Here is a 57,671-nt window from a genome sequence, read left to right on the forward strand (position 1 = left end):
AAGAGAATAAGAGACAGCCCCTACTCCCCTACTCCCCTACACATTCAGCAACAAATACTCCCTCTCCCAAGGACTGATCACTTCCATGAACGTCTCGAATTCCGCCCGCTTGATCGCCGCATAGGTCGCGGCGAAGGACTTGCCCAAAAGCGCGCAGAGTTCCTCGTCGCCCTCGAACAGGTCGACGGCTTCGAGCAGGCTGCGCGGCAGGTCGATCTCGTCGGCATTGGCGGTGGTCAGCACCGGAGGTTCGGCCTTGATCTTGTTGGTGATGCCGATCAGCCCGCAGGCGAGCGAAGCGGCCATTGCCAGATAGGGATTGGCGTCGGAGGAGGGGATGCGGTTTTCGACGCGGCGCGCCGCCGGATCCGAGCGCGGCACGCGGAATGCCGTTGTGCGATTATCGTAGCCCCATTTGTTGTTGACCGGAGCCGAGGCGGACTGCGTCAGCCGGCGGTAGGAATTGACGTAGGGCGCAAACATGACCAGCGCGTTCGGCACATGCTTCTGCATGCCCCCGATGAAATGGAAGAAGTCCTCGGTTTCCGAGCCGTCCTCGGCCGAGAAGATGTTCTTGCCCGTCTTCTTGTCGATGATCGACTGATGGATGTGCATGGCGGAGCCCGGCTGACCCTGGATCGGCTTGGCCATGAAGGTGGCGTAGATTTCGTGTTTCAGCGCCGCCTCGCGAATAGTGCGCTTGAACATGAACACCTGGTCGGCGAGTTCGACGGGATCGCCATGGCGCAAATTGATCTCGAGCTGGCCGGCGCCCTCCTCATGGATGAGCGTGTCGATCTCCAGGCCCTGGCTTTCGGAAAAATGATAGATGTCGTCGATCAGCTCGTCGAACTCGTTGACGCCGGCGATCGAATAACCGGCGCCGCCGCCGATCGCCCGCCCCGAACGGCCGACGGGCGGCGTCAGCGGATAATCCGGATCCGGGTTCTTGCGCACCAGATAGAACTCGATCTCGGGCGCCACCACCGGTTTCAGCCCGCGCCTGTCATAGGCGGCCAGAACACGCTTCAAGACGTTGCGCGGCGTGAATTCCACCGAGCGGCCATCCTGGTGGACGAGGTCGCAGATAACGGCGGCCGTCGGGTCTTCCTCCCAGGGCACCACCGTCAGCGTCGACAGGTCCGGCATGAGTTTGAGGTCGCCGTCGTCCTCGGGATAATGAAAGCCGTTGCCGTCCTCGGGATAGCCGCCTGAGATGGTGGTCATGAACACGGCTGAAGGCAGCGCCAGCGAGGTGTTGGAGGTGAATTTCTTCGACGGCATCATCTTGCCGCGGGCAACGCCGGCCTGGTCAGGCGTAATGCATTCGATGTCTTCGATGCCGCGCCATTGCAGCCATTCGCTGACTTCCTTCCAGTTCTTCACACCACGCAGGTTTTTCACGAAGGCAAGCGTGCGGGCGCGCCCTCCGCGGCTCGACGGACGGACTTCCTTTTTTGCAGGCGGCATCATTCACCAGATTGGGTTGCGGATTTGGGAGTATAGCTGTGCCCGGCGACCGAAGGGAAGGGGAGCAGCCGGCATTGGCCGTTGCGGTTGAAAATCGCGGCTGCGAGATTAGGTTCAGCCTCGTTCACATATGAGATGCGTCGATGCAGAAGACCGGCGAACTGACCACCATAGGCTTCGATGCCGACGATACGCTGTGGCAGAACGAACAGTTCTTCCGCATAACCGAGAAGCGCTTTGCCGCCATGCTTGCCGATCACGGCGAAGAGGAACATATCTCGGCACGGCTGCTGGAGGCGGAGAGACGCAATCTTGCCGTCTACGGTTTCGGCATCAAGGGCTTCACGCTGTCGATGATCGAGACGGCGATCGAGGTCACGCAAGCCCGCGTCCCGGCTTCGGTCATATCGGAGATCCTCGGCGCCGGCCGCGAGATGCTGAGCCACCCGATCGAGGTCTTGCCGCATGCGCGCGAGACGGTGGAACGGCTCGCCGGCGCCTATCGCCTCGTGCTGATCACCAAGGGTGATTTGTTCGACCAGGAACGCAAGCTGGCCGGGTCCGGCCTCGGCGATCTGTTCGACGCGATCGAGATCGTCAGCGACAAGAACGCGGCTACTTATGCGCGCGTTTTCAGTCGCCATGGCGACGGCCCGGCCAGGAGCATGATGGTCGGCAATTCGCTGAAGTCCGATGTGGTGCCGGCCATCGAGGCCGGCGGCTGGGGCGTTCATGTGCCGCATGAATTGACCTGGGTGCTTGAACATGTCGAAGCGCCCATTGCCGAACCGCGCTTCCGGCAGATCTCCGATCTCGGACAACTGCCCGAACTGATTGAAAGCCTCGCCGGATAGGCTTGCTTGCCGCCTTCAGCGGTTGACCAGCCGATCAATCACCGGCTGCAAGCGCTCGGGCGTAATCGGTTTGGCCACCACCGCGTCGACGACGTTTGAAAGGCCAAGGCTCTCCGGCGTGCCGTTCTTGGTTGAAAGCAGTACCACCGGAGGGAGCGATTTACCCGAAGCCCGCCGCAACATCTCGATGCCGGGCATCAGAGTGTCGCAGTCCCTGTTATCGGCGCCGCCGTCCAGGACAATCACGGCCAGGACCAGCAAGCGCAAGGTCTTCGCCGCCATCTCGGGTGATTCCGAGATCGGCTTGAGCCCGGACCGCTCGACGATCTTGGAAATCACCACCCGATTGATCGGGGACTTGCCGACAACGAGCACCTGCGAGGTCTGGCGGATCGTCTCCGTGGCTGAATCGCGGGTCACCAGATTCGGATGTTTCGCGCTTTCGTCGTCACGCTTCACTGGGCACCCAAGTCAGCCAAGAAACTCGTCCCATTTCAATGCAGAGTTGAAATCAGGCGACAATTGGCGTGAGATCGCGGTCCCTGTCAAGCCGAAATAAAAAGCTGGGGAAAGCATTCCCGCAGCAGTCAATTCAAGCAACAGTACTGTACTGCTCTGTCCATTCCTTGGTTGCATGAAAATAAAATTCACCTGCGCATACACGGCGCAGGTGAGAGGCGGGCCTGCGCGATCTTCGATCAGCCATGGCTTTGCTGCGTGACGATGACCGGGATCAACAGGTCCCCCCAATTGCCGTCGCCGCCATGGTGTCGTGCCGAGCGCACCAGCTCGACCGAGACGCCAGCTTCCACCGCCTTCATCACCGACTGGTTGAGCCGGTGCAGATCGTTGGCCAGCATGCGGATCGTCGCTTGCTGGTCGATGCTCATCGTGGTCGACTGCTCTTCGGCCCGTTCCTTGACGCGGCTTATCGATGCCATTGGTCTTCTCCTTGCTGTATGCCCTTGGGCGTTTGCCGAGATCCCTGGTTTGCTATTCCGCAGCCGGTTTGAACTGGGCGTGCTCGGTCGATTCATGCATGGCCGTGGTCGATGACCGTCCGCCGGTGATCGCCATCGACACGGCATCGAAATAGCCGGTGCCGACCTCGCGCTGGTGCTTGGTCGCGGTGTAGCCGTTGGCCTCCGCCGCGAACTCGGCTTCCTGCAACTCGGAATAGGCTGCCATCTGCCGCTCCTTGTAGCCGCGGGCGAGTTCGAACATGCCGTAATTGAGCTGGTGGAAACCGGCCAGCGTGATGAACTGGAACTTGTAGCCCATGGCGCCGAGCTCTTTCTGGAACCTGGCGATCGTGGCGTCGTCGAGGTTCTTCTTCCAGTTGAACGAAGGCGAGCAATTATAGGCCAGCAGCTTGCCGGGGTGATGCCTGTGCACGCCCTCGGCAAATCTCCTCGCCTGCGCCAGGTCGGGCTTCGAGGTTTCGCACCAGATCAGGTCGGCGTGGGGAGCGTAGGCGACGGCGCGCGCGATGCAGGGCTCGATACCGTTCCTCACCTGGTAGAAGCCTTCCACCGTGCGGCCGGCGTCGTAGTCGACGAAGGGCTGGTCGCGCTCGTCGATGTCGGAGGTGAGCAGCTTCGCCGCTTCCGCGTCCGTGCGCGCCACGACCAGGGTGGGCGTGCCCATCACGTCGGCTGCCAGGCGTGCGGCATTGAGGTTGCGGATGTGGGCCGCGGTAGGGATCAGCACCTTGCCGCCGAGATGGCCGCACTTCTTTTCCGATGCCAATTGATCCTCGTAATGGACGCCGGCGGCACCTGCCTCGATGAACGCCTTCATGATCTCGAAAGCGTTGAGGGGCCCACCGAAACCGGCTTCGGCATCGGCGACAACAGGCGCGAACCAGGTATCGACCGAAAGCCCCTTGCCTTCGGAGGTTTCGATCTGGTCGGCGCGCTGCAAGGTGCGGTTGATGCGCTTGACGAGTTCGGGGGCAGCGTTGGCCGGGTAGAGCGACTGGTCCGGATACATGGCCGAGGCGGTGTTGGCGTCGGCGGCGACCTGCCAGCCAGACAGGTAGATCGCCTTCAGCCCGGCGCGCACCTGCTGCATCGCCTGGTTGCCGGACATGGCGCCGAGCGCGTTGACGAAGTCCTCCTCGTGGATGAGCTTCCACAGCCGGTTGGCGCCCATTTCCGCCAGGCTCTGGCGGATCTGCACCGAACCGCGCAGTCGCGTCACATCCTCCGGCGAATAGGGACGTTCGATGCCATCGAAGCGGCCCTCGGGGGCCGAGGGGACGAGGTTGTAAAAATCAGTCATGCTCTACTCCGGAGGATTGTTTCTTTGCGGCTCGGCGGCATTCCTCGCCGCGTTTGGATGTGACTGAATTTACAGTGCGAGGCGAAAAGAGCCATGCAAATCGAAGAATCAGGCCTTGAATAAGGGAAAATCTGTATTGTGTTTGACAGACGGGCGAGGTAAATTTGTAATTATTGTAAAAAGTCGCATGGAAGCGTAGCAGCGACTGCAATGTAAATTCCTGTCAAGGAGCCGTATGGCCGACCAGAAGATATTTGCCGGGCCGCGTATCCGCCGCATCCGCAACGCCAAGGGCCTGACCCAGACGGCAATGGCCGAAGGCCTCGGCATCTCGCCATCCTATCTCAACCTGATCGAGCGCAACCAGCGGCCGCTGACGGTGCAGTTGATCCTGAAGCTGGCGTCCGTCTACAAGGTCGATCCGCATGAGCTGCAGGGCGAAGCGGGCGGCTCTGTCGCGGCCTTGAGGGAAGTGTTTGCCGATCCGCTGCTGGCTGGCGAATTGCCGGGAGACCAGGAACTGATCGAGCTTGCCGAAGCCGCGCCCAATGCCTCCGCGGCCGTGATAAAACTGTTCCGTGCCTATCGCGAACAGGCCGAGCGCCTGTCCGATCTCAACGAGCTTCTTGCGCGCGAGGGGCGGGTGACGGCGCTTTCCAGCGCCCGCCTGCCGATCGACGAGGTGCATGAGATTTTCGAGCGTCGGCCGAACCATTTTGCGCATATCGAGGAAGAGGCGGAAGCATTCACTTCGGTGCTCGACCCCGGCGATGATTTGTCTGCTGCGCTGAAGGGCTGGCTGAAGCGCGAATACGGCATCGTCGTCAAGGTGCTGCCGGTCGCCACCATGCCGAACTGGCGCCGCCGCTACGATCGCCATTCGCAGCGCCTGTTCCTGTCCGAGCGCCTGTCGCCGTTCGACCAGTTACGCGAAATGGCGATGGAGGCATGCCTGATCCGCATGACCGTCGCGATAGCCGGCGAGATCCAGGCGTTGAAACTGTCCACAGATGAGGCCCGCCGCCTCGCCCGGTTCGAACTCGGGCGCTACGCGGCGCATGCGCTGATGATGCCTTACCAGGCTTTCCACGCGGCGGCCGTTCGTGCCCGCTACGATATCGACGTGCTGCGCTCGCGCTTCGGCGTTTCCTTCGAGCAGGCGGCCAACCGGCTGACCACGCTGCAGCGGCAAGGCGCCTCGGCCGTGCCGTTCTTCATGCTGGAGATCGACAATGCCGGCAATCGCTTCCGCAAAGCCGGCAGCCTGGGCTTTCCGCAAAGCCGCTTCGGTGGCGCTTGTCCCAAGCTTCCCGTGCACGTCGCCTTCAGCCAGCCCGGCCAGATTTTCGTGGAAGCGGTGGAAATGCCCGACGGCGCCGAGTTCCTCTGCATCGCCCGCACGCTGGAGGGGCCGCAAGGCGCGTTCTCCGAGCGGCCGCGCCGTACTGCGCTGCTGCTGGGGTGCGACATCGGCTTTCGCGACGACATCGTCTACGGTGCGGCACTTCCCGGCCCGACGGCCGGAAAAGGCGGAGCTGGCGCGGTAGCGGCGACGCCGGTCGGGCCCGCCTGCCGGCTTTGCGAGCGCGTCGGCTGCCTGACGCGCGCCGAGCCGCCGGTGACGCGCCCGCTTGGCCTCGACGAGATGGTGACAGGCCTGAGCGCCTTCGATTTCCAGTGACGCTTCGCAAGGCGGACTTGCCACAATCGCCGCCGGTCTCTGGATCACGCCGGACCCGCGCCTTTGCGTTACGCGAATAAGGTACGTTTTTGTCGTCCCCTGCGCATTGTGCCGTTCTCAAAACCTCGACAGTCGTACCCATGACCGACACAGCATCATCGCCGATCGCTCGTTCATCGACCGTCCCGCAGCGGGAGGAGCGCATCGGCTTCCTGCTCGTGTTCCTGTCGGCATTGATGTGGAGTTTCGGCGGCACGATCGCCCGCTTCATCACCGCCGGCGACAGCTGGACGGTGGTGTTCTGGCGTTCCGTGTGGGCGGCCGCCTTCCTGCTCTGCTTCATGGTCTGGCGTGACGGCTGGCGCGGCATGCTGAGGTCGTTTCGCGGCATGGGCCTGCCTGGCCTTGCCGTGGGCTTCTGCTTCGCCACCGCGTCGACCTCTTTTGTCGTGGCGCTTGCCTACACCACCGTCGCCAACATCCTGTTGATGCAGGCCGGCGTGCCGCTGCTTGCGGGGCTGTTTGCCTGGGCGCTCTTTCGCGAAAGAGTGGCGGTCGCGACCTGGCTGGCGATTGCCGCCGTCATCGCCGGTGTCGCCATCATGGTGTCGGAATCGCTCGATGGCGCCGTTTCGCCCATGGGCGACGGGCTGGCGCTGCTGATCGCCGTCATGTTCTCGATCGCCACGGTCATCACCCGGCGCTTCTCCAGCGTGCGCATGACGCCGGCGACCTGCCTCGGCACGATCCTGGCGGCGGGTTTTGCCGCCTCGCAGGCTTCGACCTTCGCCGTATCGGGCATCGACATGGGTTTTCTCTTCGTGTTCGGGGTGGTTAATCTGGGCCTTGGCCTCGCTTTCTTCGCCACCGGCGCGAGGCTGATCCCGGCCGCCGTCGCCGCGCTGTTGGGTACGTTCGAGCCGATCCTCGGGCCGATATGGGTGTGGCTGATCCACTCCGAGGTGCCGTCGGGCCGCACCATCGTCGGCGGCGCGGTGGTGGTCACGGCGCTGCTCGTCCATATCGGACTGGAGTTCAAGCGACAGACGCGGCCGGTACGGGCAGGGGTCACCGGCGTGCCGTCGCCGAATTGATGCGGCGCTCTAGCTTTGCCATTGACAAGTTCGCTGCCGCGCGGGCAGGCTGGGACCACGGCAACAACAAGACAGGCTTATCTTGCCAAGTCTCCCCGGCGACCCGATCGAGACCGGATCACATCCCAGTATTTCTGCCTGCGCGGCGGCGAAAGCTTCTGACGATGCGGCGACTCCTTCCAGCCCAGGACAGTGGCGCGCGAGCATCGCTTGCGACAGCCGGCGGCGCGGCAATTGGCGCTTGTCGCCTCCTGGAAAGCTCAATAGTCTGAAGCAAATGCCCGGCCGCGCGGATACCGCGACGCGCCGGCGATGGAACACTCACAAAGGAGAATAGCATGATCCGCAAAGCGCTCTGGCTTTCGGCGACTTCGGCATTTCTGGCGCTCTTTACGCTCGGCGGCCACGCCGAGGACCGCGTCGTCAATGTCTTCAACTGGTCGGACTATATCGACCCCTCGGTCATCGACGATTTCACCAAGCAGACCGGCATCAAGGTGGTCTACGACACGTTCGATTCCAATGAGATCCTGGAAACCAAATTGCTTGCCGGCGGCAGCGGCTACGACGTCGTCGTCCCGAGCGGCAATTTCCTTGCCCGCCAGATCCAGGCCGGCGTGTTCCAGAAGCTCGACAAGTCGAAACTGCCGAACCTCTCCAACATGTGGGACACGGTTTCGCAACGGACCGCGAAATACGATCCGGGCAACGAATATTCAATCAATTACATGTGGGGCACGGTCGGCCTCGGCTACAACATCAAGAAAGTGCAGGCAGCGCTCGGCACCGACAAGATCGACAGCTGGGACGTGTTCTTCAATCCGGAAAAGCTGGCCAAGCTGAAGGATTGCGGCGTCTATGTCCTGGATTCGCCGACCGACATCTTCCCGACCGCCTTCAAATATCTCGGCATCAATCCTGAGACCACGTCGCCGGACGATTTTGCCAAGGCCGAGGAATTGATGATGAAGATCAGGCCCTACATCAGGAAGTTCCATTCCTCCGAATACATCAACGCTCTGGCCAATGGCGATATCTGCCTGGCGGTTGGCTGGTCGGGCGACGTGTTCCAGGCGCGCAACCGCGCCGAGGAGGCCAAGCAGGGCGTCGAGATCGGCTACGCCGTGCCGAAGGAAGGCGCCGAAATGTGGTTCGACCAGATGGCTATCCCTGCCGATGCGCCGCATGTCGCCGAGGCGCATGAGTTCCTGAACTATATGATGAAGCCGGAGGTGATCGCCAAATCGTCGAACGCCGTGCTCTATGCCAACGGCAACAAGGCTTCCCAGCAATTCGTCGACAAGGCGCTTCTGGAGGATCCCGCTGTCTACCCGGACGCCGCGACCTTGCAGAAGCTCTTTACGATCTCGCCCTACGATCCCAAGACCCAGCGCGTCATCACGCGCACCTGGACCAAAATCGTCACCGGTCAGTAGTCAGTCCGAGGAGGCCCGGCAGTCACCCTGCCGGGTCTCCTTCTTTTCGATGGGGCAAAGCAGCAGGACGGAGTGGGCACATGAAATCGCTTGGCAGCATCCGCAGGGATTTCGCGCCTTGGAACGATCCGAACGCCAAGCCATACATCCAGTTCGACAATGTCTCCAAGAAGTTCGGCGACTTCACCGCCGTCAACAACCTCTCGCTGACCATATTCGAGCGTGAGTTCTTCGCCCTGCTCGGCGCCTCCGGTTGCGGAAAATCGACGCTGCTCAGGATGCTCGCCGGCTTCGAGGAGCCGACGGCCGGCCGCATCCTGCTCGACGGCCAGGATCTGCGCGGCATCCCGCCTTATCGCCGGCCGGTCAACATGATGTTCCAGTCCTATGCCCTGTTTCCGCATATGACTGTGGAGAACAACATCGCCTTCGGCCTCAAGCAGGAAGGGATGGCCAAGCCAGACGTCGAAAGGCGCGTCGCCGAGATGCTCAAGCTGGTCAAGCTCGAGCAGTTCGCCAAGCGCAAGCCGCACCAGCTCTCCGGCGGCCAGCGCCAACGTGTCGCGCTCGCCCGTTCGGTCGCCAAGCGGCCGAAGGTGCTGCTGCTCGACGAGCCGCTCGGCGCGCTCGACAAGAAGCTGCGCGAGGAGACGCAGTTCGAACTGATGGACCTTCAGCAGGAACTCGGCCTCACCTTCGTCGTTGTCACCCACGACCAGGAAGAGGCCATGACCATGGCCGACCGTATCGCCATCATGGACAAGGGCGAGGTCATGCAGGTCGCGACGCCGGCGGAAGTCTACGAGGCCCCGGCGTCGCGCTTCGTCGCGCATTTCGTCGGCAACGTGAACATGTTCGAGGGCAAGGTTGCCGAACGGACGGACAAGACGGCGCGCATCACCGGAGCGACCGGCGCCCAGATCCTCGTCGAGAATGCCGGCAATGCCGCCGCCGCGGGCGCCGATATCGTCTTCGCGATCAGGCCGGAGAAGATCAAGGTGTCGTCCAAGAAGCCGGCCGATGGCGTCAATGCGCTGGAGGGCGAGGTTTACGACATCGCCTATCTCGGCGACATGACCGTCTATCACGTCCGGCTGGACGACGGGCAACTCGTGCGGGCAAGCGCCTTGAACGCGGCGCGCATCACCGAGGACCCGCTGACCTGGAACGACCGCGCCTGGGTCTCTTTTCGGCCGGATGCCGGCGTCGTACTGACGCGGTAGGGGGCTGACATGTCCGACATCGCCGCCACCGACGCCGCCCTACCGGCCGCGGCAAAACCGTTGCTGGCGCGGCTGGGCGCCGGCTTCGTCAACCGTCTCGTCATCTTCATTCCCTATCTCTGGCTGCTGTTCTTCTTCCTCGTCCCCTTCATCATCGTCTTCAAGATCTCGTTGTCGCAGACGGCGATCGCCATGCCGCCCTATACGCCGGTGCTTGATTTCAGCGATGGCGTCTCCGGCTTCTTCGCGGGCTTTCGCGATCTCAACTTCGACAACTATGCCTGGCTGACGCAGGACGCGCTCTACTTCAACGCCTATGTCACCAGCTTGATCATCGCGGCGATCTCGACCGTGCTGACGCTGATCGTCGGCTATCCCATAGCCTACGGCATGGCCCGCGCGCCGGCGACGATCCGCCCGACCTTGCTGATGCTGGTCATCCTGCCGTTCTGGACCTCGTTCCTGATCCGGGTCTATGCCTGGATCGGCATCCTGAAGCCCGAGGGGCTGCTCAATCAGTTGCTTCTGTCGCTGCATCTGATCAACCAGCCGCTGGTCATCCTCAACACCTATACGGCGATTTTCATCGGCATCGTCTACTCCTACCTGCCGTTCATGGTGCTGCCGCTCTATTCGTCGCTGGAAAAAATGGATTATTCGCTGATCGAGGCGGCCAAGGACCTTGGTTGTCCGCCGACCAGTGCATTCTGGAAGATCACGTTCCCGCTGTCATTGCCCGGCGTCATCGCCGGCTGCCTGCTGGTGTTCATTCCGGCGGTCGGCGAATTCGTTATTCCCGATCTGCTTGGCGGTTCGCAGACGCTGATGATCGGCAAGACGTTGTGGAACGAGTTCTTCGCCAATCGCGACTGGCCGGTCTCTTCAGCCGTTGCGGTCATCCTGCTGCTGTTGCTGACGGTCCCGATCATGATCTTCCAGCAAGCCCAGGCGAAGGCGCAGGAGCAGGACAAATGAACAGCAGCTGGAGCCGCTTCAACATCACCTCGATCGTGCTCGGTTTCGCCTTCCTCTATTTGCCGATCGTGCTGCTCATCGTGTTCTCCTTCAACGAATCCAAGCTGGTCACCGTCTGGGGCGGCTTTTCGACCAAATGGTACGTGTCGCTGTTCCACAATCAGGGCCTCATGGACGCCACCTGGGTGACGGCGCGCGTCGGCGTCATTTCGGCCACGGCGGCGACCGTGCTCGGCACGTTGGCGGCGCTGACGCTGACACGCTACACGCGTTTCCGGGGCAGGGTACTGTTCTCCGGCATGGTGTTCGCGCCTTTGGTCATGCCCGAAGTCATCACCGGCCTGTCGCTGTTGCTGCTCTTCGTCGCTGTCGGCCTCGACCGGGGCTTCCTCACCGTCACACTCGCACACACCACCTTGACGATGTGCTTCGTCGCCGTGGTCGTGCAGTCGCGCCTTGTGTCCTTCGACCGCTCGCTGGAGGAGGCGGCGATGGATCTCGGCGCGCCGCCGGTCAAGACATTCTTCCAGATCACGCTGCCCGTCATCCTGCCTGCGATCGTGTCGGGGTGGATGCTTGCCTTCACGCTCTCGCTCGACGACCTGGTCATCGCCAGCTTCACCTCGGGGCCGGGTGCGACCACGCTGCCGATGAAGATCTACAGCCAGGTTCGTCTCGGCGTGACGCCGGAGATCAACGCCGCCTGCACCATTCTGATCGCGGTCGTCGCGGTCGGCGTCATCGTCGCTTCGCTTGCCAACAAGCGTCGCGAGGTCCAGCGCCAGCGCGACGAGCAGGCCGCCCAACGCGGCTGAGCATGATCCCGAAAAGTGGGCACCGGTTTTCGCGGACAAACGGTTCCGTTTGTCCAGAGATCATGCCCGAATAGGCTGAGCATGATCCCGAAAAGTGGGAACCGGTTTTCGCGGACAAACGGTTCCGTTTGTCCAGAGATCATGCTTGAACAACGAGGCCGAAAGGCTGCTTATTCGCCCGACACGCCGCGGTTGATCGGCGAAATGAACGGCGTGCTCCATGTCCCCCCAACGAAGAAGGACGATTGCTTGGGGCCTTGTTGGCCGTTTGCCTGCGTGGCGACCTGGTCCGGCTGGATGACACCGCCTGACAGCGCCAGCCCCCGTCCGGCATAGGAGGCGATGCCGGAAAGCCAGATCTTGTACTTCGCCGAATTGGCTTCGGCCTTGTCCAGCCTCGCCACGCCTTTCGAGATGGTGGCCTTCAGTTCGGCGCCATCGATCGGCAGTGTCCCGTCCGAGACGTCGTCAAGTGCGAAGAAGCCGCCCTGTTCGGTATGCTTGAGAAAGGCCGGCAGGTTGAATTTGCTGAGCGCGCCTGGCCCGAAGGTCGCCGAAACCGAGCCGTCGGCGGTTTCGAAGATCGAGTCCCAGGTCCTGCCGGGCCCTTTGAGGATGACGGACACGGTCCCCGTGCCGACCGGCACCAGCCGCGTCATCCCGGCCGCCGTGCCGAAAGCGCCGCCATCGATATCGGAAGCCAGCAGCCGGATCTCGACCTGGCTGCCCTCGGGCTTGCGGTCGAAGCGAAGGCTGCTCTGGATGTTGCCGCCAAAGGCCGAGGCATCGGAAATGTCGAAAACGGACAGGCCATCCTTGACCTGCGCCGTGGCGGCGACGTCGGCAAGCTGGATGGAGCCTGCCGTGGCGTGCGCCGCCGACAGCCTGAGGTCGAGATTGACCCGGTCGGCGAAATTCGTGTCGACTTCGCTTGGACCTGCCCCGCTTGCCGGCCCGAGCGGCGTGAAGGCGGACAGGAACGACCTCAGATCGAGCGTGTCGAAGGCGAGCGTGCCGGAGATCACAGGCTGTGCGTCGCCAAGCGACAGGTCCAGCGCACCCATGCCTGGGTTATTGTCGAGGGAGAGTGCGGTGTTCTCGAATTTGACGCGCCCCGCCGTCGCGGTCACCTTGCTGGAGATGCTGACGGAGCCGATCGCGGCGCCCGGCGCGATATCGGCCTGCGACCATTCGAGCACACGGCGCAACGAGGGCGCTGAAAACTTGGCCTGGCCGTCGAAATAGGCGTTTTCGGACATGCTGGCCGTGCCGTCGAAGGAGAAGGTGGCGGGCGCCGCCTTGAACGACAGGGTGAGCGGCGCCATGCCGCCGGCAAATAACACCAGCGGCTTCGGCGATGCGGCATCCACGGCGACGCTTTCGCCGCGCCAGATGCCGGTCGCCGAGAGCGTCGCATTGCTGTTCATCGCCGCCCATGTCGCCTGGCCGCTCAGGCTACTCAGCACCTCTTCGTCCTTGCCGTTGACGGACGCCACCATGCGGCCGTCCCTGAACTCCACCGTGCCGAAAGTGTCGGCCGGTAGCTTGTCAAGATCGGGTTTGGCGGGGTCCGCACCGACCACGCCGCGCGCCACGTCGATGGCGCGTGCGATGCGGCCGCCGGTCGGAGCGGTGGGCAGGAACAGGCCGCTCGCCGTGCGCTGGACCCTGATCGTCGGCCGCACCAGCCGCGCCGTGGAAAACACCACGTCGCCGCGCAGCGCCGCCATGGCCGAGAGGTCGACCTCGACCCGTTCGGCCTCGACGACCGGCGGTGCGTCGACGTCGGTCCACTTCGAAAGCGTCACATCCGTCAGGATCGCCCGGAAGTTCGGCCAGACCTCGATGCGCGGCGAGCCTTCGATGGCAACCCGGAAACCGCTCCAGGCACTCAATTCCCAGGCGATACGATCGCGCACGATACGCGTCGAAGCGATCAGCGGCAGGGCGGCGACCACCAGCGCGATGACGATCACGGCAGCGCCGATCGCCCATGTTCCGCGTCGGATCAAAGATGATGGCATATCGCCCCGTATGCTTTCGTTCCGACAAAAATCGTCCGGCGGGTGTAAACCCGGTCGTCACCACGACTTCCAGTCGTCACTACGACTTCTAGTCGTCACTACGACTTAGGGTCGAGGCATTTCAAGTCTTTATGGCCCGGCGATGGCATTTGCGCACATCTGGACGCCTCGGCCGAACAAAATCTTGCTCTGCTGCGGCGCAATATGCATAAGCGGTGGCGATCCTGGGAGGACCCATCATGGCTGCCGAAGTACCACTCTGGACCCCGACGCAGGACCAGATTGACGCTGCGCCGCTGACCGCCTTCATGAAGGCCGCCGCTGCAAAAAGCGGCATATCCGTGACTTCCTATGCCGACCTTCACCGTTGGTCGGTGGCGGACCGCGAAGCGTTCTGGAGCCTGGTCTGGGATTTTTGCGGCATCGTCGGCGACAAGGGCAGCGCCGAAAGTGAGCGTGTGCTCGTCGCTGGCGAGAAGATGCCGGGAGCGGCCTTCTTTCCCGACGCGATGGTGAATTTCGCCGAGAACCTCCTGAAGAAGACCGGAGCAGGAGAGGCGATCGTGTTTCGCGGCGAGGACAAGGTCGAGCGCCGGCTGTCCTGGAACGAACTGCATGCGCTCACCTCGCGCTTCCAGCAACTCTTCTTGTCGCTCAAGGTCAAGAAAGGCGACCGTATCGCTGCGATGATGCCCAACATGCCGGAAACAGTCGCCGCGATGCTCGCGACCGCCTCTATCGGCGCGGTGTGGTCGTCCTGCTCACCGGATTTCGGCGAGCAGGGCGTTCTCGACCGGTTCGGGCAGATCGAACCCGTCGTCTTCATCGTTCCCGATGGTTACTGGTACAACGGCAAGGCGATCGAGGTCGCCGACAAGATCGCCGCGGTGGCCGCAAAGCTGGACACTGTCCGCAAGGTGGTGGTCGTTGACTATCTCGGCACCTCGGCCGATGTCGCTGATACGATCGATAAGGCCGTGGCGATGGAAGAGGCGCTGTCGCCCTTCGCGGTCAGGCAGGTCACCTTCGAGCGGCTGCCGTTCGCGCATCCGCTCTACATCCTGTTCTCGTCCGGAACGACCGGTATTCCCAAATGCATCGTCCATTCGGCCGGCGGAACGCTGATCCAGCACCTCAAGGAACATCGCCTGCACGCAGGCCTGCTCGACGGCGACCGCTTCTTCTACTTCACCACCTGCGGCTGGATGATGTGGAACTGGCTGGTGTCGGGCCTCGCTTCGGGCGCGACGCTGCTGCTCTATGACGGCTCGCCCTTCTATCCCAACGGCAATGCGCTGTTCGACTTCGCCGACGCCGAGAAGATGACCTTCTTCGGCACCTCGGCGAAATTCATCGATTCGGTACGCAAGGCCGGCCTCAAGCCGATCCAAAGCCATGATCTGTCGACCGTGCGCGCCATCTCCTCGACGGGCTCGCCGCTGTCGCCCGAGGATTTCCGCTTCGTCTACGACGGGATCAAGAAGAATGTGCATCTGGCATCGGTCTCCGGCGGCACCGACATCGTTTCCTGCTTCGTCCTCGGCGTCCCGACTGAACCGGTATGGACCGGCGAGATCCAGGGACCAGGCCTCGGCCTTGCTGTCGACGTCTGGGACGACGACGGCAAGCCGGTCAGGCAGGAGAAAGGCGAACTGGTCTGCACCAAGGCGTTCCCGGCAATGCCGATCGGCTTCTGGAACGACCCCGAGGGCAAGAAATACCGGGCTGCCTATTTCGAGCGTTTCGACAATGTCTGGTGCCATGGCGACTTCGCCGAGTGGACCGCTCATGGCGGCATGATCATCCATGGCCGCTCCGACGCGACGCTCAATCCGGGAGGTGTGCGCATTGGTACGGCGGAGATCTACAATCAGGTCGAGCAGATGCCGGAAATCCTGGAGGCGCTCTGTATCGGCCAGGATTTCGACAATGACGTGCGCGTGGTGCTGTTCGTGCGGCTGGCCGCCGGCGTTCAGCTCGACGAGGATCTGGAGAAGCGCATCCGGGCGAAAATCCGCGCCGGCGCCAGCCCGCGCCACGTGCCGGCCAGGATCATCGCCGTGTCAGACATTCCTCGCACCAAATCGGGCAAGATCACCGAGCTTGCGGTGCGCGACGTCGTGCATGGCCGCGCCATCAAGAACAAGGAGGCGCTCGCCAATCCCGAGGCGCTCGAGCTGTTCAGAAACCTGCCGCAATTGGCCGAGTGACCGCCCCGCCCGGCATGGTTAATCAAATCTGCCGCGCGAATTTACCTAGATTTCACGAGTGGTACACATTCGTAAATTTTTTCGGGACCTGGTAAGGACTTGTTAAGGCCCGGCGTCGATAGTCGCACGTAACTTGAGGGAGAAATCCCGTTCCTCAGCCCCCGGAGGATCTGAATTCGCTCAAGCCCCCGTTGTGACAGCAAATCCCATCTTTCAAGGCGTCCTGTTGGGCGCCTTTTCTTTTTCAGGCGGTTGGATGGACGGGAGCTTGCCTATTCCGCAAGCACGCGCGTCGACGGGAACGCGATCTCGACCAGGGTTCCTTCGCCAGGCGTCGAGGTGATGATAAAACGGGCGCGGTTCGCTTCAACCATCGCCTTGGTCAACGGCAGCCCGAGACCGGTGCCGTCGCCGCGCCCCCGTTTCAATGCATTGATCTGTTTGAAGGGCTTCAACGCCTGCTCGATCTCGGCTTGGCTCATACCGATGCCGGTGTCGCGCACGCGCATGACGACATCGCCTGATGTCTCATAGGCGGTCGAGACGATCACCTGGCCGCCGGCCTGGGTATAACGGATGGCGTTCGACAGGATGTTGAGGGCAATCTGGCGCACGCTGCGCAGGTCCGCCACCACTTCCGGCAGTCGCGACGCGAAGCTGGAGCGAATGATGACGCGCTCGCGGTTGGCCTGCGGCTGCATCATCGCCACCGTCTCGGCCAGTGTGTCGTTGAGCGACACCGCTTCATAGGCCATTTCCTGCTGGCCGGCCTCGATCTTGGAGATATCGAGAAGGTCGTTGACGAGATCGAGCACATGATTGCCCGATCGGTTGATATCGCGCAGGTAATCGCGGTAGCGGTCATTGGCCACCGGCCCGAATTTCTCGTCCACCATCAGTTCGGAAAAGCCGATGATGGCATTGAGCGGCGTGCGGATCTCGTGGCTGATGCGGGCGAGGAAATCCGTCTTCTGCGAGGAGGCGCGCTCGGCCACCGCACGCGCCTGGGTCAGGTCCTCCTCGGCCCTCTTCCACTGCGTGATGTCGCGCACCACCGCGCAAAAGCCGCTGTCGTTGGGCAGCCGGCCGATGGTCATGAACAGCGGAATGAAGCGGCCCTGCGCCTCGCGGCCGATGACTTCGCGGCCGTCGTTCAGGACGCTCGCCACGCCGGGCTCGGACAGGCCGTCGAGATAATCGCGCGCTGCGCGCTGGCTTTCGATGGCAAACAGCGAGGCGAACGGCTTGCCGGTCACGTCGTCGCTGTCGAAGCCGAACAGCGCCTCGGCTGGACGGCTTATGGAACGGATCGCGCCGTCACGGCCGATCAGCACGACACCGTCGGTGGCGGTATCGATGATGGTGCGCATCTCCGCGATGCGCGCCTTGAGCTCGGAAATATCGGGCTGCGTCTGCTCGTCGCCGGCCGCATGCAGTGCCGCCGGTGCCTCATCCTCGCCCGAACGGCGCACCACCAGCATCAGCGCCTTGCCGTCGCGCCACGGCACCGAGCGCAGGATAGCCTCGATTGGAAATTCCTGCCCGCCATGCGTCTTCAGCCGCAACGCCCGGTCGGCGCCCTCGGCGGCGCCATCATGGCCATAGGGGTCGGCAAACAGCGCGCCCAGCCCGCCGGCATCCGCCAGTTCATCGAGCGTCTCATAGCCTGTCAGGACGAGAAACTCCTCGTTGGCGTAATGAAGTTCATCCCCGGAATGGATGAGCAGCGGCACGGGTAGCTTGCTCAGGAGCGAGGTGTCGGGAGCCTTGCTCTCGTCTCCGACCGCAAAGGCCGACGGCACGAACCCTTCGAGCTTGAGCGGAGGCACTTTGAGGCGTGGCCGCTCGACCGGAGCCTCCACCGCGTCGCTTGTGCCGGCGGCCCCCTCGGCGGTCGCGGCCTGCTCATCGGATGCGGACGCTTCCTCGTCCCCGACCCAGTCCTCACTGTCCTCGGCATCGCGAAAATCGGCCGATGTCATGCTCTCGTCGTCGGCAATGTCATCGTTGGCGCCGGCGACGGTCGGTTCGCCTGCCGCCGCGACGGGCTCTTCGCTCTCCCGTTCCGTCTGCGCCGCCGCCGGTTCGGAAGCCGGGGTCTCGTCATTGTTGTCGGCGATCGGCGCTGGTTCCTCGCTCCGCTCGGCATAGTCGAGCAGCGAACCCGTCACTCCGGCTACCGTGTCGGCGGGCTCCTCATCAGCCGTTTTGTCCGGCCGTTCGCCATCGAGCCGGGCGAGGTCCTCTGCATCCTCGGCATCGACATCGGTTTCGGACGGCTCGGCCGGTGCGGCTTCGCCCTTTGGCGCAAGGTTTTTGCGGGCGTCCGCTGGTTTCTCGGACGGCCCCGCCGGCGTTGCCGCCTCCGGTTGCCCGGCATCGTCCGGACCCGGTCTTTCGGCCTCCGGCTCGGCCGGGCTGCTTTCCTTCTTCAGCCGCTCGCCGATCTCGCGGAAGGCGCTGCGTTCCAGGGTCGACAGACCCTTGTCGTTAGCCGGCTGGCGATGTTCGGCCAGACGGATCACCTTGTCGGCAAAGCGGCGTTCAGGCTTCGGCACGATGGTCAGCGCCGGCACCTCGCCCCGGAACGGGTCCGATGGCTTCAACTCCTCGGTCTTCGGTTCCTCGGGTGCGGGTTCGACCGGTTCCGACGCCGGGGGTGCCTCGCTGTTGGGCACCAGCGCCATGCCGATCGCTTCAGGATCGACGACGGCGTCGCCGGCGCGGGCGACGCCGAAACCGCGGAAGCCCTCGAAGGCACGGCTGCGGCCATAGACCGGCAGGGCCGCCAGGTCGACCGGGATCTTCAGGTCCGTGCCGACGACCGGCCACAGCACGGAACGGCCGGACCAGGTGTCGCGCCGCTCCAGGAGACCGGCGATCTCGCCGGACGCATCCAGCCCGAAGGCCGCCGCGACGTCCCTGAAGCGCCGGCCGATGACATCCGCTGCCGGCTTGCCGACGACGTCGGCGAATTCCGGCGACAGCGCGCTGAACCTGCCCTCGGCGTCGGTGCGCCAGACGAAACGCAACGGCGCCGCCGTGCGATCCACGGTCCTGGCAGCCGGGGCTGCCGGAACAGATGGAGCCTGGGCATCGCGCTTCGTGTCCTCGGCCGGACCTTCGTCGGCAGCTGGCGAGGTCACGGCTTCGGCGTCCGGCGCGGCTGGGCCGCGCGCATGCCTCCCGTCCTCGTCGGCATTGAAATACCAATGGTCGTGCTGTGCCCGCGTACCGTTTGCCGCCGGTTGTCCGGATTCTGCCGCCGCCGGTTCCTGCACGGCCGCTTCGGCAGCGGCTTGTGCCTCCGGTTCCGAGATATCCTTGGCGGCGGCCTGTGAGCGGTCACGTCCTTCGGAACGCTCGGCCGCTGGAGTCCCCTCCGCCAGCGCACCGTCGTCGAGCCTGTTTTCGTCGATCACCACCAGCAAATGCCGCTCAGGCGTCAGCCGGGCGAGACCCGCCGGATAGGATGTGCCGCCGCCCGGAACCAGCCGCTTGACGATGCGGTCGCCCTCATTCGCGACGTCGGCCACCAGCGCGGCCAGCGTCGCGGGCTCGATGCCGAGCTGCGAAAAGCTCTCCGATGCCGCTTCGACATTGCCGCTGGCGTCGATGAAGGCGATGAAATGGCCATCTTCCGTGAAGCCGCTGATGGCCCTGCCGGCAATCTCGGCTGCACTGCGCGAGCCGGTCTGGGCCGCCGGCACCGCCAGCATGATGGCGTTCTCGCCGTCGGGCAGCGCCACAGCACTTGCAAGGAAACCGATGGCGCGGCTGGACATGCCGGTCGCCAGCCTGACCGTGATGGTGCGGTCGCTGCCGATGTCGGGAAATCCACTGGTTGCCATGATCTGGCGGCGGGCGATCAGCGGCAGCCGTGCCTCGGCGCCGATGATGCTTTCGATGTCGGGATAGCCGAACACCGCGGCACCCGGTCCATTGGCCCAGATCACCTGCTCCAGATTCGCCGACAGGATCGCGATCGCGTCGCCGGCGGCGAAGCGCTGGCGGACCGCGTCGAGCACGGCGACGTCGAGAAAGGAATATTCGGACGGCATGCGCTGGCGAAATCCTCATGCAGCGGGCATTTTTGCAGTTAACGCTTTGTTAATAAAAGCCGGCGGCGCGAAGGTCCACAAGCCAGAACGTGCATAGGCCTGAATTTCGGCTCTTGGTTAACGGCCGAAACGGAATCTATGGTGCAGTGCAACAAAGATATTGCAATGCACAAAAATTGCCTTTATATTGCCATCATACATGAACGAGACGGCTTTCCGTCAAAGCCGCTACCGCTGAAAAGGATGGAAAATGTCCAGGACCAAGACTGCCGAGACCATCGAAAACGTTGAATTCCCGAGCTTTGACGCTTCCAAGGCCACCGACCAGATCCGCGCTTTCGCCGAGAAGGGCGTCGAGCAGTCGAAGGAGGCTTACGCCAAGCTCAAGACTGGCGCCGAGGAGACCCAGAAGGCCCTGGAATCCACATACGAGTCCGCCAAGACCGTTTCCAGCGACCTGTCGCTCAAGACCGTTGCCGCACTGCGCGCCAATGCCGAAGCGGGCTTTTCGCATCTCGAGGCGCTGATCGGCGCCAAATCGCTGTCGGAAGTCGTGGAGCTGCAGACCGCGTTCCTGCGCAAGCGCGTCGAAATGACCGTCGAGCAAGCCAAGGAGTTCCAGACCGTCGCCTCCAAGGCGGCCGAGGATGTCTCCAAGCCGATCAAGACCGTTTTCGAGAAGGCGATGAAGGACATCAAGACCGCCTAATATTTGCGCATGATCAGAAGATGTAACAAAAGGTCGCATTTTCTTCGAAATGATCGTGTGTATGATGGCGGGCATCAACGAATACCCGGTCGGCGGAACCTCCTCCCTCCGCCTCCGGGGTGACCAGCCAGCACCTCCTCCCGCTGGCTCGTAACAGGAAAAGGCCGGCACCTCCTCCCGCCGGCCTTTTTCTTGTCCGCAGATCCGCTTCCATGTGGGCAAGTGACCTTTGCTTTGCAAAAGCCTTGAATTAAAATCCATAAGCCCGTAAGGACGCATCGCCGAACGACAGAGCGCTCGAGGGGACTATGTTCCGCCGATCCCGCTCAGGCAGACGTGCCGTTGTAGCTCAGCTGGTTAGAGCGCCGGATTGTGGATCCGGAGGTCGCTGGTTCGATCCCAGCCAACGGTACCATCGGCTTTCCTCTAAACAAGTGATGTTGCTCAATAAAATTTTGACCGTGGACTTCCGGGCTTGCGCTGTAAAGCGACAGCCTGCGCAGGCGGTCGAAACCGCTGAAGTGATCCATATGCATGTGCGTCACGAAGACGTGCGAAATCCGCAGGAATTCGCGCAGCGAAAGCGTCGAAAGCTCTCCGAGATAGAAAAGGATGGCCCTGTTGCGGAAGCGGAAATCCAGTAGCAGGCCCGGATCGGAAAAAAGTTCGTTTACCAAGCGCGGCTGGACAAAAAGCGTGACTGGGAGAAGACCGCCGCGAGCGATGCTGGCTTCCTCCGTTCAGCTTCTCTTTGCCCGACCGGCATATTGGTCGACCGCGCCGGCCATCTGGAGCATGAGTGTGTCCATGGAGATGGAATTCCCGCCATAGGGGTAGAAGTCGGATTTATCGCCTTTCTTCCATTTCTCCCGCAGCTCGGGTTCGGTGATGTCCCAGTCGCGATAGGTCCTTCGCGCCAGTTCGCGCAGTTCTGCGTGCAATTCGGCGGTGGAGGGGCGGCCCCAGTAATAGTAACCGTTGTAGACCTTGAAGACTTCGAGGTCCCGCCCGAGCACGATCGTGTGCGGGATCATCACGTCGTGCGTGGTGTCGGTGTATTCCTTGATGTCCAGGTCCTTCTGCACGAGCCGTTCCTCGTCATAAAGAAAGGGCCAGGGCGCGGAGGTCTGCTGGCGGTAGTTGTTGGTCGTATGCCAATCATCCGTGGTGATCGTGACGAGCTGTGTGTAGCCGACGACCAATTGCGAGTGAAACCGCACCAGTTCGAGCATTTGCTGCCGGTCTTTCGGACAGAAGAACCCACGCGTCAGCATCACGATCATCAGCTGGTCGCCCTGCAGGTCCGACAGCCGCCGTGGTGTCTTGGTGTGGTCGGGAAGAACGTAGTCGGGGAAGTTCGCGCCAGCCACAATGTCTTGTCTCATTTTCAGTCGCTCCCATCGATCCGGTTCTGTAACTCCCGAACAAAAGACTCCCCCCCATGTTCCTTGATTCCAGGCAAGCCGATATGACGGCCGTCTGCCGTCGAACCGGCGACCCCATCGAGAGCGCATCCAAGTCGAGTTCGCCATCGACGATCGGCTTGCCGCCCTTTTCCAAACTCGAGCTTCGACCGGTTTTCGGTGCCTGCTTTTGAGTTCGTCAATCACTCCCTTGATCATCGCTAAACGGATTTCCGCGTAACCGCCGTGTAGCGCGTGATGGCACCCTCGTCGGGATCCTCTCGCTGAAAATGCACGGTAGCGTCGGCTGCGGCCGACAATCCGCCGCTTTCAAAGTGTCGGCTCGGGAGAACGTGTTGTAACCCGGCAAAACCGCAGCGCTGATCCGTTCAGCGAATTCCGCTGGCCAGTCACCAGGCCGAAATACGGACGCGCCGGTCACGCCATGCGTGATGACCTTGGTCATTGCCAGCCGGGTAGGAAGCACGCCGCCAAAGAAATCTTTTGGGCCTGCGAGGGACGCCGCGGATGTTCCGATGATCCACACCTTTGGGCTACATGCCCTGCAAAAGTTCGAGATCATCACACATGCGGTGTAACGAACCAGGTCATTGGCCAGAAGCTGAGGAGGTGCCAGTATATGGACCAGCGCACGCTTTGCGCGGTTAGGCCATGGCCGTCCTCTAAATCGCGAGATTGCAGATAGGTCCCATCATGCCCCCTGCTTTTATGACATCGAAGTTGGCAACCGTCGTGGCGATGATTGCTACCGTCGCCATTCTTTACGTCGCCAAGGAGGTCCTGCTGCCATTGGCAATAGCGGTCCTTCTCACATTTGCGTTGGCGCCGATTGTTTCTTTGCTCCGAAAGTTGAAGCTGCCGCGAATGATCGCTGTGCTTGGCGCGGTTGCATCGGCCTTCGTCCTCGTGTCGCTGTTCAGCCTGATCGTTGCCACGCAGGTGAGCCAGGTCGCGCAGGACATTCCGACATACCAATCCAACATCCTCGAGAAGATTCGGACTTTGAAAGAAACAGGATCCGAAGACGGCCTTATCAGCCGGCTCGGCAAGGTGTTCGAGCGCGTCAACACTGAGATAAACAAATCCCAATCCAGCGGGCAGGCAGATGTGGAGCAAACCACGAAGCAGCAGGATCCGCTTCTGGTTCAGATATTCTCGCCCCAGCGTCCGATAGAGACGCTGAGGAACATCATCGAGCCGCTGATCGGACCACTCGCCACGACCGGCCTTGTCATCATCGTGGTGATTTTCATGCTGCTCGAGCGTGAAGAATTGCGGGATCGATTCATCCGCCTTGTGGGCTACAGCGATCTCCATCGCACGACCCAGGCATTGCAGGATGCAGGCAGTCGCGTCGGACAATATCTGCTCATGCAATTGGTCGTGAACATCGTTTACGGCGTGCCCCTTGCGATAGGTCTTTGGTTTCTTGGCATTCCCAATGCCCTGCTATGGGGCATGTTGGCCGTTGTCTTGCGTTTCGTACCCTTTATCGGTCCGGTTATCGCGGCGGTGATACCTTTGTTTCTTGCCTTCGCAGTGGCTCCCGGCTGGAGCTTACTGGTATGGACTGGCGCTCTCTTCATCTTGGCAGAGCTCGTAATCAGCAACATCGTCGAGCCCTGGCTTTACGGCTCGCACACGGGCCTCTCGCCGCTGGCGATCATCGTAGCCGCCGTTTTCTGGGCTTGGCTATGGGGCCCGGTCGGCTTGGTGCTGTCGACGCCGTTGACCGTCTGCCTTGTCGTGCTTGGACGGCACGTGCCCCAGTTCGAATTCCTGCAGATCCTGTTTGGCGATGAGCCGGTGCTTGACCCGAAGGAGCGTCTGTACCAGCGGCTTCTTGCCGACGATATCGACGAAGCCACCGACAACGCGGAAGAAATGCTCGAGGAGAAATACCTGATCGAGTTCCACAGCACGGTTGCGATTCCGGCGTTGCTGCTTGGTGAACAGGACCGGGCTCGGGGCGCACTGACGGCAAGTCAGTTGGCGAACCTTGCCGAAAACGCCCGCACCCTGGTGGCCAACCTCAACGAGATCGCCGCGGAGGAAGAAGAAGAGGAAGAAGACGAGCACGCGGAAAAAGAAGGCGCGAGCGCGGATCCGGGCGAAGAGGATGAGGATCAAGCCGAGTTTGCGCCTGATCTCCCGGATGGTGCTGGGAAGTCAGTGCTGTGTATCGGCGGGCGCGGAGACCTCGACGATGTGGCCGCTGCGATGCTCGCGCAGGTCATTTCGATCGAGGGTGCGGATTGCGTGGCCGCGAGCCACCGTGACCTCCTCCCCGCGCGGATCCGGAAACTTCCGCTTGAAGCTCGCGACGCAGTCGTCGTGGGCTTCCTCAACCGCGATTCGTTCAAACACGCGGTGTTCGTCGTGAGGCGCTTGAGGCGACTCGCACCGCGTGCACGCATCGGAATCGCGCTCTGGCACGACACCCATGACAAGCCCAGGGAGGATGCGGCGGGCCTCGCCGAGCAATTGGAAGCGGACTTTGTTGCGTTCAACGTGGTCGACTGCGTGACGGGTGCGCTTTCAAACGAAGAACCGCGTCAAGTGAAAAAGAGAAAGCAAAGAAATCTAAGGCGGCCTCGCGCTCGTCAGGGCGTGGCGGCGACGGTGCAATTGGACGATTCGTTGGCTCAGCCGGTGCGGTGATCGTCAACGGCACGGCCTCTTTTTGGACCAACTTCGGCTGCTGGTGCTGCTAGTCTTCCGTGCGGCTGACGTCGTGCGAAGCAGAGCCAGGGCAGCAATGTCCCGCCGTTCCCACCTCAAGTCCATTGATCCGAGAAGCCACTACAGGATCGCCGCCGCACTCTCCGCTCCCGTCTGACGCCACGGCCAAGTCGAGAGGATGAATCGGACCATCAAGGATGCGACTGTCAGGCGCTTCTACTACGAGAGCCACGGCGACGCGGCGCTTTCGAGGGTGTCGAGCAGGAAAGGGCGGTGCCGGATTATCTGCTGCCTGGCTTTCGCTGGGCCTGAAATCTAAACGGAGACGGGTGCGATCAACTCCAGAGAAACGAGTTCGCGCGCGACTTCGTCCCAGTCGGCGCAGATGGTTCGGGCGCCGGCCACGCGCAGTTTCTCGGCATGCCCCGGATAGGTGTGGCCGCCGCCGATGAAGCCGATCGCCGTCATGCCGGCGGCGACTGCGCCCTGCACGCCGAAAGGCGAGTCCTCGACAACCGCGCAGTGCTTCGGTTCGATACTCATCTGATCCGCGGCGAACAGGAAGATGTCGGGGGCGGGCTTCCCGCGCGCGACCATTGACGATGAGAATATGTTCTCGCCGAAGAATCTCGCGAGCCCTGTGACCGAAAGGCTGTGATGTATCCGCTCCAGCGAGGAGGATGAGGCGACGCAGCGGGGATTGGACAGCTGTTCAAGGAAGGGCTTCAGGCCCGCCATCGGCTGCAGACTTTCGGTGAAGAGCGCTTTCACCTCGTCCCATAAATCCGTGGTCTGATGCTCCTCAAGACGATGGCCGGTCGTGAGTCTGATGCGCTCCAGGATGTCGGTCTGCTTCATGCCGACGCATTGCAGGACCGCCTGCGGGTCGAGTTCCATGCCGTGTTTCGAATAGACCCGCCCGTAGGCAAGCGCCGCCAGCGGTTCGCTGTCGACCAGCACGCCGTCGCAGTCGAATATGATCAATGTGTCTTGCATGCTCGCTCCGGTTTGCGCGCCAGGTGTCACAGGCCGCGTAGCGCTTCAAGAAGTTCGTCGTGAATGAGCCCGTTCGAGCCGACCTTCTGCGTGTCCTCGTCTGTGGAGTCGACACCTGAAAGCGTGGTGACCTTGCCTCCTGCTGCGCGTAGCAGCGGCATGGCAGCCGCGTAGGACACGACGTCGGCCTTGATCGAAACCGCCGCATCGAGCTGGCCGGCAGCGACCATCGAATATTCAAAGGCCCCTGAGACGATAACGCGCACGCCGCGCGCGCCGACGCCGAGCCGCCGCACGATCTCTGCGGTGCGCGCCACCTCCTCGGCCGAAAAGTGCGACGTCAGCACGACGGCAATGACCGCATCGGCCAGTCTTGCAGTTGTCGACACATTGGCCGTCTTGCCGTTGACGGTCGCGATCCCCTCGCTGGTGTAGTGCGCCTCGAAGCCGGCGGCGGGCGCGACGGTCAGGCCGACCTTCGTCACACTCTGCTCCTGATAGGCCATGGTGACGGAGAACCACGGCAGGCCGGACGCGTAGTTTATCGTGCCGTCGAGCGGGTCGACGATCCAGCGGCTTTCGCCCAAGATTCCCGTCGTGCCGGCTTCTTCCGACAGGATGGAAGCTTGCGGCGTAAGCGCGCGCAGCCCGTCGATGACAATGCGCTCCGAAGCGAGATCGGCGGCGGTGACAATATCCAGCCCTTCCTTGCGCGTGACGTCGAGGCGCTCCTCGCGCATCGACATCAACGTCGCGGCTGCCTTGCGTGCGATGGCATCGGCGTCTTTCAGGATTTGACGGTAGTCGCTCATGTTTCGTTTTTCCCGGGGTAGTCGACATCGGTGATGAAATCGTGGGCGGGGCCGAAATCGCCGATCGGGACGACGTGCGAAACGACACCGGTCTGCGGCGACCAGGCGTGCAGGGCGAAAGCCGGCGGTTCGAAGATGAAGCGATTGGGCTCGCCCGGACGAAGATCGAGCGCGACCTGGTGCGCGACGCCCGGCGCGACGAAGCCGACCGTGCCGGCAAAGCGCGTGGTGATGGGCCGGTGATAGTGCCCGCAGGCCACACGCTCGATTTCGGCGTGGGACCTGATCATGTCGCGGAAGCCGTCGCCGACGACGCACATCATGATGTCCATGCCGTGCACGCCGACGGGAAAGGGCGGATGGTGCATGAAGACGAAGGTCGGGCGGCCGTCGCCCTCGGCGAGACGCTCACCGAGCCAGGCTTCGCGCCGCTCGCAGATCGCACCACCGTCCTCGCCCGGCTGCACCGTGTCCAGCCCGATAAGGCGGACCGGAAGGTCCTCGATCGTATAATGCAGGAAATCCGGCGACTGGCTCAGATAGGGGAATTTCGGCGCCATCACCTCGCGCATTGTCTCACGCCGGTCGTGGTTGCCAGGAATGACGAAGACGGGCATGGGCAGGGCCGACAGCATGTCGGCGACCAGCGCATACTCTTCCGGGCGACCGCAATCGGCGAGATCGCCGGTGACGAGGACGCAATCGGGCGCCGGATCGAGCGCGGCGACGGTCGCGATGGCGCGACGAGTCATGGTGTTGGTCTGGAGACCCTCATAGGCCATCTGGCCGTCGGGTCGGATATGAAAATCGCTGATCTGTGCAATGAGCATCGGGAGGTCCGGCAGTGTGAAGGGAGGGCTGACACAAGAAGGGCGCCACATCGGCGCCACCTTAAAAAGGGCGCGCCAGCCGAAGCCGGCCGGCGCGCGTGGCATGGCGACTTATTTCATGAGTGCCTGTGTTTCGGAGACGAGGCTGTCGAGCCCGTCCTTGATGGATACGTCGCCGCTCATGACCTTGCTGATGATCTCGCGCTGGGTGCGCCAGATGCGGACCGTGTTGCCCGCCGAATAGCCGGGCCACGGGCGCGACAGTGCCATCTGCTTGGCAACGGTGGCGTAATTCGGGTTCGCTTCGTAGAACGGGCCGAGATAGTCGGTCCCGGTGGCGGCCTTGTTGGTCGGGAGGTAGCCGCTCATCTTCACGACCTGCTCCTGCGCCTTGGGGCCGGTGACGAATTTAAGGAATTCCCAGGCCGCCTTCTGCTTTGCCGGGTCGGAGGCAGTGATCACCGCCGCGTTGCCGCCTGTGGGCAGGCCACCCTTTTCCTTGTCGTCGACCGGGAAGACCGCGGTACGCAGCTTGAATCGGTCGCCGATCAGTTCGGTATCCTGGCTGAGACGGGCAGGCGTATCGAAGAAGATGCCAATCTGGCCGGCGATAAAGGCCTGGCGCGACTGATCCCAGTCGATCAACGGCATGCCGGCATCGGTGACGAAGCTGCGGAAATATTCCAGCGCCTTCAGGCCGTGCTCGTCGCCGAAGGCCACTTTGCCGTCCTTGGTCAGCTCGCCCCCACCTTGCATCAACATGGCGTCCCAGAGCCATTCGTCGGGCCAGTCATGAATATTGTAGGCGAGGCCGGCGATGCCGGAACCGGTGGCCTTGATCTTCTTGGCGAGTTCCATAATGCCCGGCCAGTCGGTAGGCATGTTGTCGGGATCGCCGCCGGCCTTTTTAACCAGGTCGGCATTGTAGAACATGATCGGCATGGAAGCGTTGAAGGCCAGTCCGTAGAGCTTGCCGTCCACCCGGCCGAGGTCGAGAATGTTGTCGGCGTAGTTGGCGTCGCGCCATTCCTTCGACTCAGCGTCCATCATCGTGCCGAGGTCCAATATCTGGTTGCGCGCCTTCAGCTTGCCGACCAATTCATGCAGGACGTGATAGCCCGAATAATAGACGTCGGGCAGGTTGTTGGTGATGGAGGCCCGCAGCATGGCTTGGTGGCCTTCGTCGTAGCTGGCCGCCGGCGCGCGGAACTGGATCTTGATGTCGGGATGTTCCTTCATGAATTCCGCGGCCAGCGGCTCATGGAACTTCGCGAAGGCCGGGAATGCGTAGTAGACGTCGAGCGTCACGGGAGACTGGGCCAGCGCTGTCGACGCCGCTCCCAGCAATACGGCCGAGGCCGCGATGATCTTTGACAGGAATTTCATTAAGGCTTTCCTCCGGTTATGCGATTTGCCCGATGCTCTTGAGGCGATGATGCCGCCTTGCCCCGCGAAAGGTGTGGGGGAACGGCGCGACCGGGCTTCTAGCCGCGCCAGTTGTCAGTTTTATTTCACGCCGGTCATCGTGACGCCCTCGATGAAGCGGCGGCGTGCGAACAGGAACGCGAGCAGCAGAGGCGCGGTCAGGATGGTCGCGGCGGCCGTCAGTGCGCCGTAGTTGGTGCCGGCTTCGGCGTCCGAGAAGAACATCATGCCGAGCGGCGGCGGCGCCAGGTTGACGTCGGATATGACGATTAGCGGCCAGTAGAGGTCGTTCCAGTGCGCGACGAAGGAAAACACCGCGAAGGCGGCGATCGCCGGCATGGCGCTGGGCGTGACGATGCGCCACACGATCTCGAACTCGCTCATCCCGTCGAGCCGCGCGGCATGAATGATGTCGTCGGGGAAGGAACGGAAAAACTGCCTGAACAGGAAGATCGCGAAGACTGAGAGGAAGAAGGGCACCATCATGGCGAAATAGGTATTCAGCAGGTCCATCTTCGCCAGCGCGATGTAGATCGGCAGCGCCGGCACCTGTTCGGGCACGCATAGGCCGAGCAGGACGAGGACGAAAAGCAGGTTGCGGCCCGGGAACTTCAGCTTGGCCAACGCGTAGGCGCATGGGATGGCGACCAGAAGCTGGATGATGAGGATGCCGCCGCACACTATGACGCCGTTGAGAGCGAAGCGCAGCAGCGGCGCGCTGGTCAGCGCCATCGCATAATTCTCGAAGCCGTAGAAATGCTTCGGCCAGATCCTGAGCTGGGCGTTGAACACCTCTTCCGGCGGCTTGATCGAGGTCACCAGCATCCACAGGAAAGGCAGGAGAATGAAGGCCGCGCCGGTGATCAGGATGCCGTGAGTGATGAACAGAGAGGCGAAGCGCCGGCCGGCGGAGCCAGCTGGTGTGGTTGTTGTGCCCGTCATCGCGGGAGCAGTGATGGTTGTGTCGGTCATCAGTAATGCACCCTGCGGTCCATGACGACGGTCTGGAGGATCGAGAAGACCAGAATGAAAATGAGGAAGATGAAGGTGAGGACCGACGCATACGCCATGCGGAAGTACTGGAAGCCTTCGAGGTAGACTTTGTAGAGCAGGACCTCGGTCGATCCCACCGGACCGCCATGGGTCAGCACCGCCACCGTGTCGAACACCTTGAAGGCGGTGATCGAACTGGTGACGATGACGAACATGGTCGTCGGTCCCAGCAGCGGCCACGTGATCGTCAGGAAGCGGTCGATTTCGCCGCCGCAGCCGTCGATCTCGGCGGCTTCGTAGAGGTCCTTTGGAATGGTCGAGAGGCCGGCCAGGAACAGGATCATATTGAAGCCGACCAGTTGCCAGATGCCGATCACGGCAAGCGTCGGCAGCGCCAGCGAGGGATTGCTCAGGAAGGCGACCTCGCCGATGCCGAGCCAGCGCAGCACCGCGCTCACCGGGCCGAGGCTGGGGTGCAGCAGGAACTGCCACACGGTCGCCATGGCGATGAAGGTCGAGGTCACAGGCAGGAAGTAGATGATTTCGTAGAGTGAGCGGGTGCGCTTGCGGCGGTGAACGAGGACGGCGACGAGCAGCGACAGGATCACCGAGCCGGGCAGGACGATCGCGACGTAGACGAGCGTGTTCTTGAGTGCGCGGCGGAATTCCGGATCGGTCAGCGCGTCGGTGATGTTTTGCAGGCCGACATAATGGACATCGACCTCGCCGAGCTCGTAGTCGGTGAAACTGAGATAACCGAGCACGCCGAGCGGCACGAGAATCGTCAGCACCAGCAAAAGCAGGGCAGGCAGCGCGAAGCCGCCGGCGACCAGCCTCTCGATGAAGGCCTGCCGGGCACCGGGCCGGGCGGGCGGAGCGGGGACCGCGGTCAGGCTCATGATGCGCGCGCTCCCTCTGCGAGGCGCAGCTTTCCCTTGGCGGCGGTGGCCGCGTCTTGGGAAACTTGGGGTTCCACGCGGTTTCCGGCGGCATCGAAGACATGGCAGGCCGAGGGATGGAACAAGAGTTCGGTGTTCTCGACCTCACCGTCCGGCACGCCCGCGCCTATGCGCGAGGTCACCAAGATCCCAGGGAGCGAGGGAACATCGAAATGCAGGATCTTCTCGGAGCCGAGATGCTCGCTGCGCCGCAGCTTCGCCGGAAGCGGGACCTGGTCCGCCGACTGGCCCGAGACCGCGCCGGGCAGGATCATTTCCGGGCGGACGCCGATCGTCGCTTTCTCTCCGGCGGGGAGGGCGGTGCCGATCGGCAGAGGCTTTCCGAGCAATTCCAGCCGCCCACCGACCCCCACCGTCACGGGAATCAGGTTGATCGTCGGGCTGCCGATGAACTGGGCGACCTGGACGTTGGCCGGCCTGTCGTAGAGTTCGTCGGGCGTGCCGAGTTGAAGGATGTCTCCGCCTTCCATCATGGCGACCCGGCTTGACATAGTCATCGCCTCGACCTGGTCGTGCGTGACGTAGACGAATGTCGCGCCGAGTCTCTGGTGAAGCTCGGCCAGCTCGCTACGCATGTGGACGCGCAGCTTGGCGTCGAGGTTAGAAAGTGGCTCGTCCATCAAGAAAGCGGCGGGCTGGCGCACCATGGCGCGACCGAGCGCGACGCGCTGACGTTGGCCGCCGGAGAGCTGGGCGGGCTTGCGCTCTAAAAGAGGTTCAATCTGAAGTTGCGCCGCGATGCCCCTGACCTGCTTGCCGATCTCCTGCATCACCTTGCGGCGCCGGGACGAGAATAGGCGGACGAGCGGCAGGCGCTCGTAGAGGCTAAGCCCGGTCATCGTCAGGGGCAGCGCCATGTTGTTGAAGACGGACATGTGCGGGTAGAGCGCGTAGCTCTGGAACACCATGGCGATGCGCCGCTCATGCGGCCTCAGATGATCGATCGGCGCGCCATCGACGAGGATCGAGCCCGAGGTTTGCGGCTCGAGGCCGGCGATGATGCGGATGAGCGTCGATTTTCCGCAGCCGGAGGGGCCGACAAGCGTCAGGAACTCGCCATCGTTGATGGACAGGTTGATGTCTTTGAGAACCCGGTGGGGCCCGAAGGACTTCGAAAGGTTCTTTATTTCCACTGCAGCCACTGGGGTTGCTCCGTTTCGCGAACAATTGGGTAGAGGCGCTATCTCGGTGGATAGACCTCATGCACGACATCACCGATGAAAAAGGGTGTGAGGCCCGGAATTTCATGAGGCCGCACGGTGAAATCGGACCCGGAAAAGTCGTAGACGAGCACGCCCAAGGTGGCTTCTCCGGCCATCCCTTCCGGCTGCAAGTGCGCCTCGACGAGGAAGCCGGACGACGGCCCCCACAGGTACCGGACGCCGCCGAGTTGACGATCGTAGAGTTTGTGCAGGTGGCCGCTGGCCACGAAGGCCACGTCGTAGCGGCGCACCATGTCGAGCAGTTGCGCGCGAGGCTCGGGAGTGGGCGCCCAGTATCCAACGTCGCCTTCGGTCGGCTCGCCGATGAAGAGCGGGCGATGGGTGAACCAGCCCATCCGGCGCCCGGACGCTTCGCGCATGGCGTTTTCCAGCCACGCGATCTGCTCCGTTTCGGCCGGCTCGTCGCTGCCGAACAGCATCGAATCGAGTCCGATCAGGCGCCAGCCCTCGATGTCGCGATGCCACCAGTCCGGCCCGAAATGACGTCGCCAGCGGGCCAGGCGTTCTGCGTTGACTGGCTGATAGAGATGCTTGGGCTCGCCCACGTCGTGATTGCCCGGCACGGCGAGATAGGGCAGTCCGATGGAGTCCATCATCTCGGCGCAATAGCGCATGTCCTCCTCGACATCGGCGCCATCCACGGTGACGTCGCCTGTATGGATAACGAGGTCGGCATCGCTTTCCTTCAGCCAGTCGAGGAGCGGCTGGCTGTTGGCATGGAAATGTCGCTTGCCAGGGCTGAGATGGGTATCGGAAATCTGCACTATTCGCGTCATCGGACGTTCTGGAACCTTTGCCGCGTCTCGCGGCGTTGATCTCGTCGTTTTGAAAAAAGCGCCTGAAGCCGGATGCACTCTTTCCCCTGCATGTGAAGGTGTGACGACGACGCCGGATTTTAGGTCCAGGACGCGGCGTCTCCCGCAGGAAAGGCTCACTCGGTTGAAACGGCTTGGACCGGCATATTGAACCTCCCATCGTGTTCTCCGTCCGATGCCCATTGTCAGGGCATTCTGAGGTGCGGAAAACTTCCTCCAGCATTTAATTGAAAAAAATTTCACAGCTTGATAAAAATATCAAGATAAAAATCGCGATCGTAGCCGCACCTCGAATTGCGGCGCCTATGAGGGTGCTGCCGAACCGGTGCAGATCGACGAGACCGAGATCGAATATTTGATTGCGGCCGTGAACCGCTGCTTCAAAGAGAAGCTGCGCCGCCAGGACTTGCTGCATGCGCTCTCGGGCGTGCGGCCGTTGTTCGATGACGGCAAATGGGAACCCTTCGGCGGTTACGCGATGACCCCTTCGACCTTGACGAGACCGGGGTCGCGCCACTGCTCAATGACTTCGGCGGCAAGATCACGACCTTCCGGAAACTGGCCGAGCGCGGCCTCCATCGCCTCGAACGTATCTTTCCGCAGATGGGGGGCGACTGGACCGCGAGTATCCCGCTGCCGGGCGGCAACATGCCGAACGCGGACTTTGAGCCTTTCGTCAACGGATTGTGCGAAACATGGCCGTGGAGCCGCGCGCCTTCGTTCATCATTACCGGCGGCTCTACGGCACGCGGCGAGGAGGTGGTGGGCGCCACGGCTGGCATGTCCGACCTCGGGCAGCACTATGGCGGGCTGCTCTACGACTCGGAAGCGCGTTACCTGGTGGCGAGGGAGTGAGGGCGCACGCCCGAGGACATCCTCCCGCGGCATGGCGGCCCTCTTGGGACGACTTGCTGTGGGTCATAAGCTGGATGGTTTGACCGGCGCTAGCTGCCAAGCCAGTCCCGGACAACTCCATTGAATTCGCGTGGGCGATCGATCATGACCATGTGAGCGGCATTGGCGAAAATGTGCATGTCGGCTTGCGGCGCGCGTTCCAGCAGCTTGATGCCGCGCGCCACCGGCACGGTTTCGTCGCAGCCTGACCAGGCTATGAACAGCTTGGCCTGCATGGTGGGCAAATGCGGAAGGAGATGGTCCTCCTGGATCTGGGTATATTCGGTGTCGTCCTTTTTCCGGGCAGCCTGCTTGAAGCGCTCCAACTGACCGGACTCGCAGGCCAGGCGGTAGTTCTTTTTTAGCAGCTCCACGAACTCCGGCGGATTCTTCGTGCTTAGCCTCGCATTGGTTCGCAGAAAGTCTTCCTCGGTGTCGCATCCCTCGAGCACATTATACGCTGCTGCCGCTGCTGCCTGCCAAGCGTGGTCCTCATTTCCGCCGAGGCGCGGGGAGGTCGCACCGCTGCTCACGACAACCACCTTATCGACCAGACCCGGCTTTTCAACGGCGAGCATTGCCGCGATGAAACCGCCTTCGGAATGGCCGACGAGCGCGCATCGGGTGACGCCGAGCGCTTCGATGAAGGCTGAAACGTGATGCCGCCTTTCGAGGCGGGGAACGTGTTTCCCGTCCACCGGCGCATCCGAGAGACCGAAGCCGACCAGATCGGGCGCCAGCACCCGGAAGTCATGCGCGAGTGCCGGGATGGTGTTGTGCCAGGTGGACCAGGCATCGATCGCCAGTGACGAGCCGTGCAGAAGGATCACGGCCGGTCCGCTGCCAGCTTCGAAATAGCGCGTACGGATGCCGCCCGCCACGACATAATTCTCCTTCACCGTCGCCGCGGGTAGCGGCGGACGGGCGGCGTCTCGCGCTTTCAAGCGCCGCCGATCAGCTGACGGATTGGTTTTCAAGCTGTTCGATCATCCCGAGCGCGAACTGGGCGGCTTTGCGTACATGCTTTTTTGCAAGCCGCTCGGCATCCGATGCCCTGCGGTTCACCAGGGCGTCGAGCAGGGCTGCCAGCTCTTCCTGAGATGCCTTTCGCCGCTCTGCATCGGAAAGAGAAATCATGCGCAACTGTGAGGCCCGCATATGGATGCTGCGAAGCATCCGTTCCGCCTCGGAATTGTTCGCGCCCGCTATCAAGACGTCGTAGAATCTAGTCTTTGCAGCTATCATTTCGCGCGCCACACCGACGCGATAGGTTTCCATCAGCTCGTCATACACGCCCCGACAACGCGTGATATGATCGTCAGTCGCATTCTCGCAAAACAACCTGCATACAAGCGCCTCCAGCGCCTCGCGAAGGTCAAAAATGTCCTTCGCGATCTTGGGATCGACGACAGAGACGATAAGCCCCCGGTTGGGCAGGTTCGTGACCAGGCCCTCGTTCTCGAGCTCGCGCATCGCTTCCCTGAGCGACGTCCGCGAAACGCCCATGCGCTCGCAAAGCGTGCGCTCCACCAGCCGCTCTCCCGGCGCCAGTTCTCCGACGACGATGGCGTTGCGGATGGTATCGGCCACCTGCGTGTACAGGCGCGGCGGAGCATGGACTCGCAGATCATACACGGCGGATTTGCTCCCTTGAAACGTGCGCGAACGAGTGCAATTTCACAAGCATATCAGCTTACCGCAAGCATTGTGCTTCATTCAGTGGCCTGAGGCGTTCAGCGGCCGTGGCTCGTAAGCCCCGTCGATGCGGTCGATATGTTCGGGCGTAAGCACTATGTCCAATGCCGCGACTGCCTCGTCGACATGGTCTGTCGAGGTCGCTCCGAAGATGGGCGCGGTAATGCCGGGGCGCGCCAATGTCCAGGCGAGAGCCACCTGCGCCGGTGTCTTTCCGATGTCGGCGGCAACGGCAGCGACGGCTTCGCGCACGGCGTGGTCGCCGTCGCGGTGGTAATATCTCTGCGTATAGTCGTCGCTTTTCGTGCGCGCCGTCTGCTGGCCGGGATTGCGGCGGTCCGCGGCAAGGAAGCCGCGCGCGATCGGGCTGAACGGTATCAGGGCAACATCATCGTGGCGGCAGTAGGCAAGCAGTTCCCGCTCGCACTCCCGGTGAGCGGGATTGTATTCGCATTGCATCGAGATGAATGCCGGAAGGTCGCGTGCGCTGGCAGCCGCACGGCATTTTGCGAGTGTCCAGCCGGGCATCGTCGTGACGCCTACATAGAGCGCCTTTCCGGCGCGCACGATATCCGCCATGGCATCGACCAGTTCGTCGAGGTCGGTGTCCTTGTCCCAGATATGCGTCTGGAAGAGGTCCACGTGATCGGTTCCAAGGCGGACCAACGAATCGTCGATTGCCTTGAACAGGTGCTTTCTGGAGTAGCCGCGGCCGTTGCAATGCGCGGCCATCGGGTTTCCCGCCTTGGTGGCGATGACGAAGCTGTCGCGCGGCTGCTTGAGAACGAGTATCTGGCCGAGAATGCGTTCACTCTCGCCAGCCGAATAGAAGTCGCAGGTGTCGAAGAAGTTGATGCCGTGGTCGAGGGCGCGCGCAACGATCGGCGCCGACGCCTTCTCATCGAGCACCCAGGCCCGCCATCCCGCGGATCCGAATCCCATCGCGCCGAGGCATAGCCGGGATACCTTCAGATTGCTCTTGCCGAGCCTGACATAGTTCATGTGTCGATCCGTTGCTTGCGTGATGAGGATTTGGCGTTCTGCCCAGAGTCCCGCAGCAGCGACAGCGCGAAAGCCGCGGATCTTTCGACATACCCGCGCGTGAGCTTTTCGGCGAGGTCGGCATCGCGCGCGCGCAGCGCGTCGAAAATGCCGTGGAGCAAGGCCATCGTATTCCTGCGCCGTTCAGCCGAGGCGACGCGGGTGGTGACGGTGCGCAGATAGGTGACGCGGCCATGCAGGAGAAAGGTCATTTGCCTGGTGATGTCGTTGCCTGCGCCTTGCATGATGATGTCCCACACCGCGTCGAGCTTCTCGGCATGCTGCCTGGCAAGCTCGGAGGTGTCGGTTTCGCCTGCTTCCGAAATACGCCGCGCCAATTCGTCCATTTGTTCCTGGCTGGCCCGTTCGACAAACAGGCGCGCCATGGCCGATTCCAGGATTGCGCGGGCCTCGTAGATCTGCCGGACTTCCCGTTCCGACAAGCGGGTCACGAACATGCCCTTGCCGGCTACCCGAGTCACAAGCCCTTCGGACTCAAGCTGGCTCAGCGCTTCCCGAATGCTTGTGCGGCTTACGCCGGTCTGCTCGGCAAGCTTCCGTTCCACCAGCTTGTCACCCGGCTTGAACACTTCGTTGAACAACGCCTCGCGCAGCGTGACAACGGTCTGCTCGCGCAATGTCGGCGAATCCGCAATCGACCAGTCCGTCCATTCATGCATCGCGGCGTCCTCTCCCGTCGTTCCTTCCATGACAGCTACGCGTTCGACTCTTTCATCACAAGTAGCCGATTCAAATACGGTTGACCATATGCCTGTCTGTCGGTATACCAAAAAAATCGAGTTCGAACGAGGGACCTGGGATGGCGCCGATGCGCACCAAAGACGATCTCATCGCCTATGAGAGAAGCGGTAAGGGCCATCCTCTCGTGCTGGTGCACGGTGTCGGCGCCAACCTGCAAAGCTGGGAGGACGTCAGCCTCCAATTGGAGGGCAGCTTCGACATTATTCGCTCCGACCTGCGCGGTCATGGTCAGTCCGCGCACATCGATTCGGAATATTCCGTCGAGAAGTTTGCCGCCGATATCGTTCGGGTGATGGACGACGCCGGCGTGCGCAAAGCCCATCTGGTCGGCTTTTCATTGGGGGGCTTGATCGCGCAAGAACTGGCCTGTTCCTATTCGGACCGGTTTGAGCGCGTCGTGCTTCTTTCCGCAGTTGCGGGGCGCACCCCCGCCGAACGTGAGAAGGTTGTGGCGCGCCTGCAGATGATCCGCGACGGCGGTATGGACGCAGTCGTTGGTGCTGCGCACGACCGCTGGTTCACCAAGGAATTCGCCGAGCGCCATCCCGATGTAATCGAGCGGCGAATTGCCGAGCTCAAGGCTGTCCACGTGCCGTCTTACCTGGAGGCGTATCGGGTGTTCGGCCTTACCGAATTGGTGGATCGGCTTCCCGAGATCAGACAGCCAACGCTGGTGATGACGGGCGAATTCGATCAGGGGTCGAATGTCCGGATGGCCGAGACGATGCACCGGCTGATCCCCGATTCGGAATTACGCATTCTGGCCGGCCTGAAGCACAGCGTCCTGGTCGAGGCATCCAAGCTGGTGTCCGACCATGTCCGCGAGTTCCTTTTGCGTCCACGCTGAAAATGAAGGGAAGACGAATGAACGAGACGCTATTTGAGCGTGGGCTGGAGCGGCGCAAGGCGACGCTCGGCAGCGAATATGTTGAAAATTCGCTGAGCAAGGCAACCGAGTTTTCCAAGGGTTTTCAGTCATTTATCACAGAATATTGCTGGGGAACGGCCTGGGGTGACGACAGGCTGGATGCCAGGACCCGCAGCATGCTGAACATCGTCATGATTGCCGCGCTCAACCGCATGCATGAGTGGGAACTGCATTTTCGCGGCGCCCTTCGCAACGGGGTCACCCGTGACGAGCTGGACGCGTTGATAACCCATCTCACGATTTATTGCGGCGTTCCTGTCGGCGTCGAATGCCATCGCATTGCCAACCGCGTGCTTGCCGAACTCGCAGCCGGCGGAGTGGAAAAATGACTGGGGTCCTGATCCGCAAGATCGTCGATTTCGTCGAGGACACGCTTATCGAAGGGGGGCGCGTCGCGCCGGTTCCGCTTCGCATGGCCGCCTGCGCGGCGGTAATCCGCAATCCCTGGGCAGGATCGGCATTCGTCGAGGACCTGCAGCCGCACATCATGGAGCACGCCAAGGCTCTCACGGATGCCCTCGTGCCTCGCCTGGTGGCGATCATGGGCGGTCCGGACAGGATAGAAGCGTTTGGAAAGTGCGCGGTGACCGGGACGGACGGCGAAGTCGAACACGCGGCCGGCCTGATCCACACGCTGCATTTCGGCAATGTCTTCCGCATCGCCGCTGGTGGCGATTCCTTTCTCCCGTTCACGAACAAGCGTGCCGGCGCCGGCACCGCGCTCACCGTTCCCTTGACCCACAAGGACGCTGAGAAGAAGGGAAGCCGCGCTCATTTTCTGACCGTGGAATTCACCATTCCCGACGCGCCTGCGCATGACGAGATCGTCATCGCCTTGGGCGCCGCGAGCGGCGGGCGTCCGCACCATCGCATCGGCGATCGGTTCAACGACATGCGGATCATGGGAGTCGATCAGGCCGGCCGGCCGCTGCCAGCCGAGAGCAAATAACGCGCAAGCCTCCGGGTCCTTGCCCGGAGGCCAATAACGGCAATGCCGATAATATCGGGAACTGAACCAACGGAGGATTTGTCATGGATAGAAGGCAATTTATGGCCGCCGTCAGCGGCTTCGCAATCGTGGCCTCTTTGCCGGCGGTAGCGCTGGCTCAAGATACCCAGCCGGTCACCGGCGGCATGCTCAACGTCGGCTTCATCAGCGACGTCCGCACGCTCGACCCGCTTCAGTCGTCGCAATGGACCGAGCGGCAGATCCTTTTCCTGATATTCGATACGCTTCTCGAGACCGAGGCGGACTTCTCCCTGAAGCCTGCCCTGGCGAAAAGCTGGGAGTTTTCGGACGACGGCAAGCGCGTGGTCCTGAAGCTGCAGGAAGGCGTGAAGTTCCATGACGGCACACCGTTCAACGCCGAGGCCGTGAAATGGAACCTTGATGCACGTCTCGATCCGAAAGGCAACTCATCGCAGCTCAAGTTGCTGGAAGGCGTCAAGAATGTCGAAGTGCTGGATGAATTCACCGTCGCCATCGACATGAAGGAACCTTATCCGCCGCTGCTGGCGCTGTTTGCCGACCGCGCAGGGCTGATGGCTTCGCCAACTGCGGCCAAGAAATACGGCAGCGACGTCGGTTCCAATCCTGTCGGGACCGGTCCGTTCGTTTTCGGCGAATGGGTCCGCGGGTCGCGCATCGCGCTCACCAAGAACGACAGCTATTGGCAGAAGGGAATGCCATATCTCGACGGCATTACCTTCCATGACATTCCGACGAACGTCGTCGGCATTCAGCGCATGGCCATCGGTGAACTGGATTTCATAAGCCAGCTTGATCCGTTGGATACGCGCCTTTCCAAGGCCAGCCCGGACATCGAGCTTGTGCCGTCGAAGGGTGGCGTCTGGTATTCCTACCAGTGGCGGTGGGACGCCGAGCCATATAACAAGCCGGAACTACGCCAGGCCATCGCGCATGGCCTCAACCGCGACCGCATCAACCAGATCATATGGGCGGGGCAAGGCAAGATTTCCGACAGCTTCACGCCAGACGGCCTGTGGTGGACCCCAACCGATCTGGTGCACTACGAATACGATCCGGAAAAGGCGCGCAAGATCGTGGCTGATTCCGGCCTGAAGGGCACCACCATCAAGCTTGCGGCGCCAAGCGGCGATACGCTGCGACGCTTTGCCGAACTTGCCAAGGAAGACCTCGACGCGATCGGCCTCAACATTGAGCTCGAGCCGGTCCCCCAAAGCGACTACTACGCAAAGGCGGTCTCAGGCGAGATACGCTTCACGCCGATGCGCTGGACGCAACGGGCGGATCCCGACGGCCTGATCCACTATCTCTTCTCCAGCAAAGGCACCGCGAACTCCACGGGCTACAAGAATGACCAAGTGGACAAATGGATCGATGAAGCGCGGGTAATTTCCGATCAGGCGCGCCGCAAGGAATTGTACGAAAAGATCCAGCGTCAGATTTCTGCCGATCTGCCTTACATGCCCGTCGGGTTCAGCATCGAATTCAACGCCATGCGCAACACCGTCAAAGGGTTCGCTCCGATGCCGGACGAGATCCCGCGGTTCCGTTACGTCTGGAAAACGCAGGCCTGATCTTCATGCTTTGCCGCGGCGCGCCGCGCCGCGGCGTCTGGCGCGGGTAGACCCGGTCCCGCCTGCAACCGGTAGAGGAACTTGATCGCCATTATGACCGCCGCCCATCGGATGTGCCCCAACCGCCCGCTTTGCGAGACGGGCTCCCCGGAGACGCTTCTTCAATCCTTCGCGATGAACTGAGGCCGGCATGCTTGCGCTTGTACTTTCCCGCATAGCGATCATGGTTCCGAACGTTATCGTTCTGACGTTTCTGCTGTTCACGTCGGTGACGTCCTTTCTGGGGACGCCGGCGGCGATCATGCTGGGGGAGAACGCATCCCCTCAATCGATCGCCGAACTCAACGCGAAGCTAGGCTTCGACCAGCCCATCCTGTCGCGTTACTGGAACTGGATCAGCGCCGCATTGTCGGGCGACCTGGGCCGGTCTTATTCCACCCAACAGCCTGTCGCGCAAATGATCGCGGATGCCCTTCCTCTAACGCTTGAGCTGGCATCCTGGGCGATCCTCATCGCATTCCTGGGGGCCACGCTGATCAATTCGGCGACGTTCATGAAAAAGCTGGTGGAGCGGCTCACCGCCGCCGTCAGCATCGTCGGCATCACCGTGCCCAATTTCTTTCTCGGACTGCTGCTGATCTACCTTTTTTCGGTTCAGCTCCGCTGGCTGCCGACGACCGGATGGTCGCCGTGGTCACGGGGCGCCGGGCAGCATCTCATCCACATGATCCTGCCCGTCATCACGCTTACGACCTTTTATTTCAGCTCCTTCACGCTCGTCTATAAAGCCGAATACCAGTCGGTGAAAGGCAGCCTCTACATCCAGGCCGCGCGTTCGAAGGGGCTGTCCGAGGCGCGCATTTCCTACCGGCACATTCTGCCCAACAGCATATTGCCCTTGATCACCTATGCCGGTCTTTCGCTTGGACAACTGGTTGGCGGCGCGGTCGTCACCGAAACCGTCTTTTCGATGCCGGGCATGGGCCGGCTTCTGGTGGAAGCGATCTCGTCCCGGGATTTTCCTGTCATGCTGTCGGTTGGAATGGTGATCATCGTCGGCGTGATGATCCTCAACCTTGTGGCGGACGTGACCTACAGCCTCGTCAATCCGCTCGTGCGAACATCGGCTTAGCATCCAATGAGAAAACTTCCATTCCGATTGGTCCTTGGCCTGACGCTTCTGGTGATCATCACTTTGATCGCGGTGTTCGCGCCCTTGATCGCGCCCCTGCACCCGACCGCCACGACGGTAAACGTCCTCGGCCCGCCTTCGGCTGAAAACATCCTTGGCACGGATCAACTTGGCCGGGACGTGCTGTCGCGCGTCATCTACGGAACAAGGGTTTCACTGCAGGTGGGCGCTTCGGCGGCCATAGTGGCTGTGCTGATCGGCGCCCCCATTGGCCTGATCGCCGGATTTTTCCGTGGCTGGATCGATTTTGTCCTCGTCCAGATCATCGACATTTTCATCGCCTTGCCGGGGCTCGTTCTCGCATTGATCATCACCGCGATGCTCGGGCCATCGGTGGTCAACCTGGCGGTCACGCTGGGTGTCGTCACCGCGCCGACGGTCGCCCGGCTGGTTCGTGGTCAGGTCTTCGTCGTCCGGGAAATGGTCTTCGTGGAAGCTGCGCGCGCCACGGGCGCAAGCTCTTTCTGGATCATCCGCCATCATATCATGCCAAACACGATGCGCGTGGTGTGGGCGCAGTTCGCAATCAATGTGGCCTTCGCGATCTTCACCTCCGCAAGCCTCAGCTTCCTGGGGCTGGGCGTTCCTCCGCCGGCTCCGGACTGGGGCGGCATGGTACGCGACGGTTCGATGTTCCTGCCGATCCTGCCGCTGCTCAGCCTCGGGCCGGGCGCTGCCGTCGCCCTTACAGTTTTCACATTTTATCTTGTCGGGTCGAGCATGAACGAGGCCGCGTCCCGCAATGATCGCTGATTGGAACAGGGAAATGACGTCTAACCAGATCGAGCCGCCGCTGCCGGCATTCATAGAACAACGCCTGCAGGAGTTTGCCGGCCGGGAAGGTGCCCTGAAAGCGCGGCGATGGATGCGGCCGGCGGATGTTCTGATGCGTGTGGAGAACCTTCGCTGCTTCAAGGCTTCGCGCGTCAGTTTTGCCGACATGTTGTTGCGCAGGATCGTTCGCGAACGCTGGCAGATAAGGATGATCTCGGCGGAATGCGGCGATGACGGCGCGGCGAGATTCGTCTACCGGATCGACGCGGAAGGCCATTCCTTCTCCTATATTGCCCGAGCATATCCATGGGACGGAATCGAAAAAGTCGGACGCCGCTCCGATGGCGCGGACCGTGACATGTTCGGCGCGCTCTTCGTCAATCTTGCCAGCCAACAGCGTATCGAGCGGGAATTTGAAACGTTCGACATCAAGGCTGAAGGCCAGATGCGTACGGATTCGGATGTGGTCGGCTGGACCCCGGCCAATCGCAGCAGCCGGCATTTCGACGCCGTAGTCGAAGCACTGTCCCGCGGCGAACAGCCCGCCCCCGAGCTCGGCATCGCCTATCTCATGCGGAACGGTGGCTTTCAAAGCAGCGGCCGGAATGGCACGGTTTCCTATCCGGGCATTCCCGAGGGGCATCCGCTGGCGCACCCGTTCTTTGCGGATATCTTCGCCATCTACCTGGTGCGGCTCGTCTCCATCGATCTCGTCAATGCCGTGGCGCGGCGGCGCAATCCGGACGCAGCGCAGCTCGACATTTCGATCGCGCGCGGGCTTGGAATAGGCAACTCCTCAGGCCAGGGCATGTGCGTTGCCCTCCAGCGCTGGCCGCATTGGGTCGCCACATGGGTGACCGTACGCGAGGCGGCTCTTGGCTACGCAAAAAGCCTGCCGGTCGATGCGGGAAGCATTTCAGTTGTCCGCGGCTCGATAGAGAGCACCATCCGCATCTATGCGCAGACCGACCCACAGACGCAGGACTACGTGGTGGCCAACGAAACCATCATCGAGAACCTGACACGCATATCGGCAAGCCTGCGCGAAGGACAGTTTCGGTGCTGGGGCGACGTTGCTGCGCACGTCGCAGAAGTCATGGATGGCGAGACCAGTGAGCAGTTCCACAGCGTACTTCTCGACGTGGTACCGGACTTTTGTGACGCCATCGCGCCCTATTTCCAGATCGGCGCAGCCCGCAAGCGGCAATTGCAGCCAGCAATGGCGGTCGCTGAATTGCGCGAGATCCTGCGCAGGAACTACGTCTGGGCTCTCACCGCCGACCGCACGCTTGCCGAAACCCATCAGCACTTCTGGTACCATTCGATCGACAATGGCGAACAAAGGCGCGGCGAGCGGGTCATCGACCCGCACGAGCATTTCGAATCCTTCATCGATCATATCGGACTGATCCAGAGGCTGGCGGCGGTGCTGGTCAGCCGTGGTGACAAGGAGCGCGCCGGCGACGTCGTCCTCGACCATCCGGACTTGCATTACGCCATTTCGCGGGTGCAATATCTGGATGGCCTGCTCTATGCGGAAATACGCGATCCGCTCGCGCATCGCGATTTCGTCCCCGCCGATCTCATACGGTTTTTCCTTGCGTCGCTGGGCATTCGCGGCTCGACGCCGCTCAGCATCCGCTATGTGCGGGGGACTTTCTTCCAAGACCAGCCGCTGCCTTCGGAATTCCTCGAGCCTGACAGGCCGGGTTCCCGGGTTCGCAAGCATGAGAATGAGGTCGCCCTGTGAGCACGAGCATGTTTGTTGCCTATTCCGAACTGACTCGCGTCCTGCCGTGGTCGCTCAGGGCGCTGGGCTACGCGTTCGGAACCGCTGACCGGGGCGCTCATCTCGTTGCAACAGGTGCGGCGCTCGATCCGGCTATTCTGGATGAAATTCGCCAGGCGGGACCGCGGCCCTCCCATGGCTTCCGCTACCGGAAATCGAACGGGCTCACGATGCTGGACGCCGCCGGCGTTTCATTTCTGGAAACGGGACCTGCCGCGATCGATGCTCTCGCCGCGCATGCAGGCGGCGCCAAATGGGAAATGTGCCGGATATTGGCGGCGACCGAGCTGTCGCTTGTTCCGGCCACGCTGGTCGGTGCGATGGACTACAATCTCTCCTCTATCGGCATCATCGCCAGGGATGGAACCTTCGACTGGCTGTTGGCTGACCCCGACGCACGGGGTGCGCTTTATTCGGGCCGGGGCCGGGATGCCCTGGCGGCGCTCCTCGGTGAGGACACGGCGGTTCTGGAATCGATCGACGCCGCCGGGCTGACGCCGGGCTGCGCGCTTCTCATGGTCAGCGCCCGCAGGCCTGAACTGAAGGCGTCCGGGCACGTTGCCGTTCGGCCTCGGGAAAAGATCGCCATGGCGCACCAGAAGGGCATTCCCCTGTCGCGCGAGACGCTGGATGCGCTGTACGCGCTCGAAATGCTCACCTGGGCTCCAACTTCGGAGCGCTCTCGCTCGCAGGCGGGCTTCACTGTTGCACCGGCGCCAAACTCATGAGTGAACGGAAATCCGATCCAGTGGTCGAGGTAAAAGGCCTCAACGTCGCTTTCGGCAAGCATCAGGTGGTGCATGATGTCGATCTGGCCATCCATGCTGGCGAGACGCTGGCGCTTGTCGGCGAGTCGGGGTCCGGCAAGAGCGTCACCTCCATGACGATCATGGGACTGCTTTCCGGCAATACCCAAGTGACCGGTTCGGTCATCGTGGATGGCCAGCAAGTAGTGGGGGCGTCGACATCGACATTGCGGCGGGTGCGTGGCGGCATTGCCAGCATGATCTTCCAAGAACCGATGATGAGCCTGAACCCGGTTCTGCAGGTCAGCACCCAAATCAAGGAAATGCTGCGCCAGCATCGACCCTTAAGCGATGCCGAGGCGCGGGAGGAGGGCATCCGGCTTTTCGACCGCGTTCGCATTCCTGACGCGCGGCGGCGGTTCAATGACTATCCTCACATGTTCTCCGGGGGGATGCGGCAGCGGATCATGATCGCCATCGCATTGGCGTGCTCGCCGAAGCTGCTTATCGCCGACGAGCCGACAACAGCGCTCGACGTGACGATACAGGCGCAAATCCTCGATCTCCTGAACGAGGTCCAGCGCGATACCGGCACCGCGATCCTGTTCATCACGCATGACATGGGCGTAGTGGCCAACATCGCCGACCGCGTCATGGTCATGCACAAGGGACGCGTGGTGGAGACGGGAGCAGTAAAGGACGTTTTCGAGCGTCCGCGCGAGGACTATACGAGGATGCTGATCGACGCGGTCCCCCGCCTGGGGCAAGGCGTCGCCCGCTCCTACCGCGCGCCTGCCAAGGATGTTGTTCCGAAGCCGGTTTTGAGCGTGCGCAAGCTGGTGACCCGGTTCGACGTGCGTGGCGGGGCGATGCGTCGCAAGGTGGGGCGTCTCCATGCCGTCGAGGGTCTGAGCTTCGACATCATGCCTGGAGAAACGCTGTCGCTGGTTGGCGAGTCCGGCTGCGGCAAGTCGACGACCGGACGCAGCATCCTGTTTCTCAATCCTCCGGATTCCGGCGAGGTGGTCTTCGACGGACGCACGGTGCGGCGCGACAACAGGTCCGATCTTTCGGATCTCCGGCGCAATGTGCAGATGATCTTCCAGGATCCGTTCAGTTCCCTGGACCCGAAGCAAAACGTCGGTGCGATCCTGGCTGAGCCCCTGCTATGCCATGGGCTGGCGACCAGGGCCAAGGCCCTGGACAAGGCGAAACATCTTCTGGAGCGTGTCGGCCTCGAACCGTCGATGATCACCCGTCTTCCGCACGAGTTTTCCGGCGGACAGCGCCAGAGAATCTGCATTGCGCGGACCCTGATGCTCGACCCGAAGGTCATTATAGCCGACGAGGCTGTCTCGGCGCTCGACGTTTCGGTAAAGGCGCAGGTGATCGACCTGCTGCTTGAGTTGCAGGAGGACCTGCGGTTGTCCTACCTCTTCATCAGTCACGACATGGCCATTGTCGAACGTGTCAGCCACCGCGTGGCGGTCATGTATCTTGGCGAGATCGTGGAGATCGGGCCCAGCCGCGAGGTGATAGGGAATCCGAAACATCCCTATACCCAGAAGCTGATGGCAGCGGTGCCGAACCCGGAGCCGGCCGCGGACAGGCACCGCTTGATCGGCAAGCCGGTGACGGAATTGCCGTCTCCCGTGCGGCCGCTCGATTTCATTCCGCCGAAGCGGCAGCCTCGCGCGGTCGGACCCGACCACTTCGTGATCGAGTGACAAGCTTTAACGAGGGCGCTTCAGATGGACGCCCTTGAACGAATCCGGGCAAGGCGCTTCCCGATACCTATGGAGAATTCGATGAACACACATGCTGATCAGTTCCGAATTGGAGAGAAGGCGGCTTCCTTTTTACGCCAGGAGAAAAAACTCCTTATCGATGGAAAATGGGTGCCGGCTCAGTCCGGGAAGATTTTCGACACATATGATCCGGGCACGGGACGCATAATTGCACAGGTTCCGGAGGGCGGCGCCGCCGATATCGACAATGCCGTCAAAGCTGCGCGGCGGGCCTTTGAAGAAGGCCCATGGAGCCGCATCACGCCCAGCGAACGTGGACGTCTCATCTGGAAACTGGCGGATCTGCTGGAACAGAACGCCGATGAACTGGCCGAACTGGAGGTTCTCAACAATGGCAAGCCGCTTGCCAATGCCCGGAATTCCGACGTCGCGCTCAGCGTGGATATGTTCCGCTACATGGCGGGCTGGGCGACCAAGATCACAGGCGAAACCATTTCGATCTCTGCGCCGGACAAGTACCATGCCTTCACGGTGCGCGAGCCGGTCGGCGTCGTCGGGCAGATCATTCCGTGGAATGCGCCACTGCTCATGCTGGCCTGGAAGGTAGCTCCGGCGCTGGCCACCGGCTGCACGATCGTGCTCAAGCCGGCGGAGCAGACGCCGCTGACGGCGCTGCGCTTCGGTGAACTGGTCCAGGAGGCCGGCATTCCCGCCGGCGTGATCAATATCGTGACCGGTTTTGGACCTACGGCGGGCGCAGCGATAGCCTCGCACCCCCAGATCGACAAGGTTGCCTTTACGGGTTCCAGCGAGGTCGGCCGCATCATCGTCAAGGCTGCCGCGGGCAATTTGAAGAAAGTGTCGCTCGAATTGGGAGGGAAGTCGCCCGTCATCGTCTTTCCCGATGCTGACATGTCGGTTGCCATTCCCGGTGTCACGCAGGGCATTTTTGCCAATAGCGGCCAGGTCTGCACCGCAGGATCGCGGCTGTTCGCCCACAAGAAGGTGTTCGACCAGATCGTGGATGGGATCGGCCAGCGGGCGGGGAACATCCGCGTTGGTCATGGCCTCAGCGAAGGCGTCCAGATGGGGCCGGTCATTTCCCCGGTCCAGTGCGACCGCGTCATGAGCTATATCGAGCAGGGCAGGAGCGCCGGTGCAACGGTGGCGTTTGGCGGCACGCGGATAGGCAATGAAGGCAACTTCATTGCGCCGACGGTGCTGACCGATACCCGACCCGACATGGCGGTGGTGCAGGAAGAGATTTTCGGTCCTGTCCTGTGCGCCATGAGCTTCGATGACGACGACCTGGAACAGATCGCGCGGCAGGCGAATGACAGCATCTTCGGACTAGCTGGCAGCGTCTGGACGCGGGACCTGAGCGTCGCCCACAAGATGGTACGGCGAATTCGCGCGGGCCGGATCGGGGTCAACGTACACGGCTCGGTGGACGCGGCGATACCCACCGGCGGCTTCAAGCAATCCGGCTGGGGCAGGGAACGGGGACAGGAAGGGCTGAACCTTTATACGGAGACCAAGTCGGTCATCATGTCGCTTTGAAGGCCTGCCAAACCTTTCGCGAACAGCCGGCAAGGTCGATCCTATCCATGCCGGCCATATGGCGGCGGCATGACCCCCGGTAACGAATATGACTGTGGCGCGCCATCGACCAGGAAGGCTATGTAACGATCGAGTACCGGCAAGCAGCGAGGTTCTGTTGAGCGCTTTGGATCGCCCGCTGTCACGCGTCCTGCGCGACGTGACCAGCCTCATCAATTCCAGCGTCGACCTCGAGACAACGCTGCAGCACCTTGTCGATGCGGCATGCCAGCACGATGCCTGGTCGATGGCGGCGGTGATGAGCATCGATCAGGCGGATGGCAATGCTGTGGTCGTGACCCGGCATGATCCTAGCCAGTTGACGAAGTCCTATCGCAACCGCTGGACGCTGGCGACAAGCCCATCCCTCATCGCGTTGACCCGCAATGATCCGGTGATCATTCGCGATGCCCAGGAGAGCATCGAATTTCCGGGCTATCGGGAAGAGGCAATCCAGCGCGGTTATCGCACTGTCGTGGTTTTGCCTCTGGGCTGCCGGGACATGGAAGATCGCGCGATGGTCTTGTCGGTGCAGTCGCGCGACGTTGTCGATCTGTCAGCGGCCGATCTCGCATTCCTGCAGACGATCGTCCATCTGGGCGCCATAGCCGTGGACAAGGCCCACAGGCTAAGGGCGGAACATGCTGCCGCCGCGCAACTCCAAAACGCACTTGCCGCGCATTCCTCCCTGATGCACCAGGTCCTGTCGGACGGTTCCGTCGCATCCGCGGCTTCCATGGTCGAAACCTTCCTGCCGAACGCAATCGTCGTGGTGGATCTGACTGCCAACCTGGTCGTTGCCGGACGTTCGCCCAAGCCGGACCTCATCGACACCGACCGCTGGCGCGAGGAGATGGACGATTGCATGAGCCGCCAGTTTCTCCGTCTTGCTCGCGATATCTCGGACCAGGCCGGGCTTGAAATGCGCAAGCTGTACCTGAACTGCGGCGGCCATCACCTCAACCTGCCGGCGGCGGTGGAGCCGTTGGTCGTGGATGGCAAGACGGTAGGGGCGCTGATCGTGTTTTCGCTCGACGCCAATTTCGGCGACCTCGATCATCTTCTTCTTCAGAGCGCTCGGTTCGCGCTCAGCGTCCAGTTGATGCGCAGCCATTTACGGTTCCAGACGGAATCGCAGACTTCCAGCGAATTGTTCATGGAAATCGTTTCCGGCAACTGGCGCAACGTGGACGATTTGACGGCGCGGGCGCGCCGGCTCGGCATTGACGTAAACGCCACCGCCAGGCTGGTCGCGATCGGCCTCCCGGAAACTGTGCCGGAAAAGGGCAAGACCATACCCGAACTGCACCGCTCCATCATGCGGCTCGCCGGCCAATTGGCGCCGCAGGCGACCGCCGCCGCATTGGGCGAGATCATTCTGTGCCGCATTCCCGACGCGCCCCGCGACGCGGACACGGTGGTCAAGACGTTTGTGCGCAAGCTGATCGAGGAAACGCAGTGGCTGATCGGCACCAAGCCGATCATCGTGGCGGGTAAGACCTGTTCGAGCATTCACGACTATCCCCAGGCATGGCTTGAATGCGAGCGCATGATCCGTCTTGCCGTCCGCTTCAACCGTACCGGGTTGCTTGCGCCCCAGGACTTCGGTCCTTTTCCGCTGCTGCTTTCGGCGGCCGACAGCAAGGAAGTGAGGTCGTTCGTGGATATCGCCATTGGCGCGGTCGTGCGTCACGACGAGGCGCATGCAACGGACTATATCAGGACCCTGACCGTCTTTCTGGAGCACGGTTGCCGCAGCCAGGCCTGCGCGGACGCGATGGAATTGCATGTTACTACGCTTCGTTATCGCCTGAACCGTATCCAGGAACTGTTTGGCATCGAGATCGATTCACCCGAACGTCGGTTCGCGCTTGAACTGGCAATACGCCTCAACGAGACCATTGCCCGGGAGCAACCTGTCTGATGCGGTCTCTGCTTCGTGTCCTAGGAGTCTGACTACCGCCTCTCCTGCGTAGAGCAGGAAGACCCTCTCTCACGTCCCTTTATCCTTCCACCCTCCTGGAGAGGCAGGACGCATGGCGGACAAGAGGGAAAAAGAGCTGAGCACGATCGATCCAGTGGAACTGCGGCGAACGTTCGGCACCTTCGTCACGGGCATCACGGTGGTGACGACGCGGGACGAAGATGGTTCGCCGCGCGGCATGACTGCGAATTCCTTCACCTCAGTCTCCCTTGAGCCGCCGCTGCTGCTCGTCTGCATAGGAAAGAGCGCCAGCAGCTTTCCGGCATTCAACACGGCCGAAGGCTTCGCCGTCAACGTACTGCACGAGCGCCAGAAGGAGGTGGCGAGCCTCTTCGCCTCGAAGTCACTCTCCAAGTTCGAGACGATAGCCCATACTACCGTGCATACGGGCTCGCCGGTGCTCACCGACAGCCTTACCTGGTTCGACTGCACGGTGCATGACCGTATCGAGGCGGGAGACCATGTGATCCTGATCGGCCGGGTGCGTGCTTTCGGCACCAGCCCTGCCGCTCCGCTAGGGTTTTGCCGGGGGCGCTATGTCTGCGTGGAAGACCCGATGCCGCCTGGCTGGACGCCTTCCCATCGCATGATCATCGGCTACCTGGTCGAGCATGACGGCCGCATCCTGCTGCGCGACGATGGCGCCGGAGGCTGGGAACTGCCGACGGCAACGCACCGTAAGCCGGGCGACATGCTCAGCTTCGAAGGCGGCGGCGTGGTTGCGCCGCTCACCAGCGATGCGTTTCTCTATTCGGTCTTCGATGTGGCCGACCAGCAGCCCGGTTATGTCGTTTACCGTGGCGCGCTCGCGGGCCCGCCCGGCGAAATTCCGGATTTGTCGCCGTCGCTGAGGTTCTTTGCCCATGAAGAGCTGCCTTGGGACAGCATTCCGATCAGGCAGATACGCGCAACGCTGCGCCGTTACCTGCATGAGCGCGCGGACTCTCGCTTCGGGATCTACGTCGATTCCAGCGATGGCGGCCGGGTGGCGATGATAGACGGCGCCCCGCGTCCGTGGCGGTCGCTTAACGGCTTGGCTGGCGACCGAGAAACCGCGAAGGGATGAGATGATGGACCTGACGCTGAAGGTGATCGAAGGATCGCGCCAGGATCTTTTCATTGCCGGGGAGCGCGTCGCGCCGCGGTCCGGCCGCTACATGCCGAGCTACGATCCGACGAACGCGGCGCCTTGGTATGAGGTTGCCGACGCCGGGGCGGATGATGTCGACGCCGCCGTGCAGGCAGCCAAAAGAGCGTTTCACGATCCGGCCTGGCGCAGGCTGACGCAGACGGATCGCGGCAAGCTGCTGCGCCGGTTGGCCGATCTCATCGCGGAACACGCCGATGAACTCGCGGCCATCGAGACGCGTGACAACGGCAAGCTTCTGAAAGAGATGCGTGTGCAACTGCGCGCGGCGCCGGACAGCTATCTCTATTTCGCCGGAATGGCCGACAAGCTGCATGGCGAGACCATACCGGTCAATAAGCTCGATATGCTGAACTTCACGCTGCGCGAGCCGATCGGCGTGGTGGGCATGATCTCGCCGTGGAATTCACCGCTGATGCTGCTGACCGGCACGCTCGCACCCTGCCTGGCGATTGGCAATACGGTCGTGGTCAAGCCATCAGAGCATACTTCCGCGTCCACCCTTGCCCTCGCCGAACTGATTGCAAAAGCGGGCTTCCCGGCTGGCGTTTTCAATGTCATTACCGGCAAGGGCGCCACGGCGGGCGAAGCGCTGACCTTGCATCCCGATGTCGCCAAGATCGCCTTCACGGGCAGTACGGCAACCGGCCGCCGCATCGCCGCCAACGCTGCCAGCCGACTTGTTTCGTGTCAGATGGAACTGGGCGGCAAGTCGCCTCATGTCGTATTCGCCGATACCGACATCGAGCGCGCGGTGAACGGCGTGGTTGCCGGCGTGTTCGCCGCTGCCGGACAGACCTGTATCGCAGGCTCGCGCTGTTTCGTCGAAAAATCCATCTATGCCGCATTCGTCGAAAAGCTGGCGGATCGTACCAGGCGCGTGCGTATCGGCCATCCGACCGATGAGGACACGGAAATCGGTCCGCTGGCGCTGGCTGCCCAACTCGACAAGGTCGAGCAGTATGTGGACTACGGCGTCGCCGACGGTGCGCGGCTGGTTGCCGGAGGCCGCCGGCCGCGGCGGGACGACCTCTCCGGCGGCTGGTATTACGAGCCCACGGTTCTGGCGGATGCGCGCAACGACATGCGCTTCATGCGCGACGAAATTTTCGGGCCCGTCGTGGGCGTCGTGCCGTTCGACAATGAAAGCGAATTGATTGGGCTTGCCAACGACACCCATTATGGGCTGGCGGCGGGTGTCTGGACCCGCGACATCGACCGGGCGCTGCGCTTTGCGCGCAACGTCGATGCCGGCACGGTCTGGGTCAATACGTATCGCTCGGCTGCTTACATGTCACCCTCCGGCGGGTTCAAGGAGAGCGGTTACGGCAAGCGGGGGGGCTTCGAGGTCATGCGCGAGTTCTCCCGCCTGAAGAATGTCGTCATCGACTACTCCGGCGCCACGCAGGACCCGTTCGTAATCCGTTTGCGCTGACGCTCATCCGACGGTTCCCTAATATTCGAAAAGGTCATTGCCATGAAATTTTCCGTTTCCCTGAACATGGAGAGGTTCAGTCCCGACAAGGATATGCGCCAGGTGGCGGCTGAGACGCTGGAACTGGTCCGTATGGCCGATGCCGGCGGCTTCGAGACCGCCTGGTCGCCCGAGCATCACACGATTGAATTCACGATCGCGCCCGGCCCGTTCCAGTTGCTGGTCTGGTGGGGAGCTCATACCGAACAGATCCGGCTTGGCACCGCCACGGTCGTCGCGCCGTATTGGACCCCGATCCGTCTCGCGGGAGAGGCTGCACTTTGCGATCACCTGACGGGAGGACGGCTGGAATTCGGAATCGCCCGCGGCGCCTATCAGTATGAATTTGACCGTATGGCGGGAGGCATCCCGCAACAGGAAGGCGGCGCCTACATGCAGGAACTGCTGCCGGCAGTCCAGAAATTATGGGCAGGCGACTACGCCCACGAGGGTAAGTATTACCACTTCCCGCTGGCAACCTCGGTGCCGAAGCCCTTGCAGCAACCCAACCCGCCCATCTGGGTGGCGGCGCGTGACCCCGGCACATTCGATTGGGCGGTGCGCAATGGCCACAACATCCTCTCCACGCCGTTGTCGCGGCCGGTTGCGGAAATCGGCATTCTCGGCGACAAGTTCAAGAAGGCGGTCCAGGATCATCCCGAAGTGCCGAGACCGCGGTTCATGATGCTGCGCCGCACTTGCGTGTATGAACGTCCCGAGGACTGGGAACTGCCGGTTCGCTACAGCTATCAATATGGGCGCAGCTTCGAGAACCTGTTCCAGAACATCGGCACGGTGAAGAACGGCTTTCCTGAAGCGGTTTCTTACGACACCGTTGGCAACAGCGGCGACTACGATCCGCGGTCGATCCGCGACAATCTCCTTTTCGGCACCCCGGACGAGGTGGTCGAAAAGCTGATGGTCTATGAAGCGGCGGGCGTAGACCAGTTCTGCCTCGGCCTCGCCTTCGACCTGCCGTTTGAGGTGCAGAAGAAATCGCTGGCGCTGTTCATCAAGGAAGTGATGCCCGTATTTGCGATGCGCGAGAAGGAAGCGGGCAGGGAAAAGTCGCGGGTGATCGCCTGATGGGAGCTGTCGCGCCATGATTGTCGAGGAACGCATCTACAAGATAAGGGTCGGCCGTCTCGCCAGATATATGCAGCTTATCAGCGAGGAAGGCCTTGCCATCCAGCAGCCGATCTTGGGCAACCTGATCGGCTATTTCCGCACGGAGATCGGACCTCTCAACCATGTCGTGCATCTATGGGGCTATAGCGATCTGAACGACCGCGCCGAGCGGCGTCAGCGGCTGGCCGAAGATCCCGCGTGGCGGGCGTTTACCGTCAAGCTCACCGAGAATATCGAAATGATGGAAAACCGAATCCTGATCCCGACCGATTTTTCACCGCTGCGGTAGGTTCAAGACCTCGCATCCCGCTTGCCCGACCGCGAAAGAATCCAGGAGCCGGTCCGTGGTCATCACCCAGCCGTAGTTGCGTGCGAAAGCATCGAGCATGGCCTGCCGGCTGGGCGGATGGTTGGAAGAAACAGCATCCTCCACCACAATCGTGGGATAACCGAAATGCACGGCGTGACGGCAGCTATCTTCGACGCACATCTCCGCTACCGTGCCGACGAATACCAGACCGTCTACCGCAAGCAGCTTGAGCGTCTTGGCAAGATCCGTGGCATGAAAGGCGCTGAAATAGACCTTGTCCAGCACGATATCGCCATCCTGTGGCGCAAGCTCGTCAATCACCTCCGCGGCATCCCGCATGCCCTCGACATCGCCGTAGGAGCGCATGAAGCCTGGTACGCACGCATGGGTCGGCGCATCGGTCAGCTTGATCCAGGTCAGCTTGCCGGCGAGGGCCTGATACAGGGAGTCGGCAACGTATCGCGTGAATACCACCGGCTTGCCGTTGCCGCGAAACGCCGCAATGAGTCTGCCGATCGAAGGTATGGTTTCGCGCGCGGATGCAACCTCCATCGGCGCATGCCTGCGCACGAAATCGTTCTGCATGTCCACGACCATGAGGGCAGGGTTTTTAAGCGAAGCCAGCACGCCGTTTCTCCATACAGGCGTCCCGGATTATACCTATCCGGGTAGCGGAGAGCCTATATCATCGAACCCGCGAGCCGTATGCTTTCCTTCGTAGCACTGGGCTACGCGGGTATCCTGCCGAACGGGGGAAGACGGCGGGTGCACTTCTATCTTCATTAATCGGGATCGTGGCTCTGGAATGTGCTGACTATCGTCCGCCAGGCCAGGAGTGGAGGACAGGTGTGACGGATCGCATAACGGTCGAGGGCGTGTACAAGATTTTCGGCAGATCGCCGGAATCGGCTTTGGCCATGCTGAAGTCTGGCGAGACAAAGGAAGCTGTGCTCCAGAAGACCGGGCAGGTCGTCGGCTTGAGCGACGTGTCGCTGTCCGTTCCCGTCGGTTCGATTTACATGATCATGGGCTTGTCCGGCTCCGGTAAGTCGACGCTTGCGCGATGCATTAATCGCCTCATCGAGCCGAATGCAGGGCGCATCCTTATCGATGGCGAGGAGATCACCGGCGCCAGCGAAGCGCGGCTGCGCGAAATCCGCCGGACGCGTATCTCCATGGTGTTCCAGCACTTCGGCCTGTTGCCGAACAGAACGGTGTTGGAGAATGCCGAGTTCGGCCTGAAACTGCGAGGTGTGCCAGCCGCCGCGCGCAGGAAGAAGGTGATGGAGGTGCTGGAGGTCGTCGGGCTGGCTTCGTGGGCAAATCATCTTCCCGGTACGCTGAGTGGCGGCATGCGTCAGCGCGTCGGATTGGCCCGCGCACTCGCCACGGATGCCGATGTCCTGATCATGGACGAGGCTTTCAGCGCGCTGGACCCACTCATCCGCAGCGAAATGCAGGACGAACTGCTGCGCCTGCACAGGACTTTCCACAAGACCATCCTGTTCATCACGCATGATTTCCAGGAGGCGCTGAAGCTCGGAAGCCGGGTCGCCATCATGGCGGATGGAATGGTGATGCGCGAAGGCGTTCCGCAGGACATCGTGACCAAGCCCGGGAATGACTACGTCGCCGCCTTCACCCGCGACGTCAACCGGGCCCATCTGTTCGATGCGAGTTCCGTGATGGTGGAAAGCAGTCCGCTCCGGCTAGACGGACGTGCGTTTGGCGGCCGCGATGCCGAGGGCGAACCGGTGTTCATCGTCGACGATTCGATGCAGGTCGTGGGTGTCGTCGGACCACGCCAGTTGCCACGCCTCGCCGATGGTTCGGCGATCCAATCATTGATGAGCAAGGACTATGAGACGGTATGCGGCACGGAAAAGCTGTCGGTGGTGGCCAGCCTGTGCCATCGAGACCGGCCGATAGCCGTTGTTGACGAGGGCGGCCGATATTTGGGGCGTGTCGATCCACTCCAGATCCTGTCCCGCATTGGCGCTCCGGCGGCGGCTTCCTCGCAATCCCGGGGAGCGGAGGCCTGATCATGCTGGATGTCGATAATCTCTATGTCATCCCGCTGGACCAGTGGATCCAGGTCGGCGTCCGCTGGCTGGCAATGCATTTCCGGCCGCTGTTCCAGACCATCAAGTGGCCCGTCGAGACCCTTCTGACCGCGATCGACCATGGACTCCATGCCATTCCGTTTCCGATCGTGATCGGGATCTTTGCCCTCATCGCATGGCGCTCCGCATCGCGTGGCGTGGCCATATTCACGCTGCTTTCGCTGACCCTGATTGCCTTCATGGGCCTGTGGGCGGAAGCGATCACTACCCTGTCGCTCATCGCTACGGCAATCGTGGTGTGCGTCATTCTTGGCATTCCAATCGGAATCCTGTGCGCGCGCCACGATCGCGCCTGGACCATCGTGCGGCCGGTGCTCGATGTCATGCAGACGACGCCCAGCTTCGTCTACCTGGTCCCGGTGGTCATGCTGTTCGGCGTCGGAACGGTGCCTGGGGCAGTCGCGGTCATCGTGGCGGCGATATCGCCGCTGATCCGCTTCACCAATCTCGGGATTCGTCTTGTCGACAAGGAGATGGTCGAGGCGGGGCGGGCTTTCGGTGCCACCGATCGCCAACTTCTCTGGGAAGTCCAACTTCCATTGGCCTTGCCAACCATTCTGGGCGGCCTCAATCAGACGGTGCTGATGGCCATGGTCATGTCGGTGATCGTATCCATGATCGGGGCCGAAGGGCTCGGACTTGTGGTCCTGCAGGGGCTGGGACGTCTCGATGTCGGCATGGCTGCCGTCGGCGGCATCGCCATCGTCCTGCTAGCCATGATCCTCGATCGCATCACGCAGGGCTTGGCCAACCAGGACAAGGCCGGACCGACCCGGGGCAT

At 62.0% G+C, this 57,671-nt stretch carries 46 protein-coding genes, 1 tRNA gene and 2 pseudogenes (1 of these 49 running past the window's edge); 29 read left to right on the forward strand and 20 right to left on the reverse strand.

The genetic code is table 11. The features are described from left to right. Positions 1-36 precede the first annotated feature (36 nt). Positions 37-1,470, reverse strand: coding sequence for a glutamine synthetase family protein (locus FJ946_RS27930; protein WP_140567186.1), 1,434 nt, complete (start codon positions 1,468-1,470; stop codon positions 37-39). A gap of 143 nt (positions 1,471-1,613) precedes the next feature. On the opposite strand from FJ946_RS27930, the gene FJ946_RS27935 reads away from it, so the two are divergent. Beyond that, entirely contained in the window at positions 1,614-2,324 is a 711-nt protein-coding gene (locus tag FJ946_RS27935; RefSeq protein WP_140561376.1) for an HAD family hydrolase, read from the forward strand. Positions 2,325-2,339: 15 nt separating this feature from the next. Here the strand turns inward: FJ946_RS27935 and FJ946_RS27940 are convergent, their stop codons facing one another. The 3 genes from FJ946_RS27940 to aceA form a co-directional block, all read right to left on the reverse strand. After that, complete coding sequence (locus FJ946_RS27940) at positions 2,340-2,783, reverse strand: response regulator (protein ID WP_140513394.1); 444 nt, start codon at positions 2,781-2,783, stop codon at positions 2,340-2,342. Between the two features lie 239 nt (positions 2,784-3,022). Then, positions 3,023-3,265 (reverse strand): hypothetical protein, encoded by a 243-nt coding sequence (locus FJ946_RS27945; protein WP_140498529.1) that lies wholly within the window; start codon positions 3,263-3,265, stop codon positions 3,023-3,025. Positions 3,266-3,317: 52 nt separating this feature from the next. Next, positions 3,318-4,607, reverse strand: coding sequence for an isocitrate lyase (gene aceA, locus FJ946_RS27950; protein WP_140498528.1), 1,290 nt, complete (start codon positions 4,605-4,607; stop codon positions 3,318-3,320). A 235-nt stretch (positions 4,608-4,842) separates the two neighbouring features. On the opposite strand from aceA, the gene FJ946_RS27955 reads away from it, so the two are divergent. From FJ946_RS27955 to FJ946_RS27980, 6 genes are all read left to right on the forward strand, one after another. Next, on the forward strand, positions 4,843-6,288 hold the full coding sequence (locus FJ946_RS27955) for an XRE family transcriptional regulator (protein ID WP_140498527.1): 1,446 nt from the start codon (positions 4,843-4,845) through the stop codon (positions 6,286-6,288). A 140-nt stretch (positions 6,289-6,428) separates the two neighbouring features. Continuing rightward, on the forward strand, positions 6,429-7,382 hold the full coding sequence (locus FJ946_RS27960; RefSeq protein WP_140567189.1) for a DMT family transporter: 954 nt from the start codon (positions 6,429-6,431) through the stop codon (positions 7,380-7,382). 338 nt (positions 7,383-7,720) lie between these two features. Beyond that, entirely contained in the window at positions 7,721-8,818 is a 1,098-nt protein-coding gene (locus tag FJ946_RS27965; protein WP_140561373.1) for a polyamine ABC transporter substrate-binding protein, read from the forward strand. An 80-nt stretch (positions 8,819-8,898) separates the two neighbouring features. Beyond that, positions 8,899-10,041, forward strand: a complete 1,143-nt coding sequence (locus tag FJ946_RS27970; RefSeq protein ID WP_140498524.1) for an ABC transporter ATP-binding protein — start codon at positions 8,899-8,901, stop codon at positions 10,039-10,041. 9 nt (positions 10,042-10,050) lie between these two features. Beyond that, positions 10,051-11,016, forward strand: coding sequence for an ABC transporter permease subunit (locus FJ946_RS27975; protein ID WP_140498523.1), 966 nt, complete (start codon positions 10,051-10,053; stop codon positions 11,014-11,016). Further along, the gene (locus tag FJ946_RS27980; RefSeq protein WP_140513402.1) at positions 11,013-11,831 is read left to right on the forward strand and encodes an ABC transporter permease subunit; all 819 of its coding nucleotides are present in this window, start codon (positions 11,013-11,015) and stop codon (positions 11,829-11,831) included. Before FJ946_RS27975 ends, FJ946_RS27980 begins: the two co-directional genes overlap by 4 nt. A gap of 170 nt (positions 11,832-12,001) precedes the next feature. Here FJ946_RS27980 and FJ946_RS27985 read toward each other — a convergent pair whose 3' ends face one another. Further along, a complete protein-coding gene (locus FJ946_RS27985; RefSeq protein ID WP_140498521.1) occupies positions 12,002-13,855 on the reverse strand; it encodes an AsmA family protein in 1,854 nt (617 codons plus the stop codon). A 239-nt stretch (positions 13,856-14,094) separates the two neighbouring features. Here FJ946_RS27985 and FJ946_RS27990 point away from each other — a divergent pair, with 239 nt between their 5' ends. After that, complete coding sequence (locus FJ946_RS27990; protein ID WP_140498520.1) at positions 14,095-16,065, forward strand: acetoacetate--CoA ligase; 1,971 nt, start codon at positions 14,095-14,097, stop codon at positions 16,063-16,065. A 272-nt stretch (positions 16,066-16,337) separates the two neighbouring features. On the opposite strand, the gene FJ946_RS27995 is transcribed toward FJ946_RS27990, so the two are convergent. Next, a complete protein-coding gene (locus FJ946_RS27995; RefSeq protein WP_140567191.1) occupies positions 16,338-20,126 on the reverse strand; it encodes a histidine kinase dimerization/phospho-acceptor domain-containing protein in 3,789 nt (1,262 codons plus the stop codon). A 250-nt stretch (positions 20,127-20,376) separates the two neighbouring features. On the opposite strand from FJ946_RS27995, the gene FJ946_RS28000 reads away from it, so the two are divergent. Next, complete coding sequence (locus FJ946_RS28000) at positions 20,377-20,835, forward strand: phasin (RefSeq protein WP_140567194.1); 459 nt, start codon at positions 20,377-20,379, stop codon at positions 20,833-20,835. A gap of 338 nt (positions 20,836-21,173) precedes the next feature. After that, positions 21,174-21,250 (forward strand) — tRNA-His (locus FJ946_RS28005). 325 nt (positions 21,251-21,575) lie between these two features. Here the strand turns inward: FJ946_RS28005 and FJ946_RS28010 are convergent. Further along, positions 21,576-22,220, reverse strand: a complete 645-nt coding sequence (locus tag FJ946_RS28010; RefSeq protein WP_140567197.1) for a redoxin domain-containing protein — start codon at positions 22,218-22,220, stop codon at positions 21,576-21,578. A gap of 753 nt (positions 22,221-22,973) precedes the next feature. Between FJ946_RS28010 and FJ946_RS28020 the strand changes: the two are divergent. Beyond that, positions 22,974-24,920, forward strand: a pseudogene (locus FJ946_RS28020) (AI-2E family transporter); the annotation flags it as partial. Between the two features lie 336 nt (positions 24,921-25,256). On the opposite strand, the gene FJ946_RS28030 reads toward FJ946_RS28020, so the two are convergent. From FJ946_RS28030 to FJ946_RS28065, 8 genes are all read right to left on the reverse strand, one after another. Next, positions 25,257-25,937, reverse strand: a complete 681-nt coding sequence (locus FJ946_RS28030; RefSeq protein ID WP_140567202.1) for an HAD family phosphatase — start codon at positions 25,935-25,937, stop codon at positions 25,257-25,259. A gap of 26 nt (positions 25,938-25,963) precedes the next feature. Continuing rightward, positions 25,964-26,749, reverse strand: coding sequence for an inositol monophosphatase (locus tag FJ946_RS28035; RefSeq protein ID WP_140567204.1), 786 nt, complete (start codon positions 26,747-26,749; stop codon positions 25,964-25,966). Beyond that, positions 26,746-27,579 carry a phosphodiesterase gene (locus tag FJ946_RS28040; RefSeq protein ID WP_140558059.1) on the reverse strand — a complete coding sequence of 278 codons (834 nt, stop codon included), beginning with the start codon at positions 27,577-27,579 and terminating at the stop codon, positions 26,746-26,748. Before FJ946_RS28040 ends, FJ946_RS28035 begins: the two co-directional genes overlap by 4 nt. A gap of 111 nt (positions 27,580-27,690) precedes the next feature. Then, positions 27,691-28,965, reverse strand: coding sequence for an ABC transporter substrate-binding protein (locus FJ946_RS28045; RefSeq protein WP_140513416.1), 1,275 nt, complete (start codon positions 28,963-28,965; stop codon positions 27,691-27,693). Positions 28,966-29,085: 120 nt separating this feature from the next. Further along, on the reverse strand, positions 29,086-29,946 hold the full coding sequence (locus FJ946_RS28050) for a carbohydrate ABC transporter permease (protein ID WP_140525325.1): 861 nt from the start codon (positions 29,944-29,946) through the stop codon (positions 29,086-29,088). A 29-nt stretch (positions 29,947-29,975) separates the two neighbouring features. Then, the gene (locus tag FJ946_RS28055; RefSeq protein ID WP_140498510.1) at positions 29,976-30,896 is read right to left on the reverse strand and encodes a sugar ABC transporter permease; all 921 of its coding nucleotides are present in this window, start codon (positions 30,894-30,896) and stop codon (positions 29,976-29,978) included. After that, the gene (locus FJ946_RS28060) at positions 30,893-32,098 is read right to left on the reverse strand and encodes an ABC transporter ATP-binding protein (protein WP_140558056.1); all 1,206 of its coding nucleotides are present in this window, start codon (positions 32,096-32,098) and stop codon (positions 30,893-30,895) included. The genes FJ946_RS28055 and FJ946_RS28060 overlap by 4 nt, the downstream gene beginning before the upstream one ends. Before the next feature lie 38 nt (positions 32,099-32,136). Further along, positions 32,137-32,955: a metallophosphoesterase gene (locus tag FJ946_RS28065; RefSeq protein ID WP_181167730.1), complete on the reverse strand. Its 819-nt coding sequence runs from the start codon at positions 32,953-32,955 to the stop codon at positions 32,137-32,139. 340 nt (positions 32,956-33,295) lie between these two features. Between FJ946_RS28065 and FJ946_RS28075 the strand changes: the two are divergent. After that, a pseudogene (locus FJ946_RS28075) lies at positions 33,296-33,846 on the forward strand (glycerol-3-phosphate dehydrogenase); the annotation flags it as partial. A 92-nt stretch (positions 33,847-33,938) separates the two neighbouring features. On the opposite strand, the gene FJ946_RS28080 reads toward FJ946_RS28075, so the two are convergent. From FJ946_RS28080 to FJ946_RS28095, 4 genes are all read right to left on the reverse strand, one after another. Next, the gene (locus tag FJ946_RS28080) at positions 33,939-34,865 is read right to left on the reverse strand and encodes an alpha/beta hydrolase (RefSeq protein ID WP_140567215.1); all 927 of its coding nucleotides are present in this window, start codon (positions 34,863-34,865) and stop codon (positions 33,939-33,941) included. Beyond that, the gene (locus FJ946_RS28085; protein ID WP_140498504.1) at positions 34,843-35,523 is read right to left on the reverse strand and encodes a GntR family transcriptional regulator; all 681 of its coding nucleotides are present in this window, start codon (positions 35,521-35,523) and stop codon (positions 34,843-34,845) included. The genes FJ946_RS28080 and FJ946_RS28085 overlap by 23 nt, the downstream gene beginning before the upstream one ends. An 81-nt stretch (positions 35,524-35,604) precedes the next feature. Then, positions 35,605-36,585 (reverse strand): aldo/keto reductase, encoded by a 981-nt coding sequence (locus FJ946_RS28090; protein ID WP_140498503.1) that lies wholly within the window; start codon positions 36,583-36,585, stop codon positions 35,605-35,607. Next, positions 36,582-37,304, reverse strand: coding sequence for a GntR family transcriptional regulator (locus tag FJ946_RS28095; RefSeq protein WP_181165366.1), 723 nt, complete (start codon positions 37,302-37,304; stop codon positions 36,582-36,584). Before FJ946_RS28095 ends, FJ946_RS28090 begins: the two co-directional genes overlap by 4 nt. Positions 37,305-37,453: 149 nt before the next feature. Here FJ946_RS28095 and FJ946_RS28100 point away from each other — a divergent pair, with 149 nt between their 5' ends. From FJ946_RS28100 to FJ946_RS28170, 15 genes are all read left to right on the forward strand, one after another. Beyond that, positions 37,454-38,233 carry an alpha/beta hydrolase gene (locus tag FJ946_RS28100; RefSeq protein WP_181165367.1) on the forward strand — a complete coding sequence of 260 codons (780 nt, stop codon included), beginning with the start codon at positions 37,454-37,456 and terminating at the stop codon, positions 38,231-38,233. A 17-nt stretch (positions 38,234-38,250) separates the two neighbouring features. After that, positions 38,251-38,643: a carboxymuconolactone decarboxylase family protein gene (locus FJ946_RS28105; RefSeq protein ID WP_140498501.1), complete on the forward strand. Its 393-nt coding sequence runs from the start codon at positions 38,251-38,253 to the stop codon at positions 38,641-38,643. Beyond that, positions 38,640-39,263, forward strand: coding sequence for an amino acid synthesis family protein (locus tag FJ946_RS28110; protein ID WP_140498500.1), 624 nt, complete (start codon positions 38,640-38,642; stop codon positions 39,261-39,263). Before FJ946_RS28105 ends, FJ946_RS28110 begins: the two co-directional genes overlap by 4 nt. A gap of 101 nt (positions 39,264-39,364) precedes the next feature. After that, positions 39,365-40,876 (forward strand): ABC transporter substrate-binding protein, encoded by a 1,512-nt coding sequence (locus FJ946_RS28115; protein WP_181165368.1) that lies wholly within the window; start codon positions 39,365-39,367, stop codon positions 40,874-40,876. A gap of 190 nt (positions 40,877-41,066) precedes the next feature. Further along, positions 41,067-42,008 (forward strand): ABC transporter permease, encoded by a 942-nt coding sequence (locus FJ946_RS28120; protein WP_140498498.1) that lies wholly within the window; start codon positions 41,067-41,069, stop codon positions 42,006-42,008. 72 nt (positions 42,009-42,080) lie between these two features. Then, the gene (locus FJ946_RS28125; RefSeq protein WP_224619722.1) at positions 42,081-42,821 is read left to right on the forward strand and encodes an ABC transporter permease; all 741 of its coding nucleotides are present in this window, start codon (positions 42,081-42,083) and stop codon (positions 42,819-42,821) included. A gap of 13 nt (positions 42,822-42,834) precedes the next feature. Continuing rightward, a complete protein-coding gene (locus FJ946_RS28130; protein WP_140567220.1) occupies positions 42,835-44,592 on the forward strand; it encodes a hypothetical protein in 1,758 nt (585 codons plus the stop codon). A gap of 8 nt (positions 44,593-44,600) precedes the next feature. Next, on the forward strand, positions 44,601-45,359 hold the full coding sequence (locus FJ946_RS28135) for a hypothetical protein (protein ID WP_140498495.1): 759 nt from the start codon (positions 44,601-44,603) through the stop codon (positions 45,357-45,359). Continuing rightward, positions 45,356-47,104 (forward strand): ABC transporter ATP-binding protein, encoded by a 1,749-nt coding sequence (locus tag FJ946_RS28140; protein ID WP_140561338.1) that lies wholly within the window; start codon positions 45,356-45,358, stop codon positions 47,102-47,104. Before FJ946_RS28135 ends, FJ946_RS28140 begins: the two co-directional genes overlap by 4 nt. Positions 47,105-47,128: 24 nt before the next feature. Beyond that, the gene (locus FJ946_RS28145) at positions 47,129-48,685 is read left to right on the forward strand and encodes an aldehyde dehydrogenase family protein (RefSeq protein ID WP_281405512.1); all 1,557 of its coding nucleotides are present in this window, start codon (positions 47,129-47,131) and stop codon (positions 48,683-48,685) included. Positions 48,686-48,773: 88 nt separating this feature from the next. Further along, positions 48,774-50,648, forward strand: a complete 1,875-nt coding sequence (locus tag FJ946_RS28150; protein ID WP_140498493.1) for a helix-turn-helix domain-containing protein — start codon at positions 48,774-48,776, stop codon at positions 50,646-50,648. Between the two features lie 112 nt (positions 50,649-50,760). Continuing rightward, entirely contained in the window at positions 50,761-51,774 is a 1,014-nt protein-coding gene (locus FJ946_RS28155) for a flavin reductase (RefSeq protein ID WP_140525288.1), read from the forward strand. A 4-nt stretch (positions 51,775-51,778) separates the two neighbouring features. After that, positions 51,779-53,290, forward strand: coding sequence for an aldehyde dehydrogenase (locus FJ946_RS28160; RefSeq protein ID WP_140567317.1), 1,512 nt, complete (start codon positions 51,779-51,781; stop codon positions 53,288-53,290). Between the two features lie 42 nt (positions 53,291-53,332). Further along, entirely contained in the window at positions 53,333-54,415 is a 1,083-nt protein-coding gene (locus tag FJ946_RS28165; RefSeq protein ID WP_140567222.1) for an LLM class flavin-dependent oxidoreductase, read from the forward strand. Between the two features lie 16 nt (positions 54,416-54,431). Further along, positions 54,432-54,746 (forward strand): NIPSNAP family protein, encoded by a 315-nt coding sequence (locus FJ946_RS28170; protein ID WP_140567225.1) that lies wholly within the window; start codon positions 54,432-54,434, stop codon positions 54,744-54,746. Here the strand turns inward: FJ946_RS28170 and FJ946_RS28175 are convergent. Further along, a complete protein-coding gene (locus FJ946_RS28175; protein WP_140567228.1) occupies positions 54,732-55,394 on the reverse strand; it encodes a cysteine hydrolase in 663 nt (220 codons plus the stop codon). The two genes, FJ946_RS28170 and FJ946_RS28175, sit on opposite strands and share 15 nt — an antisense overlap. Positions 55,395-55,615: 221 nt before the next feature. Here FJ946_RS28175 and FJ946_RS28180 point away from each other — a divergent pair, with 221 nt between their 5' ends. Together FJ946_RS28180 and FJ946_RS28185 are read left to right on the forward strand one after the other, a co-directional pair. Continuing rightward, positions 55,616-56,809, forward strand: a complete 1,194-nt coding sequence (locus FJ946_RS28180; RefSeq protein WP_140561328.1) for a glycine betaine/L-proline ABC transporter ATP-binding protein — start codon at positions 55,616-55,618, stop codon at positions 56,807-56,809. 2 nt (positions 56,810-56,811) lie between these two features. Further along, on the forward strand, positions 56,812-57,671 hold the 5' portion of the coding sequence (locus FJ946_RS28185; protein ID WP_140567230.1) for a proline/glycine betaine ABC transporter permease. It continues 79 nt past the right edge of the window; only the first 860 of its 939 coding nucleotides appear in the window; it begins with the start codon at positions 56,812-56,814; its stop codon lies off the right edge, out of view.

It is taken from the genome of Mesorhizobium sp. B2-4-7 (assembly GCF_006442685.1).
In the GTDB taxonomy this organism is placed as follows: domain Bacteria; phylum Pseudomonadota; class Alphaproteobacteria; order Rhizobiales; family Rhizobiaceae; genus Mesorhizobium.

Bases quoted from the DNA above. Each gene is read 5' to 3' on its own strand.
- FJ946_RS27930 (WP_140567186.1), bottom strand. From the start codon at position 1,470: ATGCCGCCTGCAAAAAAGGAAGTCCGTCCGTCGAGCCGCGGAGGGCGC.
- FJ946_RS27935 (WP_140561376.1), top strand. From the start codon at position 1,614: ATGCAGAAGACCGGCGAACTGACCACCATAGGCTTCGATGCCGACGAT.
- FJ946_RS27945 (WP_140498529.1), bottom strand. From the start codon at position 3,265: ATGGCATCGATAAGCCGCGTCAAGGAACGGGCCGAAGAGCAGTCGACC.
- aceA (WP_140498528.1), bottom strand. From the start codon at position 4,607: ATGACTGATTTTTACAACCTCGTCCCCTCGGCCCCCGAGGGCCGCTTC.
- FJ946_RS27955 (WP_140498527.1), top strand. From the start codon at position 4,843: ATGGCCGACCAGAAGATATTTGCCGGGCCGCGTATCCGCCGCATCCGC.
- FJ946_RS27960 (WP_140567189.1), top strand. From the start codon at position 6,429: ATGACCGACACAGCATCATCGCCGATCGCTCGTTCATCGACCGTCCCG.
- FJ946_RS27965 (WP_140561373.1), top strand. From the start codon at position 7,721: ATGATCCGCAAAGCGCTCTGGCTTTCGGCGACTTCGGCATTTCTGGCG.
- FJ946_RS27970 (WP_140498524.1), top strand. From the start codon at position 8,899: ATGAAATCGCTTGGCAGCATCCGCAGGGATTTCGCGCCTTGGAACGAT.
- FJ946_RS27975 (WP_140498523.1), top strand. From the start codon at position 10,051: ATGTCCGACATCGCCGCCACCGACGCCGCCCTACCGGCCGCGGCAAAA.
- FJ946_RS27980 (WP_140513402.1), top strand. From the start codon at position 11,013: ATGAACAGCAGCTGGAGCCGCTTCAACATCACCTCGATCGTGCTCGGT.
- FJ946_RS27985 (WP_140498521.1), bottom strand. From the start codon at position 13,855: ATGCCATCATCTTTGATCCGACGCGGAACATGGGCGATCGGCGCTGCC.
- FJ946_RS27990 (WP_140498520.1), top strand. From the start codon at position 14,095: ATGGCTGCCGAAGTACCACTCTGGACCCCGACGCAGGACCAGATTGAC.
- FJ946_RS27995 (WP_140567191.1), bottom strand. From the start codon at position 20,126: ATGCCGTCCGAATATTCCTTTCTCGACGTCGCCGTGCTCGACGCGGTC.
- FJ946_RS28000 (WP_140567194.1), top strand. From the start codon at position 20,377: ATGTCCAGGACCAAGACTGCCGAGACCATCGAAAACGTTGAATTCCCG.
- FJ946_RS28010 (WP_140567197.1), bottom strand. From the start codon at position 22,220: ATGAGACAAGACATTGTGGCTGGCGCGAACTTCCCCGACTACGTTCTT.
- FJ946_RS28030 (WP_140567202.1), bottom strand. From the start codon at position 25,937: ATGCAAGACACATTGATCATATTCGACTGCGACGGCGTGCTGGTCGAC.
- FJ946_RS28035 (WP_140567204.1), bottom strand. From the start codon at position 26,749: ATGAGCGACTACCGTCAAATCCTGAAAGACGCCGATGCCATCGCACGC.
- FJ946_RS28040 (WP_140558059.1), bottom strand. From the start codon at position 27,579: ATGCTCATTGCACAGATCAGCGATTTTCATATCCGACCCGACGGCCAG.
- FJ946_RS28045 (WP_140513416.1), bottom strand. From the start codon at position 28,965: ATGAAATTCCTGTCAAAGATCATCGCGGCCTCGGCCGTATTGCTGGGA.
- FJ946_RS28050 (WP_140525325.1), bottom strand. From the start codon at position 29,946: ATGACGGGCACAACAACCACACCAGCTGGCTCCGCCGGCCGGCGCTTC.
- FJ946_RS28055 (WP_140498510.1), bottom strand. From the start codon at position 30,896: ATGAGCCTGACCGCGGTCCCCGCTCCGCCCGCCCGGCCCGGTGCCCGG.
- FJ946_RS28065 (WP_181167730.1), bottom strand. From the start codon at position 32,955: ATGACGCGAATAGTGCAGATTTCCGATACCCATCTCAGCCCTGGCAAG.
- FJ946_RS28090 (WP_140498503.1), bottom strand. From the start codon at position 36,585: ATGAACTATGTCAGGCTCGGCAAGAGCAATCTGAAGGTATCCCGGCTA.
- FJ946_RS28095 (WP_181165366.1), bottom strand. From the start codon at position 37,304: ATGCATGAATGGACGGACTGGTCGATTGCGGATTCGCCGACATTGCGC.
- FJ946_RS28100 (WP_181165367.1), top strand. From the start codon at position 37,454: ATGCGCACCAAAGACGATCTCATCGCCTATGAGAGAAGCGGTAAGGGC.
- FJ946_RS28105 (WP_140498501.1), top strand. From the start codon at position 38,251: ATGAACGAGACGCTATTTGAGCGTGGGCTGGAGCGGCGCAAGGCGACG.
- FJ946_RS28110 (WP_140498500.1), top strand. From the start codon at position 38,640: ATGACTGGGGTCCTGATCCGCAAGATCGTCGATTTCGTCGAGGACACG.
- FJ946_RS28115 (WP_181165368.1), top strand. From the start codon at position 39,365: ATGGCCGCCGTCAGCGGCTTCGCAATCGTGGCCTCTTTGCCGGCGGTA.
- FJ946_RS28120 (WP_140498498.1), top strand. From the start codon at position 41,067: ATGCTTGCGCTTGTACTTTCCCGCATAGCGATCATGGTTCCGAACGTT.
- FJ946_RS28130 (WP_140567220.1), top strand. From the start codon at position 42,835: ATGACGTCTAACCAGATCGAGCCGCCGCTGCCGGCATTCATAGAACAA.
- FJ946_RS28135 (WP_140498495.1), top strand. From the start codon at position 44,601: ATGTTTGTTGCCTATTCCGAACTGACTCGCGTCCTGCCGTGGTCGCTC.
- FJ946_RS28140 (WP_140561338.1), top strand. From the start codon at position 45,356: ATGAGTGAACGGAAATCCGATCCAGTGGTCGAGGTAAAAGGCCTCAAC.
- FJ946_RS28145 (WP_281405512.1), top strand. From the start codon at position 47,129: ATGGACGCCCTTGAACGAATCCGGGCAAGGCGCTTCCCGATACCTATG.
- FJ946_RS28150 (WP_140498493.1), top strand. From the start codon at position 48,774: ATGACTGTGGCGCGCCATCGACCAGGAAGGCTATGTAACGATCGAGTA.
- FJ946_RS28155 (WP_140525288.1), top strand. From the start codon at position 50,761: ATGGCGGACAAGAGGGAAAAAGAGCTGAGCACGATCGATCCAGTGGAA.
- FJ946_RS28160 (WP_140567317.1), top strand. From the start codon at position 51,779: ATGGACCTGACGCTGAAGGTGATCGAAGGATCGCGCCAGGATCTTTTC.
- FJ946_RS28165 (WP_140567222.1), top strand. From the start codon at position 53,333: ATGAAATTTTCCGTTTCCCTGAACATGGAGAGGTTCAGTCCCGACAAG.
- FJ946_RS28170 (WP_140567225.1), top strand. From the start codon at position 54,432: ATGATTGTCGAGGAACGCATCTACAAGATAAGGGTCGGCCGTCTCGCC.